The organism is Paenibacillus mendelii, assembly GCF_024498075.1.
Taxonomy (GTDB): Bacteria; Bacillota; Bacilli; order Paenibacillales; family Paenibacillaceae; genus Paenibacillus_Z; species Paenibacillus_Z mendelii.
Genome location: NZ_JANHOF010000025.1, coordinates 1 through 55,593 on the forward strand (window position 1 = coordinate 1; position 55,593 = coordinate 55,593).

Below are 55,593 nucleotides of genomic sequence, written 5' to 3' on the forward strand. Positions count from 1 at the left end.
CGAGGTGGAAGTGCAGCAATGCATGCAGCTGACGAATACTAATCGGTCGAGGGCTTATCCTAAAAGATACCCCACAAAGTGACGAACAGCTTCGAAGCTGATTCCGAATACTTTGCGGGGACCCCGATACTCATTCGGGAAACACAGCTATAGAGTTGCGCAAACTCGTATCCAGTTTTGAAGGTGTAACCACACCTGAAACGTTTGGTGGTAATGGCGAAGGGGAACCACGCGTACCCATCTCGAACACGACCGTTAAGCCCTTCAGCGCCGATGGTACTTGGACCGCAGGGTCCTGGAAGAGTAGGACGTCGCCAAGCACGAGGAACCGACCGCGAACCGCGGTCGGTTTTTTGTTGGCTGAAGATGTACCCTTTTCTGCCATGAAAATTGATTTGTAGGTTGCAGTAGAGCCGATCATATACGTATGATCGGTTTTTTTGTCATATAGGTAATTAATCATGACACTAACGATCTGACAAGTGAAATTTGATGCATTTTTTTCCTTTTACAACCGATTTTATGTTATAATAACTGACATTATAATCACAGTATAAATAGACGAGAAACTGGGTGATCATGATGTTCGATTGGTTGGGGTGGAGAAAGGGACTGCCCTTGTGGTGGTCCACGCGGTTGAATCGTGGATTGAAAGATGAAGTCGCAGAGATTTTTGAGGGCATCGCGGATACGCGAATTCAGCTGCTGCAAGCATGGACGAACGAATATTGGGGTCATCTTGAGCGTCTGTCCGTGCAGCTGGCAGAGCTCCATCATCTCGACGACAGCAAGGACGCAGGTATACAAGCGGATGTGAAACGATTGTTCGCATCCAGCCGCTTACGCGCTTCTGACTTTTCGGAATTATTTTTGCTGGATGCAAGTGACCGTGTTCTCTATTCGACCTATGATCCACATTGTGATAAGGAGTACGGCACTGCGAGTATTATTGCGGAAGGTCTGCGATATGCGAAGGAAGTTCCGGGAGGCCGCAGCTGTTTATTCGGACCCTATCGTGATCCGTATACGGAGGAAATCGGTCCGAGCACGTCTACATTTCATGATGAGATGACGCTATTGTTTATTGCGCCGATCGTACAGAATGGAAATTGGATGGGGGCGGTATGCGGCAGGGTACCCAATGATGTGATCGGCGATTTGATTCAGCGTGAATCTGGTCATGTTTATCCGGATTCAGGCGATAATTATATTTTTATGGCTAAGCCCATGCTTAACAAGCATATTGCACCGGGAACGGCATTATCACGCAGTCGATTCGAAGACCATACATTCACGCATGGCGAAAATCTGAAGGATGGGGTTACAACGGATTGGGGGAGTGTTTCGGTAAAGCAGCATACGGAACTGGAGCTCATATTTACCGATCCGGCGACAGGCGAGCTTCATCCTGGCGTATTTAATACAATTAAGAACGGCAGCAATTTATTTGTAGAATTCCCAGGTTACTCTGACTACCGACATATACAGGTTATCGGCAAAGGGGTCACGTTTCAATTGCCACATTGTCCCGATCTATGGGGGATGATGTGCGAAGGGGATCTGGAAGAGGTATACCGCATACGAAGCATGAGATGGTCACAAACCCGCTTCTTGCTAAAATGGGCAGCGGTGTATGGAGTTGCAGGCGGTTTACTTAGTTACATGGCCTCATCCTTTCTTCAACCTTGGGCAGGAGCGGTTGTATTCGGACTTTTTAATATCTTACTGGGTCTATACATGATTTTGGCATTGGATCGGAAAGTGAATCGGCGGATTGTAAGTGATCTGAGGCGTTTAACAGGGTTTATTCGCATAAATGCCGAAGGTAAAGGCGACTTAACCCAGCGGCTCGACGCAGGCTCTTTTGGCAATGATGAAACCCGCGAGTTGGCCAAATGGATTAATAACATGATTGACTCTCTTGAAGGCATTATGCTGCAGGTGAAGCTTGCTTCGGTCGACGTATGGAGCAGTCAGCGTCTAATGAAAGAGTCGACGGCCATTACCGCAGGTACCACGGAGAAGGTAAACGTTAAAATTAATGACATGCTCCAAGGTATCCGAAATCAGCTGCAAGATATCGAAGTCGCGAAGGAAGTCGCGGATGAAATGAGGCAGGCGCTGCGGAAGCTTGAGGAAAAGGCCTCCGAGCAGATTGAACTGACCCAGGGCGAGCTGCGTCTAATCGGCGGCAAGATGGAGCATATATCAGAGCGTGTAACCGAGACGAACAGAACGATTCATGCTTTTATGGAGACGACGAATGAAATACGGAGCATCCTTAGTGTGATTGAAGAAGTATCTGCCCAAACGAATTTGCTTGCGCTTAACGCTTCGATTGAGGCGGCTCGCGTTGGTGAACAGGGCAGAGGGTTTGCCGTCGTTGCGACAGAGATCCGCAAGCTGGCCGATTTGACCCAAACCTCTACCGATCAGGTCCATCAGATCGTCAGGCGTATTTACGATAATGCTCAGCATGCAACAGTCTCTATGGAGGAAGGTACACGGGTCGTACAAGAAGGAAAGGAATTGGTTGCGGCAGCCTCTGATACGCTCAGAAGTGCGAATGCGGACGATTCCTTGAAATCTCAGGTCATTGATCGAGTGGTGGAGCTTATGGAAAATATCGCCCAGGTTAGCATGCTCAATCGAACGATCTCCACGGAGGTCGAGAGCAAGGTTCAAGAACTGATGAATGACTTTATAAACGTTCGTTATCAATCCGGCCACGTAGAGGCAATAACCGCCTTCCTGCAGCATTTGGTCGGACAATTCCAATTGACGGAAGCGCGCAGGAGATAGTGATTAGGTCAAGTAGTGAAGTTACATGAAAAAGGAGGCTCTTATCGCACGGTGTAATAACCGGCTGCGAGGAGCCTCTTTTTGACTGTCTTAGGATGATACTGAGCTTATAGAGCTGAACGTGTTGTTAAGCGGCGCTATCCATTGCAGCTGCATATCATCTGTCTGAAGGAGTCGTTTGAGCAGCGTTATACTAATAAATATCCGATTATCATAATTACGCATATCCTTCTCGTCTATCGTCACCACTTGATCACGGTATGTAAGCTTGTATGACTGTACGGGTGGCTCACCAATCGGTTCAGAAGATAACGTTAATCCGAGTTCAGCCATAACCGAAGATAGGGGGATGAAATTATTAATGCCGCTGACTATTGCCATTGCTAATGGATATCTGGCTCCATTCACGATAAGATCGGCTTCGTTCATGCTAATGAACTGAGGCTCCAATTCTGGAAGGGAGCGAACATCCAGATCGACCGGCGGTGTGACGGTATTCTCCATGGGTGAGGGTGCAGCGGCGAAGAGTGTATTTTCCTCTACAACGCCTTTAGATAGTCGCTTAACGCCTGTATTCATATCGTAGATCCATACTTTACGTTTGGTTGTGTTGTCCAAGTATAGAATCTGATTGGTCTTCGGATTGATCCGCCAGAGCTGTCCGTCCAGCAGATGCTTGAACGTTCCGATGGAGGGATCATATTGGGTAATTTCCACGGTTCTTGTTGTCTGATTATAGCGCTGGGATAGGAGCTGGTCGTCGTTCGTCCAATGAAAACGGTACTCTCCACGCTGATTGCTCCGCCAAATTTCACGAATGACGCCCGTTTTACGGTCTTTTAACCAGATACTGAACAGCCGCTGCGATCCATTGCCTGTGGAGACATAATCCTCCTGCTGCCGAATGCCGTAACCACGGCCGGGGGAGATGATATACGGCTTGCTATAAACCAGCGTGTTATCGGTATGGTCATACAGCAATGTCCCAAAAAGCGGGGGCGAAACCGGTTTGAATGGTTCCAGCACAGAATGGGATAATTCAATGCGAGCAAGTGACTCGTTACCGTTTTTCCATGCAAAATGATAACCTTTGGGAAGCTTGTGCCACGAACCATCCTTCTCCTTGAAGATGATATACAGTTCACCTTCATCATTGAAGGCATTGAAAAATAGTTTGCCTGTCCAGGGATCCTTAAAGGCGAATGAGAAATTAAATTTCCAAGCGGCAAGCTGCTGATAGGAGTCACTCGATGTGGCTGTGGCTGATGCTGCAGCAGGAATGGTTATGGGTACAGAAGAAGACAATATTGCAAAAGAGGCAGCAAGCAGAAACCGTTTCTTGAATGATGCGCCTTTCATGAATCGGACACGACCTTTCCCTAAAATAGATAATCGAAGATTCCCTCATGTACTTACCCGTATTAACCTTACTTGATCCACTCGACGGCTGGATTACTGACTCCAAGTTTTTGAAGGTGATCCGTAGTTATGAATAAACGATCGCTATAGATACGCACCTCTGTACTAGTTAACGTTAAAGCCGCGTTGCCCCGTCTGAGCGTGTAGCTGCTCGTCTGCTGCGTCTTCGTTGTGGTTAGTTCAATTCCTAAATCACTTAATAAAGGCCGGACTGGTATGAAAACGCTGGTGCCGCTTATAAACGCATAAGGAAGTGTATATTGCTGTCCATTGACCTTCAGTACAGCCTCATTCTCATATTCAAAGGCGGGCTTGTACTCAGGTAGTTGATCGACATCCGGCAGGGTCAGCTTGCCGGGAGGCTTCGGATCGGCCTGGATAGATTCAGGAAACAATGAGCTCTTCTCGGACTCGCTACTTAGCTTACGCTCTTTACCTGTCGTTAGATCGTGAACATACCAGATCCGTTCAGGTTCATTCTTCACATAGGCAAGAAGGTTTGTTTCGGCATTGACGCGACGAATGGTGCCCAGCATTAAGCGTTGAATCGTTCCGGTGTCAGGATTTCCGATGACAATTTCGTTTTCTTTGGCTTCTTCATTGAAACGGTAGGTAATGAATGTGCCATCCTGTAACCATTGTAAATGTCTGTAGTCGAATCGCGTTACATCCATCTCCCGGATAACGCCGGAGTGATTATTTTTGATGAGCATGGCGCTATTGGGCGGGAAAGTATAAGGACTCTCTTTACGAGTGCCGTAAGCATAACCTGGTGACGTCATATACAGACCGCCGCTTACGATAGCTTTCCGCTCAAAGTCAAAGTACAGAGTGTCGAATTCCATGCGAGCTATATTATAGGAAGGATTAATTGCGATCCTGGACAAACCGGTTACATACCACATCTGATTATAGTGGGAGGGCAGCTTCGACCAGACTCCATCCGCGTCCAGCATAAGAATACGATTGGCTCCCATGTTATAGACATTGACCAATGTTATACCGGTGTCTGGATCTTGATAAGCATTCGAATAGCTCCACGATGAGGAAATGCTGTCCGATTGACCTGCAGCTTCTACTTGAACGGGATTCACGATTAAGGCAATAGTAATACTAATGAGCAGAATGGGTGATATCACTGCAGTGGATATCCATCGTTTTGCATGCTGGTTGACCCATTGAAAGTTCATATTCATCGCGAGCGCTCCCCTTAGGACATGTTTTGTTTCGATCTCCACCAGGCAAGGTAATCATTTTTTAAAGCGCTAGGTGAGTGACTATTAGACGAAGAATGGAATATAAAGGTTGCACAGGCCACAGAGGTATAAATGCTCGCCATCCGCTAAAGCTAAAAAGGAAGGCATGATATGACAGTAATGCTCTTGACCTTTTGGTAAAAACGCGTATAATAAAGTTAAAGTCAAAGAAAGTCAAAGTCAATGAAATCTGATTAATTAGACTTTTTCGGCTTTGAAGAGCTAAATGTTGTTTCTGTCAGCTTTAAGGAGGTTGTTGAAATGCGCAACATTTCCGATCTCATCGAGCAGTATTTGAAGCACATGCTGCAGGATAGCCCTGAAGGCGCGGTCGAAATTCAGCGAAACGATTTAGCAGATCGCTTCTCCTGTGTTCCGTCGCAAATCAATTACGTGATCAGCACTCGCTTTACGATGGAGAAGGGTTACCTCGTCGAGAGTAAACGCGGCGGCGGCGGCTATATCCGTATCCAGCGCGTTGAACTGCCCACGTTAAAGATGATTCAAGGGCATATCGCACAGACGATTGGAAACGAGGTTGATCAAGCGGCAGCGGAAGGGCTTATTTATCAGCTGGAAGAGGCAGAGCTTATTTCTAAACGGGAAGCAAAACTGCTGCGGGCGGCGGTATCGCGTGAAGCAATAGCGTTAATATTGCCGACGCGTGACGAGGTCCGGGCAAGGCTGCTTAAGGCGATGCTTATCACACTGCTTGTGAAGTAATGTTGTTTTACTTCGCAAAACTTGAGGGTAATGATCTTACAATGTAAGTTTTGGCTGTGCAAAATGTGAGTGAATGCTTACGAAGAGAGTTTTGCTTCGCAAAACTTAAGTTCATGCTTACGAAGAGAGTTTTGCTCCGCAAAACTTTAAAGCGTATGATTTTCAAATTGAGTTTTGCCATGCAAAACTTTAGGAGGGATTACGCGACAATGGTTTGTCAGGAATGCGTGAAGAGACCGGCGACGCTGCATTTTATAAAGAACGTCAACGGGGAAAAAACGGAGTTTCACTTTTGTGAATCATGCGCTAGAGAGAAGGGTGAAGGCCTCTCCAGCCCAGTAAACGGGTTTTCCATTCATAGCCTTCTATCCGGCCTGCTCGACTTGGAGCCTCATGGAGGTGTGGGCGGCTTGAGCGCCAAACCGCAAGCGCTGCGCTGCGATAATTGCGGGTTGACCTACGGACAGTTTAGCAAAATGGGACGATTCGGCTGCAGCAATTGCTACGCACAGTTCGGTGATAAGTTGGATCCGATTCTGAAACGGGTACACGGCAATACCGTGCATATCGGTAAAATACCGAAGCGTTCAGGCGGACAAATACAACTGAAGCGCGAAATCGAGCAGCTTAGACATGAGCTTCACGACCTGATCAGTCGAGAGGAATTCGAGAATGCGGCAAACATCCGTGACCGAATCCGCGAGTTAGAGCGAAGCGTCGCCGATACGTAACGCGGCGCCAGTGAAGGAAGGAGGAATCGCCTTGTCGAAACGTTCATTTGCACAGCATGCGCTTAGTGATTGGATGCAGGGCACCGGACCCGATGCCGATATTGTAATCAGCAGTCGCGTTCGCGTCGCTCGTAACCTGCGCGGTCATCCATTCCCCATGCTTGCGACCAATCAACAGTCGCAGGATGTGATGGAACGGCTGACGTCAGTCGGAGAATCGGGGCGATTAAATGACATCGGCCGATTTGAGACGATCGAGTTATCCGACCTTAACGAGCTGGAGCGAAGGGTACTGGTCGAGAAGCATCTCATCAGTCCGAACCTTGCGAATGAGTCAAGGTGCGGCGCACTCGTTCTGAGCGATAACGAATCGGTGAGCATCATGGTGAATGAAGAGGATCATTTGCGGATTCAATGCTTGTATCCCGGCTTTCAAATTAATGAAGCATGGGAGCTTGCCAGCCGCATTGACGATATATTTGAAGAAGAGGCCGATTACGCGTTTGATGAACGCCGCGGGTATCTAACGAGCTGTCCGACGAACGTCGGAACAGGTATACGGGCATCTGTCATGATGCATCTGCCGGCGCTCGTGATGACGCAGCAAATTAACCGTATTTTGTCGGCAATCACACAAGTCGGGCTTGCTGTTCGCGGGATATACGGCGAAGGCAGCGAGGTGCTCGGCAATTTATTTCAAATTTCGAATCAAATTACACTCGGGCAGTCCGAACACGAGATAATCGATAATTTACACGGTGTTGCCAAGCAAATTATCGAGCATGAGCGTGCGGCGCGCGAGCGGATGATGCAGCAGGAGTCGCGGGTGCGGCTGGAGGATCGGGTATTTCGTTCCTACGGTATTCTGTCGCATGCGTCCATCATGGATTCGAAGGAAGCCGCTCAGCGGCTATCCGATGTTCGGCTGGGCATTGACCTTGGTTTGATCTCGGATGTGTCACCGCAGGTGATGAATGAATTAATGGTATTAACACAGCCGGGTTTTCTCCAACAAACGTTCAACGAGAAGTTGAGTACGGAACAGCGGGATATCCGGCGTGCAGAATTGATACGCCAGCAATTAGGACGTAAATCCGATCATGGGGGTGTGTGAACATGATGTTTGGAAGATTCACCGAACGTGCGCAGAAGGTACTGGCGCTAGCACAGGAAGAAGCGGTTCGTCTCGGTCATAACAATATTGGTACAGAGCATATTTTGCTTGGATTGAATCGAGAAGGGGAAGGCATCGCCGCTAAGGCGCTGATCGGTCTCGGTTTAAGCTTAGAGAAAATTCAAGACGAAGTCGAAACATTGATTGGCCGCGGTCAGGAGCAGCCTACGAATATTGCCTACACGCCGCGGGCTAAGAAAGTGATTGAGTTGTCCATGGATGAAGCCCGCAAGCTGGGCCATACCTACGTGGGCACGGAGCATATCCTGCTCGGCCTGATCCGCGAAGGCGAAGGTGTAGCTGCGCGGGTGCTCAACAATCTGGGGATCAGCTTAAACAAAGCACGTCAGCAAGTGCTGCAGCTGCTGGGCAGCAGCGAAGCGGTATCAAGCAATCACGGCTCGCCGTCGAATGTGAGTACGCCGACGCTGGACGGTCTTGCCCGCGATTTGACGGCTTACGCGAAGGAAGGCAACCTTGACCCTGTCATTGGACGGAGCAAGGAAATCGAACGCGTAATTCAGGTTCTCAGCCGCCGGACGAAAAACAACCCCGTGCTTATCGGCGAACCCGGCGTGGGTAAAACAGCCATAGCTGAAGGTCTGGCACAAAAAATCATTGCGGGTGAAATTCCTGAAACGCTGCGTGACAAGCGTGTGATGACGCTGGACATGGGGTCGGTTGTCGCGGGTACGAAGTATCGCGGTGAATTCGAAGACCGTCTCAAAAAAATTATGGACGAAATTCGTCAAGCCGGGAACATCATCTTGTTCATCGATGAGCTGCATACGCTGATCGGAGCAGGCGGCGCCGAGGGTGCTATCGATGCTTCCAATATCCTGAAGCCGGCGCTTGCCCGCGGCGAGCTGCAGTGCATCGGGGCGACCACGCTTGACGAATATCGCAAATATATCGAGAAAGACGCGGCACTTGAGCGCCGCTTCCAGCCGATCACGGTCGATCAACCGTCACCGGAAGAAGCCATTCAAATCTTGCACGGGCTGCGCGACCGTTATGAAGCGCATCACCGTGTGAAAATTACGGATGAAGCGATCGAGCAAGCCGTTAAGCTGTCCGACCGCTACATTACAGACCGCTTCCTGCCGGATAAGGCAATCGATCTGATCGATGAGGCTTCCTCCAAAGTACGGCTCAAATCGTACACGGTACCGCCTAACTTGAAGCAGCTTGAAAACCGTCTGGATGATATCCGCAAGGAAAAGGATTCGGCCGTACAAAGCCAAGAGTTCGAGAAGGCTGCAGCTCTGCGCGATACGGAGCAAAAAATCCGCGAAGAGCTCGACTTGACGAAGAACCAATGGAAAGAAAAACAGGGTCGTACAGACTCCGAGGTTACGACGGAGGATATTGCCCAAGTCGTTGCAAGCTGGACGGGGATCCCGGTCAGCAAGCTGGCCGAAGAAGAGACCCAGCGGCTCTTGAAAATGGAAGAAATCCTGCATGATCGCGTTATCGGACAAACCGAAGCGGTCAAATCGGTATCGCGTGCTATTCGCCGCGCGCGTGCGGGTCTGAAGGATCCGAAACGTCCGATCGGTTCATTCATCTTCCTCGGCCCTACCGGCGTCGGGAAGACGGAATTGGCCAGAGCGCTTGCTGAAGCGATGTTCGGCGATGAGAATGCCGTTATTCGTATCGATATGTCGGAGTATATGGAGAAGCATTCGACATCTCGACTGGTCGGTGCACCTCCGGGATATGTCGGGTACGAGGAAGGCGGCCAGCTTACAGAGAAGGTTCGCCGCAAACCGTATTCGGTCGTACTGCTCGATGAAATCGAGAAGGCGCATCCTGAAGTATTCAATATCCTGCTTCAAGTGCTGGAGGATGGTCGTCTGACGGATTCCAAGGGCAGGGTGGTCGATTTCCGCAACACGTTGATCATTATGACATCGAACGTTGGCGCTGACCAAATTAAGCGTAATTCTTCGCTCGGCTTCACTGCCGTACAAAACGCAGGGCATGACTTCAATGTAATGAAGGATAAAGTGCTGGCAGAGCTGAAGAAGAGCTTCCGTCCGGAGTTCCTGAACCGGATCGACGAGACCATTGTGTTCCATGCCCTGGAGCAGGAGCATATCGCGCAAATCGTGACACTGATGTCCGAGGAGCTGCGCAAGCGTCTGCGTGAGCAGGAAGTGGATTTCACGCTTACTGAAGCGGCGAAGAACTTCCTGGCGAAGGAAGGCTTCGATCCGCAGTATGGGGCACGTCCGCTGCGCCGGGCGATTCAGAAGCACATCGAGGATCGGCTATCCGAAGATCTGCTGCTCGGTCAAATCAACAAAGGCGATACGCTCGTGATTGATGAAAAGGATGGCGGATTGACGGTCACTCATAAAGAACCGGCCTCAGGCGAAGCTGCTGAAAGCGAGCATGCGACAAAATAAGAGCACTGTTAAACATAAGGTGTCCCCTGAATGGGGGACACCTTTGTTTATTGCACGGACGGCTCCATTTGTTTCTGCTAAGAAGGATTGGTAAACTAAGAGAGACAAGTAAAAGCAGGGAGGGACAATCCATGATCATTGTCATGAATACGATTAAGGTGAAGAAGGGCCATGGGGAAGAAGTGGCGCAGCGGTTCCAGCGGTCGAAGGGCGTCCAACTGCAGCCGGGTTTCGTACGCATGGAAGTATTATTCACAGAAGGCTTGGAAGAGAACGATGAGCTTAAGGTATGTACGACGTGGGAAGACAAAGCCTCTTTCGAGGCTTGGGTGAACAGCGATAACTTCAAACAAGCCCATGCACAGCGGGCTGCGTCCGATCCAGGCGGTCCGCAAGGGGCAGGGCATGGTGCCTCAACGGGCGCGCCGCAAGGTGAAAGTGTAATGCTGGGTGCGAAAATGACGACCCACACCGTACTTATGACTCGTTTGGCAGGAGAAGATGTTTAACCCTAATGCTCTCTTGCATATCCAAAGAGTTTCTTCTAAGCCGATGGTGAAGAAGGAGCTCTTTTGTCGTTTGTAAAAGGTTCATCGGGGCTTTGTGAGTTTGTAATTGCATGACTTGTAAGGAATCTTACATAAACATTTCTGGAATCGAACATTTATTCCTGTTTATCGCGTTAGAGGGTTTAACCGGGCAGGAATAAATGGTAAACTTTGAAGGTAGCATTATTCGCTAAAAGGAGCCGTCGATGGCAAAACTTAAAACAAAATTCGCATGTACCGATTGCGGCACAGAATCTCCCAAATGGCTGGGCAAATGCCCCGGCTGCGGCGCATGGAACACAATGGTAGAAGAGAAGGAAACGGTCGTCAAGACCCAGGGATTGGGCTCATCACTCATTCAGACGAAAGAAAAGCCGCTTTCCATCATACACATAGATAGTGGTCAGGAGCCGCGTATTGAAACAACCTTACAGGAGCTCAACCGGGTGCTCGGCGGTGGGGTAGTACCCGGATCGCTCATTCTGGTCGGAGGCGACCCAGGTATCGGAAAGTCAACGCTGCTCTTACAAACTTCGCATGCGCTGGCTGTCAAGGGGTTAACCGTCTTATATATTTCCGGCGAGGAATCAGTCAAGCAAACCAGGCTGAGGGCCGACCGGCTCGGAGCGCTTACGGATACACTGTATGTATTATGTGAGACGAATATGGAGCAAATTAATGATGCGATCGAATCGGTTCAACCTGATTTTCTCGTCATTGACTCCATTCAGACCGTCTATGAGCCAAGTGTGGCATCAGCGCCAGGGAGCGTCTCTCAGGTGAGAGAATGCACGGCTCACTTCATGAGGGTAGCAAAGGTTCGAGGCATCGCGACGGTACTGGTCGGGCATGTGACCAAGGAGGGTGCAATCGCGGGTCCGCGGCTGCTCGAGCATATGGTCGACTGCGTGCTCTACTTTGAAGGTGAGCGGCATCATTCGTATCGACTGCTGCGCGCCGTTAAGAACCGTTTCGGTTCGACGAATGAAATCGGTATTTTCGAGATGGGCGAGTCCGGACTGCGGGAGGTCAGCAATCCTTCCGAGCTGTTTTTGTCCGAGAGACCGCTCGGCGTTTCAGGTTCAACGGTCGTTGCGAGCATGGAGGGCACGCGCCCGGTACTCGTAGAGCTGCAGGCGCTTGTAGCCACAACGAATTTCCCGTCGCCACGCCGTATGTCTACAGGCATTGATCATAACCGATTGTCACTGATTATCGCGGTTCTGGAGAAGCGGATGGGGATGTTTCTGCAGACGCAGGATGCCTACTTGAACGTAGCCGGCGGGGTCAAGCTGGATGAACCGGCCGTCGATTTGGCGGTGGCTGTCTGCATTGCTTCAAGCTTTCGGGATGCGCCGACCAGACCCTTCGATGTCGTATTCGGGGAGATTGGCCTGACCGGTGAAGTGCGGGCCGTCTCCCGGGCTGAACAACGGGTGAAGGAAGCACAGAAGCTTGGATTCAAACGGATCATTATGCCAGAGAAGAGCTTGAAGGGCTGGAGCCCACCTTCCGGCATTGAGATTATAGGCGTGGAGACGGTTTCGCAGGCGCTTGCGGCAGCACTCGGATAAGGGGGCAGATGATGAAAGAGCCTAATCAACTAGAAATTATGAACCAGCTGTTGCAGATGGTCGCGCCCGGAACGGCATTTCGAGATGGACTGGAGAATGTCCTGCGGGCAAAGACCGGTGCGCTTATCGTGGTGGGATATAGCCCGGAAGTGATGGAAGTCGTCGATGGCGGCTTCTCCATCAATTGCGATTTTTCCCCCAATTACTTATATGAACTTGCAAAGATGGACGGTGCCATCATCCTGAGCGAAGACCGCAGGCGCATTCTGTATGCCAATACCCAGTTGATTCCGGATAGCTCGATTTCATCCAGTGAGACAGGGATCAGGCACAGAACGGCGGAGCGGGTTGCCAAACAAACGGGTAAGCTGGTGGTATCCATTTCCCAGCGGCGTAATATTATTACATTATACCAAGGGCAGCTCAGGTACTCTCTGAAGGATATGGCCGTCATTCTGACGAAGGCGAATCAAGCGATTCAGACGCTGGAGAAATATAAAGCGGTTCTTGGCCAGTCGTTTACCAATCTATCCGCTTCCGAATTTGAGGAGCTTGTTACTCTTCAAGAGGTTGTACATGTCATAAAACGGGTAGAAATGGTTATACGAGTGAAGATGGAGATCAAACGTTACGTGAACGAGCTAGGTACGGAAGGCCGTCTGATCAGCATGCAGATGGAAGAGCTGGTTGGCGGAGTCGAAGAGGAGCTGTGGTTCCTTCTCAAGGATTATGCGAAGGATTCGAGTGAGGAGCGAATTCGCGAAATTCGGGCGGCTCTGCGAAAACTATCTTCAGATGAATTACTCGACATGCCGCCAATCATCAAGCTGCTCGGTTATGCCGGCATCGGAGCAGTGGCGGAAGAGATGGTCGCACCGCGCGGATACCGGCTCCTGAGTAAGATACCGCGTCTGCCGGCGACGATCATGCATAACTTAGTGGAGCAGTTCGATCATTTTCCACATATTCTCATGGCTACCATTGAAGAGCTCGATGCGGTGGACGGAATTGGTGAAGTCAGGGCGCGTGCAATTAAGGAAGGGCTTAAGCGGATTCAAGAACAGATGTTCATTGACAGACAAATCTAAATCCCATACAATGTTAGAATGCGGACAGCGGCTGGTTTCAATTTACAATTTTATTCCGCTTCTGAAGATGCTTTTGGGGTATAGTAAAGATGAGGTGGAGCATAATGTTTACGAAATCGATACCGAGTCTTTTTACAGTGGCGAACTTGTTTTTGGGTATCGTCGCCATCATTCTCGTTTTCCCAGAAAATGCGAAGCCAGAAATTGCAGCCATGATGGTGATCATTGCCATGCTCATGGACGGCGTGGACGGGCGTGTAGCTCGCGCTCTGAATGCGCAAAGTGAATTTGGGAAAGAGCTTGATTCGCTTTCTGACGTCATTTCGTTCGGCGTTGCGCCGGCTTTTATTATGTATAGCGTAGCATTCCAGCAATTGAATCCGGCGCCAGCTTGGATTATTACAGCGCTGTTTCCGATTTGCGGTGCGCTGCGGCTTGCCCGTTTCAACGTGGTATCGGGTATGCCGGGATACTTTATCGGTTTGCCGATTCCGGCGGCCGGCGGCGTCGTTGCAACGCTTGCACTGTTTCATAAGGAAATCCCGATCTCCGTGCTCCTTACGAGCACGCTCGTTTTGTCTCTGCTTATGGTGAGTACCATTAAATATCCCAACTTCAAAAAAATCGGTATTCCCAAGAATGCGATTTGGGTGGTACCGCTCATTGTTGTGATTTCAGTGGTCCTTGGGATTGTGTTCCCCGACCAATTATCCAAAATCCTGTTCATTCCGCTCGTTCTCTACGCGCTGTATGGCTTAAAAAAAAACGTTGATCGCCGTCTCCCAGGCAGGAAGAAGCGGAAACGGCGTAAAGAGCTTCAAGAAGAAGGCGTCCAGTCGGAGCATAGTGCCTAGCTTCTCTCAAGATAGACCCGAACAAACAACGAACCGCCTTGCTCATCTCCGGATGAGCAAGGCGGTTTTTTTCTGCATATCGAAATGTCTGCGTCTACGTAAGGTTGAATAAACCGAGGGTGGAGCACTTTCCGGATTCTTGAGCGACTACATCGTCCAACTGAATATCGAGCAAATTGCACATGGCGGATATATAGAACAAATTGCGGCCGAGCTCGTTCTTAATGGCGTCTCGGCAATGCTCGCATAGCTCACCGTTAATGTGATGATGAAGCTTCGTCTTGGCCTGCTCCAAGTTGGCATCGTCCGGGTATTCCTGCTTGCGCGCATTGAGTTCAATACATCCGCATTCCGTCACGGATTTGGCCACGGCACGATTAACGGACGCGCCGGACTGGCTGTATTTCGATAAAACATCCAGCAAGCTTCGGTGTCTTAGCAGCAGTTCCGAAACCTGCTGTTGAAATTGTTCCAGCGTCGGGGTGCTCATCAATTCCACCTCATTTCAGGATTAGCAGTGCTATCTTCTATTATAAGCCCCCTTGCCAACCATTTCAAAATACTTTTCGTGTGCTTTCTTAAGGAAATTGGTTTCCCCCACGGTTAACCGTCGAAAGATTGGCACATAATTGTAATGGAGGTGGATTTATGTGATGAAACGAATCATTCAAACCATGGGATTACTTTTTGGAGGCGTCGTCGGCGCACAGCTCTACAGCTGGATGCATGTCGGTGCACTCTGGACAGATTCGACTTACAGAACGATGCAGCAATCAAGCGGCTATTACATGAATGTTGGGATTGGCGCGCTTTGCGGTGTTGTTCTGGCTTCAATGCTGGCAGGCCCCATTATACGCGGGCTGGAACAAGGAGCACAGCGCATATCGGCGCTTCCGACCAGTGAACTGTTGTCTGGCTTGGGCGGACTTCTTGGTGGTCTTGCGCTTTCGGCCTTGCTTTATCCGGCTGTATCTGGCTTTACCGGTGCAGGTCTTTTTATTCCGGTATGCATGACGCTATTTTTCGGGTATTTCGGACTTAGAATCGGGTTGAGCAAGCAGGAAGTGCTCTCAGAACAGTTCGCCAGCTTTATGCAGCAGCGGACAAAACCGATTGCTGTTGACGAAGAAAGCAGCTATGAGGAGCATAAGATTCTCGATACGAGTGTCATTATCGATGGCCGGATCGCCGATATTTGCAAGACGGGGTTTATCGAGGGAACGCTGGTCATTCCTGAGTTCGTGCTGGAGGAGCTGCAGCATATCGCGGATTCGTCTGATCTGCTCAAGCGCAACCGCGGCCGGCGCGGGCTGGACATCCTGAACAAAATCCAGAAGGAGCTCGACGTAAAGGTACTTATTTACGAGGGTGACATGGAGGATGGGGAAGTCGACAGCAAGCTTGTGAAGCTGGCTAAGGTGCTAAAAGGCAAAGTGGTTACGAACGATTTTAACCTGAACAAGGTTTGTGAGCTGCAGGGCGTCTCGGTCTTGAATATTAATGATCTCGCCAATGCCGTGAAGCCGGTCGTGCTGCCTGGTGAGGAAATCGTCGTCCAGGTGATCAAGGATGGCAAGGAGCATGGACAAGGCGTAGCTTACTTGGACGACGGCACGATGATCGTAGTCGAAGGCGGCCGCGACTATATCGGAACGACCATGGAGGTGCTGGTCACGAGTGTCCTGCAGACTTCTGCGGGCCGAATGATCTTTGCCAAGCCGAAGCTGTTGGAAAAAGCGCTGTAACACGGTATGATAGTACTCGTGTGATGTCTCCGCGCGAGACGTCTAGTTTACGGCGAGGCGGTTGAGGGCAATGGCAGGGATAAAGGCTGAATGGGGCGTCGTCGTCGTAGCGGCAGGACGCGGAACACGTATGGGCAGCGCAGAGAGCAAGCAATATTTGCTTCTTCAGGACAAGCCCATCGTTGTTCATGCGATTGAACGCTTCGAAGCGATGGACGAAGTAGCTGAGATTGTAGTTGTCGTCGGCACACAGGATATGGAGAGAAGCAAGGCGCTTGTGAACGAATACGGACTATGCAAGGTGAAGGCGGTTGTAGCCGGTGGCAGTGAACGGCAGCACTCGGTATGTCAAGGTCTTCTGGCTTTGAGCAGCGAGTGGGTTATGGTACATGATGGTGTGCGCCCGCTCGTCACGAGCGAAGCGGTTCGGGCCTGCATGACAGAGGCGAAGCGCTCGCAAGCTGCGGTACTGGCTGTGCCTGTGAAAGATACGATTAAACAAGTAGATGAGAACGGCGTCATCGTGGCAACACCGGACCGGCGAAGCTTGTGGGCGATTCAAACGCCGCAGGCTTTTCGTCGTTCCCTGCTGCTTGAGTCGCACGAGCGGGCTGCGGCTGAAGGCTTCCTGGGTACGGACGATGCCGTTGTCGTCGAACGTTTCGGCGGTGTGCCGGTAACCGTATCCGAAGGCGAGTACACGAACATTAAAATTACAACGCCGGATGATCTGCCTTATGCAGCATTTTTGCTCGCTCAGCGGGCAGTCGAGTAACGGAGGCTCATGCCTCCAAAAGCAGCCTCTCGATTCTGGAGGGGCGGGTACGGGTAAACAAGAGGGGAGAGAACGGAAATGATTCGCGTTGGACAAGGTTTTGATGTACATCAGTTAGTAGAAGGACGGCCGTGTACTATCGGTGGGGTTACGCTACCATATGAGAAGGGCTTGCTCGGACACTCCGATGCTGACGTCTTGCTGCATGCTGTGACCGATGCGGTTCTGGGAGCGCTGGGACTTGGAGATATCGGCAAGCATTTTCCGGATACCGACCCTCAGCATAAGGATGCGGACAGCTTGAAGCTGCTGCTTCAGGTGTGGGAGCTGGTCAAGGAGCGGGGCTACAAGCTCGGTAATATTGATTCGACAATCATTGCGCAGAAGCCAAAGATGGCGCCTTACATACCGCAAATGGTGGAGGTCATCGCGCGTGCGCTGGAAGCGGAGGAGCTGTCCCAAGTCAATGTGAAGGCGACTACGACGGAGCAGCTCGGTTTCACCGGCCGGGGTGAAGGGATTGCGGCCCAATCGGTTGTCTGTCTCGTAAAGGTTATGCTATGATCGTTGGATAATGAAGGAACAATAAAGGGAGCTTGAGGAATATGTCAGATCAAATACGGGTCCGCTATGCACCTTCCCCGACGGGACATCTGCATATCGGTAATGCAAGAACGGCTTTATTCAACTATTTATTTGCCCGCAGCCGCGGCGGCAAATTCATTATACGGATCGAAGATACAGACGTGAAGCGCAATATCGAGGGCGGCGAGGAAAGCCAGCTTACTTACTTGAAGTGGCTCGGGATCGACTGGGATGAGAGTGTTGACATCGGCGGCGGATACGGTCCATATCGGCAAATGGAGAGGCTTGATATCTACCGCGAATATTGGCAGGATCTGCTTGACCGCGGGTTAGCTTATAAGTGCTATTGTACCGAGCAGGAGCTCGAGCAGGAGCGGGAAGAGCAAACGGCCCGCGGAGAGATGCCTCAATACTCCGGCAAGCATCGTGATCTGACGCCTGAGCAGCAGCAGGCGTTTGAAGCTGAAGGCCGCATTCCGAGCATACGCTTCCGCGTGCCCGACGGTAAGACCTACACGTTCAACGACATGGTTAAAGGCGCGATCAGCTTCGAGTCGGAAGGCTTCGGCGACTTTGTCATCGTGAAGAAGGATGGCATTCCAACGTATAACTATGCAGTGGCTGTAGACGATCATTTGATGGCGATCAGCCACGTTCTGCGCGGAGAAGATCATATATCGAACACGCCCCGCCAGCTTATGATATATGAAGCATTCGGATGGGAGCCGCCGCAGTTCGGCCACATGACGCTGATCGTGAATGAAAACCGCAAAAAGCTCAGCAAACGCGATGAATCGATCATTCAATTTATAGAGCAGTATGATGCGCTCGGGTATTTGCCCGAAGCGATGTTTAATTTCATTACATTGCTCGGCTGGTCGCCGGAGGGCGAGCAGGAAATCTTCACACGCGAAGAGCTGATCGAGGTATTCGATCCGGCCCGTTTGAGCAAAAGTCCGGCCGTCTTCGATGCGAACAAGCTAAGCTGGATGAACAACGAATACATGAAGAAGCTCGAGCTGCCGCGTTTGCTGGACCTTTGCTTGCCGCATCTGCAGAAGGCTGGCCGGTTGCCCGAAGCGCTTGACGAGAACGGCCGCGCATGGGCAGGAGCGCTCGCGGCTCTGTATCAGGATAAATTGCGTTCTGCTTCGGACATCGTTCCTCTGACGGACCTCTTCTTCCAAGCCGAAGTGACCGAAGAAGAGGATGAAGCGAAGGTTGTGCTTGCCGAGGAGCAAGTGCCGGCTGTGCTTCGTACCTTCGCAGAGCTTGTAGGCGCTATGGAAACCTTCGAGGTTGATGGCATCAAGGCTGCGATCAAAGCGGTTCAGCAAGCGACAGGCTTTAAAGGAAAACAGCTGTTTATGCCTATTCGCGCTGCATTGACAGGTCAAACGCATGGTCCGGACCTCAACCAAACGATCGTGCTTCTAGGCAAAAACAAAGTATTGGAGCGTCTTCAGGCACGTTTAGGCTAGGAAGCGCCCTTCGAATAGGCTTTTGAAACACTTGTCAGTTGTGCTGACGTCCGCTATACTTGATGTACGTTAATTTATCGGTCTAAAGGCTTAGAACAGGAACGTTCATTTCACAACAGGAATTGACAGAGAGGGCGACCTTTCGAAACGGAGCCGCTGTTAACCTCGTTCATATTGATGCGGGGATGCGGATTGTGTCGAATGGGTGGGAGTCGCCTAAGTCCTCGAAATGCAACATTGCGCCTGGGAGCCGTGCTTTCCGATCCGACTGTAGAATGGGGCTTTTCTTTCTAGTTGAAAGAGGGTGTTCACTGCTGACGGGGTAGGGGGTGCCGAAGGTCCGCGTTAAGGACACTTTGAGAGGGCGAATGCCAGGCATTCGAATCCCGAACAAGCAGAGTGGAACCGCGTGTTAACGCCTCTGCAGCCATAGGGCTGTAGAGGCGTTTTTTATTTTCCAGGCACACATTTTTCGGATTTGATAGCAAGGCAAACAGCCGATGCTGTTACTACTGGCAGTCCCTACGTTGGAAGGAGTCTTGACCATGTTTGGCCATATGAAGTCCGATATCGAGACCGTGTTTGACAATGATCCCGCGGCCAGGAGCAAGTTTGAAGTCGTTTTTACGTATTCGGGTCTTCATGCGATCTGGGCCCATCGTGTCGCTCATTGGTTTTATCGGCATCGATGGTTTACGATTGCGCGAGTGATCTCGCAGATAAGCCGGTTTTTCACGGGCATTGAAATTCACCCCGGAGCTACAATCGGCCAGCGGCTGTTCATCGATCATGGGATGGGGGTCGTCATAGGCGAAACATGCGAAATCGGTAACAATGTTGTGATCTATCAAGGCGTTACGCTAGGCGGAACGGGAAAAGAGAAGGGCAAGCGCCACCCGACGATCGGCGATAATGTTGTCATTGGTTCGGGTTCCAAGGTGCTTGGATCCTTCACAGTGGGGGACAATGTGAATATTGGGTCGAACGCTGTGGTCCTTCGCGAAGTGCCTTCGAACAGTACGGTTGTTGGCAACCCTGGCCGGGTTGTCAAGCGGAACGGCGAACGCGTAAACGATCGGTTGGATCATACGCAGCTGCCTGACCCGGTTATTGATCTGCTGCGCGAGATGCAGCAGCAGCTTGACGATTTGAAGAAGGAATTAAGAAGAGAACGTAGCAAAGAGCCTATTGCTGGGGGAGAACCGAGAATATGACCTTGCACATTTATAATACGATGTCCCGGGAGAAAGAAACGTTTGTTCCGCTTGAGCCGGGGAAAGTAAAGATGTATGTTTGCGGACCGACGGTATACGACTATATTCATATCGGCAATGCGCGGCCGGTCATCTTCTTCGATGTGGTGCGCCGTTACCTGGAATCGACCGGTTATGACGTGAATTACATTGTCAATTTCACAGATGTCGACGATAAGCTGATCCGCAAGGCCGAACAGCTTGATACGACCGTTCCGGAGGTTGCAGAACGCTTTATTGCCGCGTTCAATGAGAATATCGAAGGGCTTGGCGTGCACAAGGCGACCTTGAATCCGCGGGTAACTGATCATATCCCGGAGATTATCTCGTTTATCGAAGCGCTTGTAGAGAAGGATTATGCCTATGCCAGCGGTGGTGATGTCTATTTCCGTACCAATAAATTCGAGGACTACGGCAAGCTGTCTCACCAGAACATGGATGAGCTGCAGCTCGGGATCCGGATCGAAGTGGATGAACGCAAGGAGAATGGTCAAGACTTCGTGCTGTGGAAAGCGGCTAAGCCCGGTGAGATCTATTGGGAGAGCCCTTGGGGAGCGGGACGCCCGGGCTGGCATATTGAATGCTCGGCAATGGCGCGCAAATATTTGGGCGACACGCTGGACATCCACGGCGGAGGCCACGACCTTCAATTTCCGCATCATGAATGCGAAGTGGCACAATCCGAGTCGTTAAGCGGGAAGCCGCTTGCGCGTTATTGGATGCATAATGGGTATATTCATATTAACAACGAAAAAATGTCCAAGTCGCTCGGGAACGGCATCACGGTTAACGAGCTGTTGAAGCGTGCAAAGCCGTCAGCAATCCGATACTTCATGCTGTCATCGCATTATCGCAGTCCGCTGAACTTCAACGATGACACGATTGCACAGGCGGAGAGCAGCGTTGTTCGCATGGCTAACTGCTTGGGGAACCTGAAGCATCGCTTATCAGCTGCAGGGGTTGCCGCTGACGAGGACTTTAATGCCATTCAGGAAAGAATTACCGAAATTAAATCTCAGTTTGGTGCCAAGATGGACGACGACTTCAATACGCCAGACGCGATTACGGCGCTATTCGAATTGGTCAGCGAAGCCAATCAGTATCTGCAGCGCCCGATCGTGACGAAGCAGGGACTGCAACAATTCATCGATGGGCTTGAAGCGATTGACGCTGTTCTTGGTCTGCTGCCGGTTGTCCAGGAAGCGGGACTGCCTGACGCGGATATCGACGCCCTTATCGTGGAGCGCGTTGAAGCGCGTAAAGCAAAAAACTGGGCGCGTGCGGATGAAATTCGCGATCTATTGGCTGAACAAGGGATCGTGCTTGAGGATACGCCTCAAGGGCTGCGTTGGAAACGCAAATGACCATGAAACCAACCGAACAACCGTTACAATCGAATATAGACGATCAGCCCAATAACGACGTTACGAATAGCTCCGCGGAGGATATGGCAGCCGGCTTATGGTTTCATACGCCGGCTAAGCTGCCTCATCTGTTGAATCCGGTCGTCCTTGCCTACATCGGTGATGCTGTATTTGAGCTGATGGTGAGACAGTTTTTGGTCTCGCTTCCGAATCACAAACCGCATCATTTGCATAAAGAAGCGACGTTATTCGTATCGGCCAAAGCCCAGAAGAGTTTGTTGGAAAAATGGATGCCGCTGCTCTCCGAGGAAGAGGCGGATATGGTAAGACGCGGCCGCAACACGAAGTCGGGAACGCCCCCGAAGAATGCCGACCCAGGGGATTACCGCCATGCGACGGCATTGGAATGCTTGGTCGGATACTTGTACTATACGAAACGAAACAGCAGGCTGCAGCAATTAATGGAGGTTGCCTTTGAAGACCGGATGTAGGCAATCGGAATAGCGGCAATAACGAGGAGGACACGGGAATGACTGAGCAGGGCGAGCAAGAATGGGTTGCCGGCAAACATCCTGTCATGGAAGCACTGCGCTCCGGACGGGAAATCAACAAAATATGGATTGCGGAACAGGCGCAAAAAAGCCTGGTGCCGATTCTTGCGGAAGCGAAAAAAGCGGGTATTATCGTGCAGGTCGTCGATAAACGCAAGCTGGATCAGATGGTTGAAGGAGCGACCCACCAAGGGATAGTGGCACAAGCCGCCGCATACCGCTACTTCGAATTGGACGAGCTGCTGGAGCGGGCACGGGAGAGCGGAGAAATGCCATTCCTGATCCTGCTTGATGAAATCGAGGATCCGCATAATCTGGGGTCGATTCTCAGGACGGCTGAATGTACGGGTGTGCACGGGGTGGTCATTCCTAAGCGAAGGTCCGCGTCGTTAACGACAACCGTATCGAAGACATCGGCAGGAGCGGTGGAATATGTGCCTGTTGCGCGAGTAACGAACCTGGCCCAGACGATTGATAAGCTGAAAGAAGAAGGAATCTGGATCGCGGGTGCCGATGTTGCAGCTGAGCAGGATGTGTATGCATCTTCGACGAACTTCGATATGCCGCTGGCGGTTGTGATCGGTAACGAGAGCAAGGGGATCGGCAGATTGATTCGCGAAAAGTGTGATTTTCTGGTGAAGCTGCCGATGCATGGCCAATTGAACTCGCTCAATGCTTCTGTTGCGGCAGGTGTGTTGATGTACGAAGTGGTGCGGCAGCGGCGGAGTCGTTAAGATGCGCCGTCGTGAAGACGCCCTGCTGGTTGACGGGTACAACATGATCGGCGCTTGGCCTGAATTAGCGCGGCTGAAGGCGAAGAGTTTGGAGGAAGCCCGGGACCGGCTTCTCGAGCTGCTGGCTGATTATCAAGGCTTCTCCGGGATGCAGATCGTCGTGGTCTTCGATGCTCATCAAGTGCCCGGAGTGGGGTCAAGCTTCAGTCAGTACCGGGTCAGCGTCGTCTTCACGAAGGAGAAAGAGACGGCAGATGCTTGCATCGAGCGGCTATCATCAGAAATGGCAATGAGGAGCCGGAATTTATATGTGGCGACCTCCGATCAAGTTGAGCAGCGTGTCGCGTTCGGCAAAGGAGCGCTGCGCATTTCGGCACGCGAGCTATTAATAGACGTCGGCCAGAATCGCAAGGAAATTGAGAAGGTGCTGGATCGGCCGAAGCATAAACGCAATGAGCTGGATAACAATTTAAGCTTGGATGTGAGGATGAAGCTGGAGAAATGGCGCCGGGGCGAGAATTAATGCGATATGACGTATAGAAGTAAGATATTCTGACAAAATGGCGCATATAAATCACCGTGAACTTCCAAATCTTCTAGATTATAATGAACATTCGACATGATCGTCATTGACGATGGGAGGTTACATAATGTATACTGGGTCTATGTCTTTATGGACAGGAACCAGGGAGCTGTAAGCTCCGCCTCAAAATACTAGAAGCGATTAAACGGCTGCACTCACTTGGCGTGATGGAGAACGTTTGCGCTCGGAAACACTTTAGAAGTGCACGCCTTTCGAGCCGGAGGGATTGTTCGTGAGCATCGACCTCAAAGAGTGGAAAATGCTGGACTATGACTGCAGAACGGACGAAGACATAGTTGAAGCGGTTCGCGAAGGTGACGGCGAAGCGCTGGAGTATTTAATTAATAAGTATAAGAACTTTGTCCGTGCTAAAGCTCGTTCCTATTTCCTTATCGGGGCCGATCGCGAAGATATTGTACAGGAAGGTATGATAGGCCTGTACAAGTCGATACGGGATTTTAAAGGAGACAAGCTTGCTTCGTTCAAAGCGTTCGCTGAGCTGTGTATAACCCGCCAGATCATAACGGCGATTAAGACGGCGACAAGGCAGAAGCATATCCCCCTTAATTCATATGTATCTCTGGACAAGCCCATCTACGATGAGGACTCCGATCGCACGCTGTTAGACGTTATTTGCGGTACACGGGTGTCGGATCCTGAAGAGTTGATTATTAATCAAGAAGAGTTTGTTGGTCTGGAAGACAAGATGTCAGAGATCTTGAGTGATTTGGAACGTAAAGTACTTATGCTCTACTTGGATGGGCGCTCTTATCAAGAGATCGCTGTTGATTTGGATCGTCATGTGAAGTCTATTGATAATGCGCTTCAACGTGTGAAGCGTAAGCTGGAACGCTATTTGGAAGTGCGCAATATAACGGGCTGACACAAACTCGGTTTGTCGTCAGCGGTTGGTTAGGACGGATGGATAGAGAGCCTCGCAGAAGCGGCTCTTTTTTTGTGAGCGCCCTTTCAGCGGGGTTTGCAATGGTTGAATTTGGTCGATACTGTTTGATGCCAAGATGGAGAAGCTCGATTGATCAAGAACGCCAGGGGTGGCGGGAGATTGCGGTTTGTGACGGCTTATGTTTTGACGCGATAGCGGTGAAGTGGGACGGCTAGTTTTCCGTTGACACTGACTATTGCATGTGATAAAGTGTTTTGGTAGCCCTAAATAGGCGTTTTTTATTATGGGTTCTGAATCACGCTGCTTAAACATACAACGGTTCAAGCTTTTTTTATTTGGTTAGCCCGGGAGGTGTACGGCAATGCGGGTTATTATTACGTTGGCTTGCACGAGTTGCAAACAAAGAAACTACGCGAGCAGCAAGAACAAACGCAATCACCCCGACCGCATCGAGATGAAGAAGTTTTGCAAGTTTTGTAACGAGCATACTCCTCATCGCGAGACGAGATAGGACTTGGAGGTGTGGACGTGGCATTTCTAGCTAAGTTGAAGCAAAGCTTCGGAACGACGTTTTCCTTTTTCTCCGACAGCTTCGCGGAATTAAAGAAAGTCCGCTGGCCAAGCCGTAAAGAGTTGACAAGCTACACGCTCGTCGTCCTGTTCACGATCGTGCTTGTGACTGTTTACTTTTGGGTTCTTGACATCGGGATCTCCGAATTGGTCGAACTGATCGTTTAAGAAGGGTCCAAGGGTGGCTTGTTATGGAAAAAAGATGGTACGTTGTGCATACTTACTCTGGGTATGAGAACAAGGTGAAAGCCAACCTGGAAAAGCGGGTTGAATCTATGGGCATGGAAGATAAGATCTTCCGCGTTCTAGTCCCGATGGAAGAAGAAGTGGTGAACAAAGACGGGAAGAAGAAAACCGTCATGCGTAAAGTTTACCCCGGCTACGTCCTCGTGGAGATGGTTCAGACCGATGATTCCTGGTATGTTGTTCGCAATACACCAGGCGTGACTGGATTCGTGGGATCAACTGGCTCAGGCTCGAAACCGACTGCGTTATTGCCCGATGAAGTGGAGCAAATCCTCAAGCATATGGGTATGGAGGAACCGAAGCCGAAGATCGAGTTCGATTTGAAAGAAACGGTTCGCGTAAAAGTAGGTCCGTTTGCTAACTTTGTCGGTACGGTAGAAGAAATTCTGCTAGACAAGAGCAAACTCAAAGTTCATGTCAATATGTTTGGCAGGGAAACCCCTCTTGAGTTGGACTATACTCAAGTGGAGAAGATTTAATTCCGGTTTCCGGGCTGCCCGTCTGGGCGGCTGACAGGGATAGATCTGTCTATTCCGAGGTTTGGATTATTACGGCAAGGAGGTGTGCAACATGGCAAAGAAGGTCATCAAGCTAGTAAAACTGCAAGTTCCAGCAGGTAAAGCGAACCCGGCTCCGCCGATCGGTCCTGCTCTTGGTCAAGCGGGTGTGAACATTATGGCATTCTGTAAAGAGTTTAACGCTCGTACAGCAGACCAAGCCGGATTGATTATTCCGGTTGTGATCACCGTATTTGAAGACCGTTCCTTCACGTTCGAGACAAAAACGCCACCGGCTGCTGTTCTCCTTCGCGTCGCTGCGAAGATTGACAAGGGGTCAGGCGAACCGAACAAGAAGAAGGTCGCTACTGTGAAACGTGACAAGGTTCGCGAAATCGCAGAAACCAAAATGCCTGACCTGAACGCTGCATCCGTGGAAGCGGCAATGCGCATGGTCGAAGGTACTGCTCGCAGCATGGGCGTTGTCATCGAAGACTAATTCGAGGGCAATCGTCACATGTTAGAGATACGCCAGTAGGCGTTGCTTTAACGGACGGGACGATTCGCGTTCCGCGCCGGTGGGAGGGTCTCCGGGTAGGAGGAATTTCCGTTAGAACCACATAAGGAGGAGAATATCAATGGCTAAACACGGCAAGAAGTATCAAGAAGCTGCGAAGCTGATCAGCCCTGAAGCGACATACGAAGCTGCAGAAGCGATTGAGCTCGTGAAGAAAGCCGCTTCGGCGAAATTCGACGAAACTGTTGAAGTTGCTGTCCGTCTCGGCGTAGATCCAAAGAAACAAGACCAAGCAGTGCGCGGGGTTGTAGTACTCCCACACGGCACAGGTAAAACAAAGCGCGTTCTCGTTTTTGCAAAAGGCGAGAAAGCGAAAGAAGCAGAAGCAGCTGGCGCAGATTATGTCGGCGATGCTGATGTTATCAACAAAATCCAACAAGGCTGGTTCGAATTCGACGTTTGCGTCGCTACTCCGGACATGATGGCTGAGGTTGGTAAACTAGGACGTATCCTCGGCGGTAAAGGTCTTATGCCGAACCCTAAAGCGGGTACAGTAACGTTCGACGTTTCCAAAGCGGTTAAAGAAATCAAGGCTGGTAAGATTGAATACCGTCTTGACAGAGCAGGTCAAATTCACGCACCAATTGGTAAAGTATCCTTCAACGCCGAGCAATTGAGCGAGAACCTTCGTTCCCTGGTCGAAGCGCTGAACCGTGCTAAACCAGCTGCTGCTAAAGGGATTTACCTGAAAAACATCGCCGTATCCTCCACAATGGGCCCTAGCGCTCGCGTGAATGTAGTTCCATTCCGCTAAGAGAGATACGATCGACTGACATTCGAATACGCATACCGTAGACAGTAGGTGCCGTGAGGCTTAATTTCCTACCGAGGTGTTATGATAAAGTGTTTGTGACGTTAGGCCTTCGGGCGGACGAACAACGGACCATCATGGCCTTCGCTTCATCTGCGAAGGCCTTTCTCATGCATCGCGGATGAAGGAATTCGTTGCTAGAAACGGGATGTCGAGTAAATACCGGGAGGTGTACAAATTGGCAAACGCAAAGATTATCCAAGGCAAACAAGAAGCCGTTGAAGTAATCACAACGAAATTCCGCGAAAGCTCCTGCACAGTTGTTGCAGACTATCGTGGTTTGAACGTTGCGCAAGTGACGGAACTCCGTAAACAGCTGCGCGAAGCGGGCGTAGATTTTCAAGTACTGAAAAACTCGCTCGTACGCCGTGCGACTGCCAGCGCTGATCTGTCTCAATTGGACGAAGCACTGACGGGCCCGACTGCAATTGCATTCTGCAATACGGACGCAGTTGCTCCAGCTAAAATTCTAAACGAATATGCCAAGAAGAACGAAGCTTTGAAACTTAAAGGCGGCGTTGTCGAAGGTAACGTTTATAATGCAAGTGAGATCAAAGCACTGGCTGAGTTGCCATCACGTGATGGTTTGCTTTCCATGCTCCTCAGCGTCCTGCAAGCGCCTGTGCGTAACTTCGCTCTTGCGGTTAAAGCAGTGGCTGAACAAAAAGAAGCTTAAGTCGTATTTCATTCGAAGCGTAGCCGCTTCACTATAAACCAAAATCTAACAAATTTACTGGAGGTTTAACCATGAGTAAAGAGCAAATCTTGGAAGCCATTAAAGGCATGAACGTTCTTGAACTGAACGATCTCGTAAAAGCAATCGAAGAAGAATTCGGCGTAACAGCTGCAGCACCAGTTGCAGTTGCAGCTGGCGGAGCAGCAGTTGCTGAAGAGCAATCGGAATTTGACGTTATCCTTAACGGCGCTGGCGCATCGAAAATCAACGTTATCAAAGTTGTTCGCGAAATTACAGGTCTTGGCCTGAAAGAAGCGAAAGACCTTGTTGACAATGCACCAAAACCAATTAAAGAAAAAGTAAGCAAAGAAGAAGCAGAAGGCGTAAAAGCTAAACTCGAAGAAGCAGGCGCTTCTGTAGAAGTGAAGTAATTTCACGTCTGAGCATAAAGCAACGAACCCCTTGAAGCCTGATGCTTCAAGGGGTTCGCTTTATGATAAATTGACAAAGTTAACGTCATAAATTGCATCATTCGTAGCTGAAAACGTACGCCGTATAGCTGCATATGAGATACGACGCGGGTTTATTGTTGCGAGATGGAGGAGAATAACGATGGCAGATCATTATTATTCGAAATCACCGGTCGTAAAATCGGATCGTCAAATTCATGAAACAGTGCTTCGAAACTATAAGCTTCGATTCGCAACGGATAAAGGGGTCTTTTCTAAATCGGGGATCGATTATGGCAGCCGCGTATTGGTCGAAGCGCTTGAGCTTGCTCCTGGAGCTAGTGTCCTTGATGTAGGATGCGGATATGGTGCAATCGGAATTACCGCAGCCAAGTTAAACCCGGCAGGGCATATCACAATGATCGACATTAATGAGAGAGCTGTGCAGCTGGCTCAAGACAATGCGGTGCTGAATGAGGTTTCGAATGTAACCGTTCTTCAGAGTGATCTTTATGAGCAGGTGAAGGATCGAACCTATGATGTCATTGTTACCAATCCTCCGATAAGGGCAGGAAAGTCGGTCGTTCATCGAATCTTTGAAGAAGGTGCAGGTCTGCTGCGGCCGGGCGGCTGTATGTGGGTTGTCATTCAGAAGAAACAAGGTGCTCCATCGGCGGAAGCAAAGTTGAATACTTTGTTTGACCGTGTTGATGAAATGACGAAAGACAAGGGATATCGCATCTTTCGTTCAGTGAAGGATGCCTAAGAAGCATCAAAACGATTTGTTGACTTGACATTTCAAATGTGATATCATTATAAAATGTCAGTATTAGAATGGGATCAATCTCTTTAGCCGACTAAAATGTCAAGCGTTATTTTTGCGAATAAGAAATGCGAAATTGACGTATAATGTTTAGTTTTTGGGCAAAAGTACTTAATATGAGATTTTTTGGTCTATTGACGCGAAGCGACAGACAGAAACATGCTCTTTTTTCGAATCTTCGATAAGGGCTTTTCTTTATTGAATCAGACTTTGCATGCTCTACACTCGATCCGTTTTCATGCGTAAAGGAACTTGCGGTTCTTAACTGTGAGTGATTTGCGCCTGCCGGAAAGCGTGCATTGTTCATTTTTCTGTGAAGCAGACATGAGGGGTGAGGTTAAGTTGGCAGGACAACTTGTTCAGTATGGTCGGCGCACGCGCAGAAGCTACGCTCGCATCGAGGAGGTGCTCGATGTTCCGAACCTGATTGAAATCCAACAAAAATCGTATGAGAAGTTTTTGGAGAAGGATTTGCTAGAGCTTTTCCAAGACATCTCGCCGATTCAGGATTTTACAGGTAATTTGATGCTCGAGTTCATTGACTACTCGCTTGGCGAGCCGAAATATTCTGTTGATGATTCGAAAGAGCGTGACGTAACTTATGCGGCACCGCTACGGGTTAAGGTTCGGCTTATCAATAAGGAAACCGGCGAAGTAAAAGAGCAAGAAGTGTTCATGGGCGATTTTCCGCTGATGACCGAGACGGGTACCTTTATTATTAATGGTGCGGAACGGGTTATTGTCAGCCAATTGGTTCGCTCACCTAGCGTGTACTTCAGTACGAAAGTGGATAAGAACGGCAAGAAAAATTATACGGCTACGGTCATTCCGAACCGCGGCGCATGGTTGGAGCTTGAAACCGATGCGAAGGACATTATTTATGTCCGTATTGACCGCACCCGGAAAATCCCCGTGACGGTGCTGCTTCGTGCACTCGGCTTTGGTACCGATGCGGAGATCTTAGATCTGCTCGGCCACGATGAGTATATCCGTAACACGTTAGATAAAGACAACACCGATTCGACGGAAAAAGCGCTCATTGAAATCTATGAACGGCTCCGTCCAGGCGAACCGCCGACACTTGATAATGCGAAGAGCTTGCTGGTTGCCCGTTTCTTCGATCCAAAACGTTATGACCTGGCGAATGTCGGTCGATATAAAATAAACAAAAAGCTTCACATTAAAAATAGGCTGTTCAATCAGAAATTGGCTGAAACGCTTGTTGATCCAGCAACAGGGGAGATTATTGCCGAAGCAGGTCAAATGATCGACCGCCGTTTGCTGGACGAAATTCTGCCTTATCTCGAGAAGAACGTCGGTTTCAAAACGTATCACGTAGCGAACGGCGTACTTGATGCTGATAGTATTCCACTACAGGCGATAAGTGTATTCTCGCCGACAGAAGATGGAAAAGTCATCAAGGTTATTGCCAACGGAGTGATTGATAAAGGTGTTAAGCATATTACACCGGCAGATATCATTTCGTCCATTAACTACTTCATCGATTTGCTGCACGGCGTTGGAAGCACGGATGATATCGACCATTTGGGCAACCGTCGTCTGCGTTCTGTTGGTGAATTGCTTCAGAACCAATTCCGTATTGGTTTGTCGCGTATGGAACGCGTCGTTCGTGAGCGGATGTCGATTCAAGATGCGAATGCCATTACGCCTCAGGCGTTAATCAATATACGTCCCGTTATTGCATCGATCAAGGAGTTCTTTGGTTCCTCACAGCTCTCGCAGTTTATGGACCAAACGAATCCGCTGGCTGAATTGACGCATAAACGTCGTTTATCTGCACTCGGACCCGGTGGTTTGACTCGGGAACGTGCAGGCTTCGAAGTTCGTGACGTCCATCACTCGCACTACGGACGTATGTGCCCGATTGAAACCCCCGAGGGTCCGAACATTGGTTTGATTAACTCCTTGTCGACCTTTGCTCGAATCAACGAATATGGCTTCATTGAAGCGCCATATCGCTGGGTTGATCCGAAGACGGCTATTGTGACGGAGCAAATCGCTTATCTAACAGCAGATGAAGAGGATAACTATGTTATCGCTCAGGCGAATGTGAAGCTCACTGAAGAAGGCAAATTCTTGGAAGATGCCGTTATCGTCCGCTACAACAAACAGGCCGATAACATTCTGACGATGCCTAGCGACCGCGTTGACTATATGGACGTATCGCCTAAGCAGGTCGTATCGGTTGCGACGGCGCTCATTCCGTTCCTCGAGAACGATGACTCCAACCGCGCTCTGATGGGATCGAACATGCAGCGGCAGGCCGTTCCTCTGCTCATACCGAAGGCACCGCTTGTCGGTACAGGGATGGAGCATAAGTCGGCGAAGGATTCCGGTGTATGTATCGTTGCAAGATATGATGGCGTGATTGAGCGGGTGTCCGCGAATGAAATTTGGCTGCGGCGCATTGAGATTATTGACGGAAAGCCGGTTACCGGCGATCTGATTAAGCAAAAGCTTCATAAATTTATGCGTTCCAACCAAGGTACGTGCATCAACCAGCGGCCGTTATGCCGTAAAGGGGATGTCGTCAAGAAGGGTGATATTCTTGCGGATGGACCTTCAACCGAGATGGGTGAATTAGCTCTTGGCCGCAACGTAGTCGTTGCGTTCATGACTTGGGAAGGTTACAACTACGAGGATGCGATCCTGCTCAGCGAGAAGCTTGTTAAAGAAGATGTCTACACCTCGATTCACATTGAGGAATACGAGTCAGAAGCTCGGGACACGAAGCTGGGTCCTGAAGAAATTACAAGAGATATCCCGAACGTCGGGGAGGAAGCCCTCCGCAATCTAGACGAGCGTGGTATTATCCGTGTCGGTGCTGAAATTGGCGCCGGAGATATTCTTGTCGGTAAAGTAACGCCTAAAGGCGTGACGGAGCTGACGGCTGAAGAACGCTTGCTGCACGCCATTTTCGGCGAAAAAGCGCGTGAAGTGCGTGACACCTCTTTGCGGGTTCCTCACGGTACAGACGGTATCGTCGTTGATGTGAAGGTATTTACACGTGAGAATGGCGATGAGCTGCCTCCAGGCGTAAATCAGCTCGTACGTGCTTATATCGCTCAGAAACGTAAGATTTCCGAAGGCGACAAAATGGCCGGACGTCACGGTAACAAAGGGGTTATCGCGAGAATTCTTCCGGAAGAGGATATGCCGTTCCTGCCGGATGGCACACCTGTAGAAGTTGTCCTCAATCCGCTGGGCGTTCCTTCACGGATGAATATCGGCCAGGTTCTCGAGGTTCACCTTGGTATGGCCTGTAAACATCTAGGTATTCATGCAGCTACCCCTGTATTTGACGGAGCGCGTGAGTATGACGTGTTTGACACCATGGAAGAAGCAGGCATGCAGCGCAATGGTAAGACCGTGCTATATGACGGACGGACGGGTGAAGAGTTTGAACGCGAAGTAACCGTAGGCGTCATGTACATGATCAAACTGGCGCATATGGTCGACGACAAAATCCATGCTCGTTCCACGGGTCCTTACTCGCTTGTCACTCAGCAGCCGCTGGGCGGTAAAGCGCAGTTCGGCGGGCAGCGCTTCGGGGAAATGGAAGTTTGGGCGCTCGAGGCCTATGGCGCAGCATACACCCTGCAAGAAATTCTCACCGTTAAGTCTGATGATGTCGTCGGTCGCGTGAAAACGTACGAGTCGATCGTCAAGGGTGAGAATGTTCCGGAGCCAGGCGTTCCAGAGTCGTTCAAAGTTTTGATCAAAGAGCTTCAGAGCTTGGGCATGGATGTCAAAATCCTGACCGAGAACGAGGAAGAGATCGAAATGAAAGAGATGGACGACGAAGACGATGGTCAGAGCGATAAGCTGAACCTCAACCTTGAAGGTTCTGAGGTTGGCGTCGAGTAACATATAGCGCACGGTTGTACAATGCAGCAGATGATATATTCAGCTTGACACAAGTGAACCATAAGCGAAGGAGGGTTGCTCCTTGTTGGACGTGAACAACTTCGAGTACATGAAGATTGGATTAGCATCTCCGGATAAAATCCGTTCCTGGTCCCGCGGTGAGGTAAAGAAACCGGAGACGATCAACTACAGGACGCTAAAGCCGGAGAAAGAAGGTTTATTCTGCGAAAAGATCTTCGGGCCGACGAAGGACTGGGAGTGCCATTGCGGCAAATATAAACGCGTACGTTATAAAGGCGTCGTTTGCGACCGCTGCGGCGTGGAAGTGACGCGTGCGAAGGTTCGCCGCGAACGGATGGGGCACATCGAGCTTGCCGCACCAGTATCGCATATCTGGTATTTCAAAGGAATTCCAAGTCGCATGGGGCTTGCTCTTGACATGTCTCCCCGTTCACTGGAAGAGATTATATACTTTGCATCTTATGTTGTAACTGATCCCGGGGATACGCCGCTTGAGAAGAAGCAGCTATTGTCCGAGAAGGAATACCGCAGCTACCGCGAGAAGTATGGCTATGGCTTCCAAGCGGGGATGGGTGCAGAAGCTGTCAAGAAGCTTCTGCAGGACATCGACGTCGAGCGTGAGCTCGAGACGTTGAGAGAAGAACTGAGGACAGCTCAAGGGCAGCGCCGTAACCGTGCTATCAAGCGGTTAGAGGTTATTGAAGCATTCCGCAATTCAGGCAATTTGCCTGGATGGATGATTCTAGATGTTCTGCCGGTCATTCCTCCAGAACTTCGCCCGATGGTACAGCTGGATGGAGGACGCTTTGCGACCTCTGACTTGAATGACCTGTACCGTCGCGTCATTAACCGGAATAACCGTCTGAAGCGCCTGCTTGATCTGGGTGCTCCTGACATCATCGTTCAGAATGAGAAGCGGATGCTGCAAGAAGCCGTCGATGCTCTCATCGATAACGGCCGCCGCGGCCGCCCGGTAACGGGTCCGGGCAATCGTCCGCTGAAATCGCTGAGCCATATGCTGAAAGGGAAACAAGGCCGTTTCCGTCAAAACTTGCTGGGTAAACGTGTTGACTACTCCGGCCGTTCCGTTATCGTTGTTGGTCCGAGCTTGAAAATGTATCAGTGCGGACTACCTAAAGAAATGGCGCTCGAGTTGTTCAAGCCTTTCGTCATGAAAGAGCTCGTCAACAAGGGTCTGGCACACAACATTAAGAGTGCGAAGCGCAAGGTCGAACGCGTTAGCCCTGAAGTGTGGGACGTTCTAGAAGAAGTCATTAAGGAGCATCCGGTATTACTTAACCGTGCCCCTACGCTTCACCGTCTTGGTATTCAAGCGTTTGAACCGATTCTGGTAGAAGGTCGCGCAATTAAACTGCATCCGCTCGTTTGTACCGCTTATAACGCGGACTTCGACGGTGACCAGATGGCGGTCCACGTACCATTGTCTGCCGAAGCACAAGCGGAAGCACGTTTGCTTATGCTCGCTTCCGGGAACATCTTGAACCCGAAAGACGGCAAGCCAGTCGTAACGCCTTCTCAGGATATGGTATTGGGAAGCTACTACTTGACGATGGACAACAAGGAAGCGAAGGGCAGCGGGTCTGTATTCGCAACGGTTAACGAAGCGATTTCCTCTTACCAACGTGGAGTTGTCTCCCTGCATGCGCGTGTATTTATTCCAGTCAAAGTACTGAAGAAAGTTACTTTTACGGAAGAGCAGCAGAAATCGTTGATGCTGACGACAGTTGGTAAAATTATTTTCAATGAAATTTTCCCGGAAACATTCCCTTACATTAACGAAGCGAGTAAAACCAACTTGCTTCATGGAACTCCGGCTAAATATTTTGTCACGGAAAAAGGGGCAAACCTGCAAGAGTTTATGCAGGGGCTGCCGATTGCAGGCGGAGTGGGCAAGGAATATCTGGGCTATATCATTGCCGAGGTTTTCCGCATCTACGAAACGACGCAAACGTCAGTTACGCTCGACCGTATCAAGCAGCTCGGATTTACGTACTCGACACGTGCAGGTATCACGATTGCCGTATCGGACGTTATCGTACCGCAGGAGAAGCAAGAGATTCTTCAAGAGTCCGAAGACAAAGTCAAAGTCGTTACCAATCAATATCGTCGTGGCTTGATCACGAACGAAGAACGGTATGACCGCGTCATTGACATTTGGGGTCAAACGAAAGACAAAATTACGGAAGTACTCATGAAGTCCATGGATCGTTACAATTCGATCATGCTCATGGTGGATTCCAAGGCACGGGGTAATAAATCGCAGATTACACAGCTTGGTGGTATGCGTGGTCTCATGGCCAACCCGTCCGGTCGAATTATCGAGTTGCCGATTAAGTCGAACTTCCGTGAAGGCCTAACCGTACTCGAGTACTTCATTTCGACGCATGGTGCCCGTAAAGGTCTTGCCGATACAGCACTACGTACAGCTGACTCCGGTTACCTGACACGGCGTCTGGTCGACGTTGCTCAAGATGTTATTGTACGTGAGGACGATTGCGGTACGGATAAAGGCTTTATGGTTAGTAAAATCCAAGATGGCAAAGAAGTCATTGAGGATCTGTACGACCGTATTGAAGGCCGTTATTCCTTCGAGACGATCCGTCATCCAAAAACAGGTGAAGTTATCGTTCACCGCAGTGAGCTGATTGACTCGAGCAAAGCGGAAGCCATTATCAACGCGGATGTTCAGAAGCTTCAAATTCGTTCCGTTCTGAGCTGCCGTGCGAGACATGGTGTATGTAAAATTTGTTACGGACGTAATCTTGCTACTGGTAAGCATGTTGAGATTGGGGAAGCAGTCGGTATTATTGCTGCACAATCAATCGGTGAGCCAGGAACACAGCTTACGATGCGTACCTTCCATACCGGCGGTGTAGCCGGAGACGATATCACGCAAGGTTTGCCGCGTATTCAGGAGCTCTTCGAAGCGCGTAATCCGAAAGGTCAAGCGATTATTACCGAGCTTGACGGCGTTATTAAAGATATTCGGGAAGCCAAAGATCGTCGTGAAATCGAAGTTCAGGGCGAAGCGGAGAGCAAAGTGTATCCGGTCAGCTACGGCTCTAGAATTCGCGTCATCAAAGGCCAGCATATCGAAGCAGGCGACGAGCTTACGGATGGTTCCATCGATCCGAAGGATATGCTGCGCATCAAAGGGATCCGCGGCGTACAGAACTACATCTTGCAAGAAGTTCAACGCGTATACCGGAACCAGGGCGTAGAAATCAATGATAAGCACGTCGAAGTCATGATCAAGCAGATGCTGCGTAAAATCCGCATCGTAGATGCGGGAGATACGACATTGCTGCCAGGAGCGTTCGTGGACATTCACGAATACGAAGCAGCGAACCGTGAAGCAATTCTGTCAGGTCTTGAGCCTGCGGTAGCCAAACCGGTATTGCTTGGTATTACAAAAGCATCACTGGAAACAGACTCCTTCTTGTCTGCAGCCTCTTTCCAAGAGACGACTCGCGTCCTTACGGATGCAGCTATCAAAGGAAAAGTGGATCAACTGCTAGGCTTGAAAGAGAATGTTATCATTGGTAAACTCATCCCGGCAGGTACAGGGATGAACCGTTACCGGAGTATTCGACTCGTAGGCATGGAAGAAGAAGTTGAGGCTGTACAAGAAGCCGAGACAGTGCCGGTAGAGTCATAAGGAAATGAGAATGGCCGATCATCCTAGGATGTAAGCCTGGAGCGACACGGCCCTCAATGAGGGCCGTTGTCCTGCTCTCTCCTAGAACCAACTGCTTTTTATACGAATCAGATATGAAAACATGCTTGACATGTAGTTAGACGAAGTGCTACTATATCGAAGTGTGCCTAATAGCATGACCCCTAAGCTTGTACAAATCAGAACAGAATAGCATCGTTCTTGACTTGAGAGGGTGGGATATCATGCACTTTATGATTGGTAGTAAACAGACGACCAAGATGGTGGAGCAGAATAAAGCCATTGAAGTCTACGTTGCACAAGATGCAGATCCGCGTATGAAGGACGATATCGTCCGGCTTTGCGAAACGGCGGGCGTGCCGGTCAAATGGATTGATACGATGAAGAGTCTCGGGGAAACCTGCGGCATTGAAGTCGGAGCTGCCATGGCCGCGGTCATACCGGAAATCAAATAAAGAGCTGTGGTTTTTACCGGGGAAGAAGCGGTAGAAACATTCGTTTGTTTCTTTATGAACCGCCTGGATCTGTGGGCTTATAATCAGCCTGATATTTTGTAACAGCCGTTTTTCATTAAAGGAAGGAGGTGGCAGTATGCCAACAATTAACCAGCTAGTACGCAAAGGCCGTGAAGCGAAAGTCGTTAAATCGAAATCGCCGGCGTTGCAAAGAGGATTTAACGCACTGAAACGCGAAGCAACTGACATTAGCGCTCCACAAAAGCGCGGTGTGTGCACGCGTGTAGGTACGATGACTCCGAAAAAACCGAACTCCGCATTGCGTAAATATGCAAGGGTTCGTCTTACGAACAAAGTTGAGGTTACAGCTTACATCCCAGGTATCGGACACAACTTGCAGGAGCACAGTGTTGTCTTGATCCGTGGAGGCCGGGTAAAAGACCTTCCGGGTGTACGTTACCATATCGTTCGCGGCGCGCTCGATACGGCAGGCGTAAACAACCGTAAGCAATCCCGTTCGAAATACGGTACGAAACGCGCTAAAGTTAAGAAATAAGACATAGCAGCCTATTATAGGTATTGCCATGATCATCAAAGAGAATAATTGAGAAAGGGGGACACCCTCATGCCACGCAAAGGTCCAGTACCAAAACGCGATGTGCTTCCGGATCCGTTGTACAACAGCAAGCTTGTAACACGTTTGATTAACCGCATCATGATCGACGGAAAACGCGGCGTTGCCCAAACAATTTTGTACGATGCGTTCACGCTTATCAATGAGCGCTCGGGCAAAGATCCAATGGAAGTGTTTGAAGCAGCTATCAAGAACATTATGCCCGTACTCGAGGTTAAAGCTCGTCGTGTAGGCGGTTCTAACTACCAAGTACCGATCGAAGTAAAACCAGAGCGCCGTACGGCACTTGGTCTACGTTGGCTCGTGAACTACTCGCGTAACCGCGGGGAGAAAACGATGGAAGAGCGTTTAGCAGCAGAAATTCTAGACGCATCCAACAACACTGGTGCATCGGTTAAGAAACGTGAAGATACACACAAAATGGCGGAAGCTAACAAAGCATTCGCACACTACCGTTGGTAGGATTCGCATAGACGAAAGGAGACGAAATCATGGCAAGAGAGTTCTCCTTGAAAAATACGCGTAATATCGGGATTATGGCGCATATTGACGCGGGTAAAACGACCACTACTGAACGGATTCTGTTTTATACAGGCCGTACCCACAAAATCGGTGAGGTGCACGAAGGTGCAGCTACGATGGACTGGATGGAGCAGGAGCAGGAGCGCGGTATTACGATTACATCGGCCGCGACAACTGCTCAATGGAATGGTCACCGCATCAACATTATCGACACCCCGGGGCACGTTGACTTCACAGTAGAAGTTGAACGTTCCCTGCGTGTATTGGACGGGGCCGTTGGAGTTTTCAGTGCGAAAGAAGGCGTAGAGCCACAGTCCGAGACAGTATGGCGTCAAGCAGACCGTTACGGCGTTCCGCGGATCGCATACGTCAACAAAATGGACATCATCGGTGCAGACTTCCTTAATGTTGTCAAAGACATGCGCGAGCGTCTGCAAGCGAATGCCGTTGCTATCCAACTTCCGATGGGAGCTGAGAGCGACTTTATCGGTATGATCGACATCGTTGAACGTGTCGCTTATAAGTATAAAGACGACCTGGGCAAAGATCCGGAAAAAATCGAGATTCCCGAAGAGTACAAGGAGAAAGTTGAAGAGCTTCGCCTTGAGCTCGTAGAGAAAGTCGCTGAGCTTGATGAAGAGCTTACGATGAAATATCTCGAAGGTGAAGAAATCACGATCCCTGAGCTGAAAGCAGCAATGCGTAAAGGCGTATGTGAAGTGAAAATCTTCCCGGTTGTCTGCGGATCTTCATACCGCAACAAAGGTGTTCAGTCTATGCTTGACGCCGTTGTTGATTATCTGCCAGCGCCTATCGATGTTCCTGATATCAAGGGTCACCTGGAAGACGGTACAGAATCTGTACGTAAATCTTCTGACGAACAGCCATTCGCAGCACTTGCATTCAAAATCATGACAGATCCATACGTTGGCCGTTTGACGTTCTTCCGCGTATACTCCGGTGTTCTTAGCTCCGGTTCTTACGTACTGAACTCTACAAAAGGCAAACGTGAGCGTATCGGTCGGATCCTTCAGATGCATGCGAACAGCCGTCAAGAGATCAACGACGTATATTCAGGCGATATTGCAGCAGCAGTAGGTCTGAAAGATACGACGACTGGCGATACCTTGTGTGATGAGAAAAACCCAGTTATCCTCGAATCGATGAACTTCCCAGAGCCTGTTATCCAACTTGCGGTTGAGCCTAAAACGAAAGCCGACCAAGATAAAATGGGTATCGCTCTCCAGAAGCTGGCGGAAGAAGATCCAACCTTCCGTGCTCATACGGACGAAGAAACTGGCCAAACCATTATTGCTGGTATGGGCGAGCTTCACCTTGAGATCCTAGTAGACCGTATGCTTCGCGAATTCAAAGTCGAAACTAACGTTGGTAAGCCGCAAGTTGCTTATCGTGAGACGTTCCGTACGGCTGCGAGAGTCGAAGGCAAGTTCGTACGCCAATCCGGCGGTCGCGGACAATATGGACACTGCTGGATCGAATTTGAACCGCAAGAGCCAGGAACTGGTTTCATCTTTGAAAACAAAGTTGTCGGCGGTTCGGTTCCACGTGAGTACATCGCACCAGTTCAAGCCGGTATCGAAGAGTCAATGAAGAATGGTGTCATTGCGGGCTTCCCGCTTGTTGACATTAAAGCTACAATCGTCGATGGTTCATACCATGACGTTGACTCCAACGAGATGGCGTTCAAAATCGCTGGTTCAATGGCACTTAAAGCGGCTAAAGACAAATGTAATCCGGTATTGCTTGAGCCAATCATGAAGGTTGAAGTAAGCGTACCTGAAGAGTATATGGGTGACGTTATGGGGATGCTGAGTTCCCGTCGCGGTCGCATCGAAGGTTCGGATTCGCGTCATGGTGCGCTTATTATCCGCGCTAAGGTGCCTCTGGCTGAGATGTTTGGCTACTCTACAACACTTCGTTCCGGTACTCAAGGCCGTGGTGTATTCTCCATGGAGCTTTCGCACTATGAAGAAGTACCGAAGTCGATTTCCGAGGACATTATTTCCAAATCTAAAGGTGCTTAATTAGCGAAATTTAGATTGGAAATCTACTATTATAAGTTGTATATTGGACGGAATTCGGCTAGCATCAATATGTATGCTGGAATCCGGCCGATCACATAAACATTTCTTTATATTAAGGAGGAAGAAGTTCAATGGCAAAGGCTAAATTTGAACGTAATAAACCGCACGTTAATATCGGTACAATCGGTCACGTTGACCATGGTAAAACAACGCTGACGGCTGCCATCACGACTGTTCTTTCCAAAAGATACGGTGGAGCTGCTATAGCATTCGACCAAATCGACAAAGCTCCAGAAGAGCGCGAGCGTGGTATCACGATCTCGACAGCTCACGTAGAGTATGAGACGCCTAACCGTCACTACGCTCACGTTGACTGCCCAGGTCACGCCGACTATGTTAAGAACATGATTACAGGTGCAGCTCAAATGGACGGCGCTATCCTCGTCGTATCCGCAGCTGACGGCCCTATGCCGCAAACGCGCGAGCACATCTTGCTCTCCCGCCAAGTAGGCGTTCCTTACATCGTGGTATTCCTGAACAAATGCGACATGGTTGAAGACGAAGAATTGCTTGAACTAGTTGAAATGGAAGTTCGCGACCTTCTCAACGAGTATGAGTTCCCAGGCGATGACACGCCAATCATTCGTGGTGCAGCTCGTGAAGCTCTTCAAAATCCTGACGGCGACTGGGCTGACAAGATCGTTGAATTGTTCGAACAAGTTGACACTTACATCCCAACTCCAGAGCGCGATGTTGCGAAACCATTCCTTATGCCAGTTGAGGATGTGTTCACAATCACAGGTCGTGGTACAGTTGCTACTGGCCGTGTAGACCGTGGCGTTGTAAAAGTATCGGACGAGGTTGAAATTATCGGCCTTGCTGAAGAAAGCCGCAAATGTGTTGTTACGGGCGTTGAAATGTTCCGTAAATTGCTTGACTCCGCTCAAGCAGGCGACAACATCGGCGCATTGCTTCGTGGCGTAGAGCGTAAAGATATCGAGCGTGGCCAAGTTCTTGCGAAACCGGGTTCGGTTAAGCCGCACACGAACTTCACTGCTCAAATCTACGTTCTTACTAAAGAAGAGGGTGGACGTCACAAGCCTTTCTTCACAGGCTACCGTCCACAGTTCTACTTCCGTACTACGGACGTTACAGGCATCATCAACCTGCCAGAAGGCACAGAGATGGTTATGCCAGGCGACAACATCACAGTAACGGTTGAGCTGATTGCTCCAATCGCACTGGAAGATGGCACGCGCTTCTCCATCCGCGAAGGCGGACGTACTGTAGGCGCTGGCGCAGTTGCTTCGATCCAAAAATAATGAATTGCGGCATTAGCCGCATTCAAAGCCCTCACTTCGGTGGGGGTTTTTTTTATTTAGCTGCACGAAATTTCTATAATTTGAGGTTTGCCTTAGCTGTCTTTCTTCTATAATAATAGAAGGAATGCGTACGAGGACCTTTCATGCAATTGCAGCCGTTAAACGGAACGATGATGAGAGGCTAAGGTGATAGGCACATATCGGAGAACACCGGATCATCCTGTTTGAAGGGTTATTAATGAGGTAAGTGTTTCTTGTGGCTAGATAAGCCATTGCTGAAGCGGATTTGCTGACTGCGGTGATACAAAACATGTTTTTGTAACAAGCCTAAATTACTTGTTGCATTCGCCTTCCATTTTAGATATAATAGTGGACGTTGGTCTGTGACGTTGCGATGATGCGAGAGGTTGTCGACACACCCGGCTCCTTTGCCATGAGGGGCTGTGTCGGGTTTTCTCGTGGAGTATGTCCGATAAATAATTGGGCGATAGAAGGAGGGACTTATATGGCAAAGCAAAAGATTCGTATACGCTTGAAAGCGTACGATCACAGAATTCTTGATCAGTCCGCAGAGAAAATTGTGGAAACTGCGAAACGATCCGGTGCAGGTGTGTCGGGACCGATTCCGCTTCCGACTGAAAAGCAAATCATCACCATTCTGCGCGCTGTACACAAGTACAAGGATTCTCGGGAACAATTCGAAATGCGCACACACAAGCGCTTGATCGATATTGTTAACCCAACGCCGCAAACGGTAGATGCATTAATGCGACTTGATCTGCCATCCGGTGTAGATATCGAAATTAAACTGTAAGGCAAGCATAACGGAGACTGGAAAGGAAAAGAGGTGTCAACATGAAAGGTATCTTAGGGAAAAAACTAGGAATGACGCAAGTGTTCACGGCTGAAGGCAACGTTATACCGGTAACGGTTATCGAAGCAGGCCCGAACGTCGTCCTTCAAAAGAAAGACCAGGAGAATGATGGCTACGAAGCTATTCAACTCGGTTTTTCGGATAAGAAAGAAAAACGCGCAACGAAGCCGGAAATCGGCCATGCGAAAAAAGCTGAAACAGCTCCTAAGCGCTACGTTCGTGAAATTCGCGGTATTAATGTTGGTGAATATGAGGTTGGCCAAGTAGTGAAAGCTGATCTGTTCACAGCAGGCGAATTCGTTGACGTAACAGGTATTTCGAAGGGTAAAGGTTTCCAAGGTAACATTAAACGTTGGAACCAAAGCCGCGGCCCAATGGCTCACGGCTCGCGCTACCATCGTGGTCCTGGTTCTATGGGCTCGATTCAAGCGAACCGCGTACCAAAAGGCAAAAAACTTCCGGGTCACATGGGTAACGAGACTGTAACGATTCAAAACCTTGAGATCGTACGCGTCGATACTGACCGCAATGTACTGCTCGTTAAAGGTGCGATTCCTGGTCCGAAAAACTCTTATGTTAAAGTAAGATTGACTGTTAAGAAATAATTGCTCTCAGAAAGGAGGAACAAGCAATGCCTAAAGTAGCACTTTTTAGCGTGAATGGTTCGCAAGTTGGCGAATTGGAATTGTCCGAAAACGTGTTTGGCATTCAGCCAAACGTTCATGTATTGCATAGCGCAGTACTGCTGCAGCAAGCTGCAGAACGTCAAGGTACGCACAAGACTAAAGGACGCTCTGAGGTTCGTGGCGGCGGCCGTAAGCCTTGGAAACAAAAAGGAACAGGTCGCGCTCGCCAAGGTAGCATCCGCTCCCCGCAATGGGTTGGCGGCGGTACGGTTTTTGGACCGGTACCACGCAGCTATGGTTTCAAGCTTCCTAAGAAAGTTCGCCGTCTGGCGATTAAATCCGCTCTCTCTTCCAAAGTAATCGATAACGATATTATCGTACTCGACCAGTTGGCGTTTGCGGCACCGAAAACAAAAGAATTTGCATCTATTTTGAACAACCTCAAAGTAGGTCGTAAAGCACTTGTTGTTACGGCTAACTACGAAGATAACGTAGCTTTGTCCGCTCGCAATATTCCAGGAATTAAGTTCGTCGCAGCTGACGGCATTAATGTTCTGGATGTCATGGTACATGACAAGCTTATCATTACCAAAGATGCAGTAGAGAAAGTACAGGAGGTGCTTGCGTAATGAAGAACCCACGCGATCTTATCAAGCGCCCGATTATTACGGAACAAACGAGCGATTTCATGGCGAACAAGCGTTATGTGTTCGAAGTGGACATCCGCGCGAATAAAACCGAAATCAAAGACGCCATTCAACAAATCTTTAAAGTAAAAGTTTCGAAAGTAAACACGATGCGTATGCCAGCGAAGCCGAAGCGTTATGGCCGCTATAACGGATATACATCCGAATGGAAAAAGGCGATCGTTCAACTGAGCGATGACAGCAACGAACTAGAATTTTTCGAGACGGTTTAATAACGGTTGAAGTTCTGACCGAGAACCACCGTTAGATAACGGTTAAGGAGGGAATCGAAGTGCCAATTAAGAAGTATAAACCGACTTCCCCGGCCCGCCGTGCAATGTCCGTCTCGACATTCGAGGAAATTACGACAAGCACACCGGAGAAATCGCTTCTTGCGCCGCTTTTCAAAAAAGCAGGCCGCAACAATCAAGGTAAAATCACGGTTCGCCATCATGGTGGCGGCCATAAACGCAAGTATCGGATTATCGACTTCAAACGGAACAAGGATGGCATCGTTGGTAATGTAGCAACGATTGAGTATGATCCGAACCGTACGTCGAATATCGCACTTATCCACTATGTGGATGGTGAAAAACGGTACATCCTTGCACCAAAAGGTTTGAAAGTGGGCGACAAAATCGTATCTGGAGCAGGTTCCGACATTAAAATCGGTAACGCAATGCCTTTGGAAAACATTCCAGTCGGTACGGTTATCCACAACGTCGAGATGAAGCCAGGCAAAGGCGGACAGTTGGTTCGCGCAGCTGGTACTGAAGCTCAACTTCTAGGTAAAGAGGACGACTATGCAGTTATCCGTCTTTCTTCCGGTGAAGTTCGTCGCATTCTGAAAAAATGCCGTGCAACAATTGGTTCTGTAGGCAACGAGGATCACGAACTCGTGAAAATCGGTAAAGCCGGTCGTAACCGTTGGCTCGGCAAGCGTCCTGAAGTCCGCGGTGTCGTCATGAACCCGAACGATCACCCACACGGTGGTGGTGAAGGCCGTGCACCAATCGGTCGTAAATCGCCTATGTCTCCATGGGGCAAACCGACGCTTGGTTACAAAACACGCAAGAAGAAAAAAGCATCAAGCCAATACATTGTTCGTCGTCGTACGAAGTAATAGGCGCATAGACGCCGCCGCGTGACAGCTCGTCACGCGATGTCTCGTGAAGGGAGGATCATCTATGGGTCGCAGTTTGAAGAAAGGGCCGTTTATTGACGGTTACCTGCTGAAAAAAGTTGAAGTTCTGAACGAGTCGAATAAAAAGGTTGTCGTTAAAACCTGGTCCCGCCGTTCAACTATTTTCCCACAATTCATCGGTCACACATTCGCGGTATATGATGGACGCAAACATGTACCGGTGTATGTAACGGAAGATATGGTAGGCCATAAGCTTGGTGAATTCGCACCTACGCGCTCGTACAAAGGCCACGGTGACGATGACAAGAAAACAGGCCGTCGTTAATCGGCCATTCGATAAGTTCTCATGAACGAAAGGAGGTACATCCATGCAACAAGCAAAAGCGAGTGTTAATCACGTGCGCATTGCACCTCGTAAAGCCCAGCTGGTTGTGGACTTGATCCGCGGCAAGCAAGTAGGCGAAGCGATCGCGATCTTGCGCCATACGCCGAAGTCAGCTTCTCCGATCGTTGAGAAATTGCTAAACTCGGCAATTGCAAATGCGGAGCATAATTTCCAGTTGGACGTCAATAAGCTGGTTATCGCTCAGGTATACGTAAACCAAGGTCCTACAATGAAACGTTTCCGTCCTCGTGCGATGGGTCGTGCTAGCCGGATCAATAAAAGAACCAGCCACATCACATTGGTGGTATCCGAAAAATAAGGAGGGAAAACGTGTGGGTCAAAAGGTAAATCCAGTCGGTCTTCGTATTGGTATTATCCGTGATTGGGAATCCAAATGGTACGCAGGCAAAGACTTTGGCGAACTGCTCATGGAAGACGTGAGAATCCGCGAATACTTGAAAAACAAGTTGAAAGACGCGGCTGTGTCCCGTTTCGAAATCGAACGTGCTGCTAATCGCGTGAACGTTACGATTCATACAGCTAAACCGGGGATGGTTATCGGTAAAGGCGGTTCCGAAGTAGAAAACCTGCGCACGGAACTTGCAAAAATCTCCAAAGGCAAAAAGATTCACATCAACATTTCTGAGATCAAAAATCCAGAACTCGATGCAATTCTTGTTGCAGAGAGTATTGCTCAACAACTTGAGCGCCGCGTTTCGTTCCGTCGTGCGATGAAACAATCGATTCAACGGACTACTCGTGCAGGTGCTAAAGGGATTAAAACATCGGTCAGCGGACGTCTGGGCGGTGCGGAGATCGCACGTACGGAGGGTTACAGCGAAGGTACGGTTCCGCTTCATACACTGCGCGCCGATATTGATTACGGCACAGCTGAAGCACATACGACTTACGGCCGCATTGGCGTAAAAGTATGGATCTATCGCGGCGAAATCCTTCCGTCGAAGAAGAAAGTAGCAGCTCCCCAGGAAGGAGGCAACTAATCATGTTGGTACCAAAACGCGTCAAACACCGCAAACAACAACGCGGTAGCATGAGAGGTCGCGCAAAAGGCGGCACGGAAGTGGCCTTCGGCGAATACGGCTTACAAGCAATGGAACCGGGTTGGATCACGAACCGCCAGATCGAATCTGCGCGTATCGCAATGACCCGTTATATCAAACGTGGTGGTAAAGTTTGGATCAAAATTTTCCCACATAAGCCAATCACTCAAAAGCCGCTTGAAGTGCGGATGGGTAGCGGTAAAGGTAACGTGGAGAAATGGGTTTCGGTTGTGAAACCAGGTAAGATCATGTTTGAACTTGCTGGTGTTTCGGAAGAGACCGCTCGCGAAGCGATGCGTCTTGCTGCCCACAAACTCCCAATCAAAACGAAGTTCGTGAAACGCGAAGAAGTGGGTGGTGAAGCAAATGAAAGCTAGTGAATTCCGCAACCTGACTTCTGCTGAGATCGAACAAAAAGTCGCCGGGTTTAAAGAAGAGTTGTTCAACCTTCGTTTTCAATTGGCTACCGGTCAATTGGATAACCCGACTCGAATCCGTGATGTGCGTAAAGAAATAGCTCGTGCCAAAACCATTCTGCGTGAGAGAGAACTGGGAATAAGCAGCTAAACACGGAATATCAGTTAACGATATCAAATGGTTATCGTTGGAAGGAGGAAGAACATGAGCGATCGCAATGCCCGCAAAGTTCAAATCGGTAAAGTCGTGAGCGACAAAATGGACAAAACAATTGTTGTTTCTGTAGAAACCTACAAAAAACACAATTTGTACCATAAACGCATCAAGTACACCAAGAAATTTAAGGCGCATGACGAGAACAACGAAGCGAAAATTGGCGATACCGTCAAAATCATGGAGACTCGTCCGCTTTCGAAGGACAAACGGTTCCGCCTGGTCGAAATCGTAGAAGTAGCAGTCGTATTGTAAAGGATGCTTTCCTTAAGCATTTTTCCGAAAGGAGGACGTTAAAATGATTCAACCATTTACGCGTTTAGCTGTCGCTGACAACTCTGGCGCGAAAGAACTGATGTGCATTCGTGTACTCGGTGGCACAGGACGTCGTGTTGGCCATATCGGCGATTTGATCGTCTGCTCCGTTAAACAAGCAACACCAGGTGGCGTTGTCAAAAAAGGTGATGTTGTTAAAGCGGTAATCGTTCGTACTAAGCGTTCCGTACGCCGTAAAGACGGTTCCTACATCACATTCGATGAGAATGCAGCTGTAATCGTGAAAGAAGACAAAAGCCCACGCGGCACACGTATTTTCGGACCAGTTGCTCGCGAACTTCGCGACCGTGACTTCATGAAGATCGTATCGCTCGCTCCAGAAGTTATCTAAGAACCTTGATCAAATAGCTCGCGCATCAGCGCAAGCATGCAGGAGGTGTAACTCATGCCACGGTTGAAAAAAGTGTTGGAATCCCATAGCAATAAACTGCACGTGAAGAAAGACGACAACGTGATCGTAATCAGCGGTAAAGATAAAGGCAAGAAAGGCCGGATCATTGCTGCTTATCCACGTGAGAACCGCGTACTCGTCGAAGGCGTCAATATGGTGAAGAAGCATTCACGCCCTTCTCAAACGAATCCACAAGGTGGAATCATTGAACAGGAAGCGCCAATTCACGTTTCGAACGTTATGCACATTGATCCGAAGAGCGGACAAGTAACTCGTATCGGATACAAAGTGCTCGATAACGGCAAAAAAGTCCGGATCGCTAAAAAATCCGGTGAAGTGATCGACTAATTCACCGTTCTAAAGAAAGGAGGACCATGAAACATGGCAGCAAGAATGAAGGATCGTTTCCTGAATGATATTACACCTGCTTTGATGCAGAAGTTTAATTATACAACGGTCATGCAAGTGCCGAAGATTGAGAAGATTGTTATCAACATGGGTGTTGGCGAAGCAGTTGCAAACTCCAAAGTGCTTGACACTGCAGTTGAAGATCTTCGCATGATTTCCGGACAAAAACCGGTTGTAACCCGCGCTAAGAAATCGATCGCTGGTTTCAAACTTCGCGAGAACATGCCAATCGGGGTTAAAGTAACACTGCGCGGCGAGCGTATGTATTACTTCCTTGACAAACTGTTCAATGTTTCGCTTCCGCGTGTCCGCGACTTCCGCGGTGTATCGACGAAAGCATTCGACGGCCGCGGTAACTATACGCTTGGCCTGAAAGAACAACTGATCTTCCCGGAGATCGAGTACGATAAAGTAGACAAAGTTCGCGGTATGGACGTCGTCATCGTCACGACGGCAAAAACGGACGAAGAAGCTCGTGAGCTGCTGACCCAAATGGGCATGCCGTTTGCGAAGTAATCCACAGGAGGTGTAGAACCAAGTGGCAAAAACTTCGATGAAGATTAAGCAGCAACGCGATCCTAAATTCAAAGTGCGTGCTTATACGCGCTGCGAACGTTGCGGCCGTCCACATTCCGTTTTGCAAAAGTTCAAAATTTGCCGGATTTGTTTCCGTGAGTTAGCATACAAAGGCCAGATTCCTGGCGTTAAAAAAGCAAGCTGGTAATCAGCCTAGTTCGGGAAGGAGGTTCACACAATGGTTATGTCTGATCCTATCGCAGATATGCTGACGCGTATTCGCAACGCGAATGTTGTGCGTCACGAGAAAGTGGAAATGCCTGCTTCGAAAGTCAAGAAGCAAATCGCTGAGATTTTGAAACGCGAGGGCTTTATCCGCGATGCCGAGTATATCGAAGATAACAAACAAGGGATTATCCGTATTTTCCTAAAATATGGCCCTAACCAAGAGCGCGTCATCACAGGTTTGAAGCGTATTAGCAAACCAGGCCTGCGCGTTTACACGAAAAGCACTGAAGTCCCTCGCGTACTGGGCGGTTTGGGAATGGCGATCATCTCCACGTCCCAAGGGATTATGACCGATAAAGAAGCCCGTCAAGTTAAATCCGGCGGCGAAGTACTCTGCTACGTTTGGTAATAAACTGTCACAACGATTGGAGGTGTAACAAATGTCTCGTATTGGCCGCAAACCGATCCAAGTGCCTGGTGGCGTAAACATTAACTTGGACAGCACTGTAATTACAGTTAAAGGACCGAAGGGCACGCTTAGCCGTGAACTTCACAAAGACATGAAAGTAGTTCTTGAAGAGAACTCACTTACTGTTGAACGTCCATCCGATAATAAATTGCATCGTTCTCTGCACGGTACGACTCGCAGCTTGATCGCGAACATGGTGAATGGCGTAACCGAAGGTTTCTCCAAAAACCTTGAACTCGTAGGCGTAGGTTACCGCGCAAGCAAGAGCGGCGAGAAAGTCGTCTTGAACGTTGGTTACTCGCACCCGGTTGAGATTACACCGGAATCCGGCATTGAGTTCGAACTTCCTTCCAACACGAAAATCATCGTTAAAGGAATCGATAAAGAACTCGTTGGCGCAACAGCTGCGAAAATCCGTTCCGTACGTGAGCCTGAGCCGTATAAAGGTAAAGGGATCAAGTATGAAGGCGAGCGTATTATTCGCAAAGAAGGTAAAGCTGGTAAGAAGAAGTAAGCGTCCTTCACGGCCGCTTAATCGGATAGCTTCATAAGGACCGAAAGAAAGGAGTGTCTTTCGAATGATTACAAAAAGCGACAAAAACAAAGCCCGTTTGAAACGTCACCTGCGCGTTCGTAAGAAAATCAACGGCACAGCACAACGTCCGCGTTTGTCTGTATTCCGTTCTTCCAAACACATCTACGCACAGTTGATTGACGACGTTCAAGGCGTAACGATCGCAGCCGCATCTACACTCGACAAAGAAGTTGGCGAAGTTGGAAATGGTGGTAACGTTGAGGCAGCCCGCAAAATCGGCGAACTCATCGCAAACCGTGCGAAAGCGAAAGGCGTAGAGCAAGTCGTATTCGACCGTGGCGGATACTTGTATCATGGCAGAATTCAAGCACTGGCAGACGCAGCTCGCGAAGCCGGACTTCAATTCTAATCGACATTACTTAATAAGGAGGTAAAACGACTTGCGTATAGATCCGAATGCGTTAGAACTGACTGAAAAAGTAGTTCAAATCAATCGCGTTTCAAAAGTTGTAAAAGGCGGACGCCGTTTCAGCTTTAGTGCGCTTGTAGTTGTCGGCGATGGCAAAGGCAATGTTGGCGCAGGTATCGGCAAAGCGGGAGAAGTTCCCGATGCAATCCGTAAAGGCATTGAAGATGCTAAGAAAAACCTGATCCACGTGCCGTTTGTTAGAACAACAATCCCACACCAAGTACTTGGACATTTTGGCGCAGGACGCGTACTGCTCAAACCGGCATCGGAAGGTACCGGAGTGATCGCTGGCGGCCCTGTTCGTGCTGTTCTTGAGCTAGCTGGTGTAGGCGATATTCTCACGAAATCGCTTGGTTCTTCCAACTCGATGAACATGGTCAATGCAACGTTAGAAGGACTTTCCCGTCTGAAGCGTGCAGAAGATGTGGCCAAACTACGTGGAAAAACCGTTAAAGAGCTTTTGGGTTAAGGAGGGGAATACGATGGCAAAATTGCAAATCACCCTCGTCCGCAGCCTAATCGGCCGTAACGAGAAGCAACGTGCAACGGTAAATACGCTTGGTTTGCGTAAGATCAACCAATCGGTTGTCCATGATGACAGTCCGGCCATTCGCGGCATGGTGAACCATGTTAGCCATTTGGTAAAAGTTGAAGAAGTATAAAGCATATTGCCGGATCTCGGCATATTCAAACTAACGCTTCAAGCAAGTATTTCATCATGCAATAGAGCTCTACTGGAAGCGGCGCAGCATTGCAGCGTATGCTTCCGAAACGGGTTTTTGCTTGAATAATACTCAGCAGGTAGCGATGTAATAACTTAGTTTAACCTTCCGAAGCAAGTTTTGCTTGCATGGAAGTTTAACCTAGGTAGTAGCACAAAAACTTTAAGGAGGTGCAACGAACGATGAAATTGCATGAGCTCACACCAACTGAGGGTTCCCGTCCAGAGGGCTTTCGTAAAGGTCGTGGTATCGGCAGCGGCAACGGTAAAACGGCTGGCCGTGGTCACAAAGGGCAAAACGCTCGCTCCGGCGGCGGTGTCCGTCCAGGTTTCGAAGGCGGTCAAAACCCGTTGTACCGTCGTGTTCCTAAGCGCGGCTTCAACAACCCATTCCGTAAAGAGTATGCGATTGTTAACATCGATGAGCTGAACAGCTTCGCAGCAGGTACGGAAGTAACTCCTGAGCTGCTTATGGAGCAAGGGATCGTCAAAAACCCACAAAGCGGTATCAAAGTTTTGGGTAACGGCGAAATCAGCGTTCAGCTGACGGTGAAAGCAAACAAGTTCTCTCAATCTGCGGTAGAGAAAATCCAGGCTGCCGGCGGTAAAACCGAGGTGATCTAATTGTTCAAGACCGTGTCCAACATTTGGAAAGTGGAAGACCTCCGCAGACGGATTTTGTTCACCCTGTTCATCTTGTTGATTTACCGTATCGGATCTTTTATCCCGGTCCCTGGGGTCAATAAAGATGTATTTAAACAGGTTGACCAAAGCGGTGCAGACCTTTTCGGTCTGCTTAACACGTTCTCCGGTGGTGCGCTATTCCAATTTTCGATCTTCGCAATTGGGATTACGCCGTATATCACGGCGTCCATTATCGTGCAGCTGCTTTCGATGGACGTTATCCCGAAATTCTCCGAATGGGCGAAAGAAGGGGAGAACGGGAAGAAGAAGCTTGCACAAATTACGCGTTATGGCACGATCATACTCGGGCTAATCCAAGGCTTTGGTACGGCGATTGGCTTCAACCGCCAGTATCAGTACGAAATGATTCCCGGTGCGACGTTTACGGATTATCTCACCATTGCGATTATCCTGACAGCGGGCACGGCCTTCCTAATGTGGCTCGGTGAGCAGATTACGGAAAGAGGTATCGGTAACGGAATCTCGATCTTAATCTTTGCCGCAATCGCGGCTTCATTCCCAGGACACATTCGGACGATCTTTACAGATCAATTTGTTGATGTTGGAGACGCATTGTTCCTCAATATCGTCAAAGTGGTTATCATGGTTATCGCGATTATCGCGATTATCGTCGGGGTTATCTTCGTGCAGCAAGGGATTCGCAAAATTCCGGTACAATACGCGAAGCGTGTAGTCGGCCGGAAGATGTATGGCGGTCAATCCACGCACATCCCATTAAAAGTAAACGGAGCAGGTGTAATACCGGTTATCTTTGCCGTATCACTCTTGATGTTCCCAATTACGATCGCACAGTTCTGGTCTACTCATGAATGGGCGCAATGGGTTCAGAATCACATGTATTATGATAAGCCACTCGGTATGGTGCTTTACATCATACTGATTATTGGGTTTACGTTCTTCTATACCTTCGTGCAAATCAATCCTGTGCAAATGGCCGATCAAATGAAAAAGAATGGTGGTTATATTCCGGGAATACGTCCGGGTAAGCCGACTTCCTCTTACATCACTCGTGTCATGTCGCGGATTACGCTAAGCGGTGCACTCTTCCTGGCGGTAATTTCGATTCTACCTGTTGCTTTTGGTTCATTGGCAGGACTAGATCGTTCCGTACAGCTTGGAGGAACTTCATTGCTGATCGTCGTCGGTGTTGCGCTTGATACGATGAAGCAAATCGAGAGCCAATTGATTAAGCGCCATTACAAAGGGTTTATCAATAAATAACGATAGGTTCAAATTCGGGCTTCCGCACTTCCTGTTCTCGTGCTGGAACCCGTTTAGGGCCTATTGTGCTTAAAGCGAGGAACACGCTAATGAACATTTTATTCATGGGTCCTCCCGGCGCTGGGAAAGGCACGCAAGCCGAGCGAATTGTCGATACTTTCGGCATACCGCATATATCGACGGGCGATGCATTCCGCTTGGCTATGAAAGAAGGCACGCCGCTTGGGCAAAAGGCGAAAGAATACGTTGACCAGGGGCTTCTCGTACCGGACGAAATCACTAACGGTATCGTTCGTGAACGTCTGCTGCTGGAAGACTGCAACAAAGGCTTTCTGCTCGACGGTTTCCCGCGGACGCTTCAACAAGCAGAAGCGCTTGATCATATGCTCTCCGATATGGGGCGCAGCATCGATCATGTCGTGAACTTGAGAGTTGACCGCGGTTTGCTGCTTGCGCGGCTGACCGGTCGTCGCATTTGCAAATCATGTGGCTCAACTTACCACGTCATGTTCAATCCTCCGAAACAAGAGGGTGTATGTGATAAATGCGGCGGCGAGCTGTATCAGCGGTCAGACGATACGGAAGCGAAAGTTGGTACACGTCTCGACGAATACATTTCCAAGACAGCTCCACTGCTCAATTACTACACAGGCAAAGGGCTGCTCCGCGAAGTGGACGGCGAGAAGGAAATCGACGAGGTAACGGCAGATATCGTATCTTGTTTGCGAGGTTCTGCAGAATGATTATATGCAAATCCGAAGCGGAGTTGCGATATATGAGGGAAGCTGGCAGGATCGTTGCCGAGACTCATCGTTTGCTCAAGCAGGCGGTTCGTCCAGGCGTTACGACCCGCGAGCTTGACGGCATTGCGGAGACATTCATTCGAAGTCAAAAAGCCGTACCTTCTTTCAAAGGTTACAATCAATTTCCTGGCAGTATTTGCGCTTCTGTAAACGAAGAGCTGGTGCACGGGATTCCGGGTTCACGCAAGCTGAATGACGGCGATATCATCAGTATCGATATCGGTGCCCAATTCGAAGGCTTCCATGGCGACTCCGCCTGGACGTACGGTGTTGGGGATATCAGTGAAGAAACGCAGCGTCTGCTTGATGTGACCGAACAGTCACTCTATGCCGGACTTGCACTAGTGAAACCGGATGTTCGGTTGTTTACGATCTCGCATGCAATTCAAAAAGTGATCGAAGAGGCTAGCTTCTCCGTCGTTCGTGAATATGTTGGTCATGGTATAGGTGCAGACCTCCATGAAGAACCGCAAATTCCGAACTACGGCATACCGGATCGCGGACCGCGTCTGAAACCAGGCATGGTGCTCGCAATCGAACCGATGGTCATCATTGGAGAACGGTACGTTCGTACGCTGGAGGATAATTGGACGGTTGTTACGCAGGACGGTACATGGTGCGCTCATTTTGAGCATACTGTAGCGGTAACTGCGGATGGCTATGAAATTTTAACCCAAAGTGGAGAGCAGGCAGGTTGAGCGCATTGGAAATAATGCCTGAAATCGGCCGCATCGTCAAAGTGCTGCGCGGGAAGGACGAAGGAGACTTTGCCATCATCATCGGTATTGTCGATGATCGTTTCGTACTCATTGCAGACGGCGACAAGCGGCGCTTCGATCAACCGAAGAAGAAGAACGCTATGCATCTTCTGATGCAACCGGTCGTCAGTCATGAAGTGACGGACAGCATGCGGGAAACCGGCCGAGTAACCAACGCCAAGCTGCGTTTTGCGATTCAGAAGTATGTGCAAGGGAAAGGAGAATGACTGTGGCCAAAGAAGACGTCATTGAAGTCGAAGGTACGGTCGTCGAACCGCTGCCCAACGCTATGTTCAAGGTAGAACTGGAAAACGGACATCAAATTCTCGCCCATGTATCGGGCAAGCTCAGAATGCACTTCATCCGCATTCTGACCGGAGATAAAGTGGTCATTCAGTTGTCGCCTTATGATCTGTCTAGAGGACGCATTACCTATCGGAAGTAGACCTTCTTAGAGCGGGTCTTCTGACGAAGAACTCGGGAGGTAATCACAATGAAGGTTAGACCTTCTGTTAAGCCAATTTGCGAGAAATGCAAAGTCATTCGCCGCAAAGGCAACGTTATGGTGATCTGTGAAAATCCGAAACACAAACAAAAACAAGGATAAAGGAGGGATAACGTTACATGGCACGTATTGCTGGTGTAGACTTGCCGCGTGATAAACGCGTAGTTATCGCTTTGACGTACATTTTCGGAATCGGTAAAACGACGGCCGACAAAATCTTGAGCACAACGGGTATCAGTGAACAAACCCGCGTTCGCGATTTGACGGAAGACGAAGTTAGCCGCTTGCGCGAAACAATCGACAAAACGGTAAAAGTTGAAGGCGACCTTCGTCG

65 protein-coding genes, 1 rRNA gene and 1 other annotated feature (1 of these 67 only partly in view) are annotated in these 55,593 nt (G+C 49.4%); of the genes, 63 read left to right on the forward strand and 3 right to left on the reverse strand.

All coding sequences use genetic code 11. The features are described from left to right. Positions 1 to 203: 203 nt before the first annotated feature. Positions 204 to 320: ribosomal RNA gene (gene rrf, locus NNL21_RS33330) — 5S ribosomal RNA — on the forward strand. Between the two features lie 262 nt (positions 321 to 582). Beyond that, positions 583 to 2,802 (forward strand): methyl-accepting chemotaxis protein, encoded by a 2,220-nt coding sequence (locus tag NNL21_RS33335; protein WP_204822564.1) that lies wholly within the window; start codon positions 583 to 585, stop codon positions 2,800 to 2,802. Positions 2,803 to 2,892: 90 nt separating this feature from the next. On the opposite strand, the gene NNL21_RS33340 is transcribed toward NNL21_RS33335, so the two are convergent. Next, a complete protein-coding gene (locus NNL21_RS33340; protein WP_204822499.1) occupies positions 2,893 to 4,161 on the reverse strand; it encodes a hypothetical protein in 1,269 nt (422 codons plus the stop codon). A gap of 68 nt (positions 4,162 to 4,229) precedes the next feature. Further along, entirely contained in the window at positions 4,230 to 5,417 is a 1,188-nt protein-coding gene (locus NNL21_RS33345; RefSeq protein WP_204822500.1) for a hypothetical protein, read from the reverse strand. Positions 5,418 to 5,738: 321 nt separating this feature from the next. Between NNL21_RS33345 and NNL21_RS33350 the strand changes: the two genes are divergently transcribed. The 8 genes from NNL21_RS33350 to pssA all read left to right on the forward strand — a co-directional run bounded on the left by NNL21_RS33350 (position 5,739) and on the right by pssA (position 14,580). Beyond that, on the forward strand, positions 5,739 to 6,200 hold the full coding sequence (locus NNL21_RS33350; RefSeq protein ID WP_204822501.1) for a CtsR family transcriptional regulator: 462 nt from the start codon (positions 5,739 to 5,741) through the stop codon (positions 6,198 to 6,200). A 209-nt stretch (positions 6,201 to 6,409) separates the two neighbouring features. Then, positions 6,410 to 6,931 (forward strand): protein-arginine kinase activator protein McsA, encoded by a 522-nt coding sequence (gene mcsA / locus NNL21_RS33355; protein WP_204822502.1) that lies wholly within the window; start codon positions 6,410 to 6,412, stop codon positions 6,929 to 6,931. 31 nt (positions 6,932 to 6,962) lie between these two features. After that, on the forward strand, positions 6,963 to 8,045 hold the full coding sequence (gene mcsB / locus NNL21_RS33360; RefSeq protein ID WP_204822503.1) for a protein-arginine kinase McsB: 1,083 nt from the start codon (positions 6,963 to 6,965) through the stop codon (positions 8,043 to 8,045). A 2-nt stretch (positions 8,046 to 8,047) separates the two neighbouring features. Beyond that, positions 8,048 to 10,516: an ATP-dependent protease ATP-binding subunit ClpC gene (gene clpC / locus NNL21_RS33365; protein WP_204822504.1), complete on the forward strand. Its 2,469-nt coding sequence runs from the start codon at positions 8,048 to 8,050 to the stop codon at positions 10,514 to 10,516. 131 nt (positions 10,517 to 10,647) lie between these two features. Beyond that, on the forward strand, positions 10,648 to 11,025 hold the full coding sequence (locus NNL21_RS33370) for an antibiotic biosynthesis monooxygenase (RefSeq protein ID WP_204822505.1): 378 nt from the start codon (positions 10,648 to 10,650) through the stop codon (positions 11,023 to 11,025). A 245-nt stretch (positions 11,026 to 11,270) separates the two neighbouring features. Next, a complete protein-coding gene (gene radA, locus NNL21_RS33375; RefSeq protein ID WP_204822506.1) occupies positions 11,271 to 12,638 on the forward strand; it encodes a DNA repair protein RadA in 1,368 nt (455 codons plus the stop codon). Between the two features lie 11 nt (positions 12,639 to 12,649). Continuing rightward, entirely contained in the window at positions 12,650 to 13,726 is a 1,077-nt protein-coding gene (gene disA / locus NNL21_RS33380; RefSeq protein WP_204822565.1) for a DNA integrity scanning diadenylate cyclase DisA, read from the forward strand. Between the two features lie 104 nt (positions 13,727 to 13,830). Further along, complete coding sequence (gene pssA, locus NNL21_RS33385; protein WP_204822507.1) at positions 13,831 to 14,580, forward strand: CDP-diacylglycerol--serine O-phosphatidyltransferase; 750 nt, start codon at positions 13,831 to 13,833, stop codon at positions 14,578 to 14,580. A 94-nt stretch (positions 14,581 to 14,674) separates the two neighbouring features. Here pssA and NNL21_RS33390 read toward each other — a convergent pair whose 3' ends face one another. Next, positions 14,675 to 15,070, reverse strand: coding sequence for a nucleoside triphosphate pyrophosphohydrolase family protein (locus tag NNL21_RS33390; protein WP_204822508.1), 396 nt, complete (start codon positions 15,068 to 15,070; stop codon positions 14,675 to 14,677). A gap of 163 nt (positions 15,071 to 15,233) precedes the next feature. Here NNL21_RS33390 and NNL21_RS33395 point away from each other — a divergent pair, with 163 nt between their 5' ends. The 53 genes from NNL21_RS33395 to rpsM form a co-directional block, all read left to right on the forward strand. Next, on the forward strand, positions 15,234 to 16,325 hold the full coding sequence (locus tag NNL21_RS33395) for a PIN/TRAM domain-containing protein (protein WP_204822509.1): 1,092 nt from the start codon (positions 15,234 to 15,236) through the stop codon (positions 16,323 to 16,325). A 70-nt stretch (positions 16,326 to 16,395) separates the two neighbouring features. Next, positions 16,396 to 17,100, forward strand: a complete 705-nt coding sequence (gene ispD, locus NNL21_RS33400; protein ID WP_204822510.1) for a 2-C-methyl-D-erythritol 4-phosphate cytidylyltransferase — start codon at positions 16,396 to 16,398, stop codon at positions 17,098 to 17,100. A gap of 78 nt (positions 17,101 to 17,178) precedes the next feature. Further along, complete coding sequence (gene ispF / locus NNL21_RS33405; RefSeq protein ID WP_204822511.1) at positions 17,179 to 17,664, forward strand: 2-C-methyl-D-erythritol 2,4-cyclodiphosphate synthase; 486 nt, start codon at positions 17,179 to 17,181, stop codon at positions 17,662 to 17,664. Positions 17,665 to 17,705: 41 nt separating this feature from the next. Beyond that, positions 17,706 to 19,166 (forward strand): glutamate--tRNA ligase, encoded by a 1,461-nt coding sequence (gene gltX, locus NNL21_RS33410; RefSeq protein ID WP_204822512.1) that lies wholly within the window; start codon positions 17,706 to 17,708, stop codon positions 19,164 to 19,166. A gap of 545 nt (positions 19,167 to 19,711) precedes the next feature. Further along, positions 19,712 to 20,380 carry a serine O-acetyltransferase gene (gene cysE / locus NNL21_RS33415; protein WP_204822513.1) on the forward strand — a complete coding sequence of 223 codons (669 nt, stop codon included), beginning with the start codon at positions 19,712 to 19,714 and terminating at the stop codon, positions 20,378 to 20,380. Beyond that, positions 20,377 to 21,783 (forward strand): cysteine--tRNA ligase, encoded by a 1,407-nt coding sequence (cysS, locus tag NNL21_RS33420; protein ID WP_204822514.1) that lies wholly within the window; start codon positions 20,377 to 20,379, stop codon positions 21,781 to 21,783. The genes cysE and cysS overlap by 4 nt, the downstream gene beginning before the upstream one ends. A gap of 83 nt (positions 21,784 to 21,866) precedes the next feature. Then, entirely contained in the window at positions 21,867 to 22,274 is a 408-nt protein-coding gene (locus NNL21_RS33425; RefSeq protein ID WP_204822566.1) for a Mini-ribonuclease 3, read from the forward strand. A gap of 38 nt (positions 22,275 to 22,312) precedes the next feature. After that, a complete protein-coding gene (rlmB, locus tag NNL21_RS33430; RefSeq protein WP_204822515.1) occupies positions 22,313 to 23,068 on the forward strand; it encodes a 23S rRNA (guanosine(2251)-2'-O)-methyltransferase RlmB in 756 nt (251 codons plus the stop codon). A gap of 1 nt (position 23,069) precedes the next feature. Then, positions 23,070 to 23,591 (forward strand): NYN domain-containing protein, encoded by a 522-nt coding sequence (locus NNL21_RS33435; RefSeq protein WP_204822516.1) that lies wholly within the window; start codon positions 23,070 to 23,072, stop codon positions 23,589 to 23,591. Positions 23,592 to 23,883: 292 nt separating this feature from the next. Next, positions 23,884 to 24,534 (forward strand): RNA polymerase sporulation sigma factor SigH, encoded by a 651-nt coding sequence (gene sigH, locus NNL21_RS33440; RefSeq protein WP_204822517.1) that lies wholly within the window; start codon positions 23,884 to 23,886, stop codon positions 24,532 to 24,534. A gap of 382 nt (positions 24,535 to 24,916) precedes the next feature. Then, entirely contained in the window at positions 24,917 to 25,066 is a 150-nt protein-coding gene (rpmG, locus tag NNL21_RS33445) for a 50S ribosomal protein L33 (protein ID WP_148933609.1), read from the forward strand. 17 nt (positions 25,067 to 25,083) lie between these two features. Then, the gene (secE, locus tag NNL21_RS33450) at positions 25,084 to 25,293 is read left to right on the forward strand and encodes a preprotein translocase subunit SecE (protein ID WP_204822518.1); all 210 of its coding nucleotides are present in this window, start codon (positions 25,084 to 25,086) and stop codon (positions 25,291 to 25,293) included. A gap of 23 nt (positions 25,294 to 25,316) precedes the next feature. Beyond that, positions 25,317 to 25,850, forward strand: coding sequence for a transcription termination/antitermination protein NusG (gene nusG, locus NNL21_RS33455; RefSeq protein WP_020620124.1), 534 nt, complete (start codon positions 25,317 to 25,319; stop codon positions 25,848 to 25,850). A gap of 91 nt (positions 25,851 to 25,941) precedes the next feature. Next, positions 25,942 to 26,367, forward strand: a complete 426-nt coding sequence (rplK, locus tag NNL21_RS33460) for a 50S ribosomal protein L11 (RefSeq protein WP_204822519.1) — start codon at positions 25,942 to 25,944, stop codon at positions 26,365 to 26,367. A 139-nt stretch (positions 26,368 to 26,506) separates the two neighbouring features. Beyond that, on the forward strand, positions 26,507 to 27,199 hold the full coding sequence (gene rplA / locus NNL21_RS33465) for a 50S ribosomal protein L1 (RefSeq protein WP_204822520.1): 693 nt from the start codon (positions 26,507 to 26,509) through the stop codon (positions 27,197 to 27,199). 17 nt (positions 27,200 to 27,216) lie between these two features. After that, positions 27,217 to 27,375: a sequence feature (ribosomal protein L10 leader region), on the forward strand. A gap of 59 nt (positions 27,376 to 27,434) precedes the next feature. Next, positions 27,435 to 27,932 (forward strand): 50S ribosomal protein L10, encoded by a 498-nt coding sequence (rplJ, locus tag NNL21_RS33470; RefSeq protein ID WP_305881061.1) that lies wholly within the window; start codon positions 27,435 to 27,437, stop codon positions 27,930 to 27,932. 71 nt (positions 27,933 to 28,003) lie between these two features. Then, positions 28,004 to 28,363, forward strand: a complete 360-nt coding sequence (gene rplL / locus NNL21_RS33475) for a 50S ribosomal protein L7/L12 (RefSeq protein WP_204822521.1) — start codon at positions 28,004 to 28,006, stop codon at positions 28,361 to 28,363. A gap of 181 nt (positions 28,364 to 28,544) precedes the next feature. After that, positions 28,545 to 29,147: a class I SAM-dependent methyltransferase gene (locus tag NNL21_RS33480; RefSeq protein ID WP_204822522.1), complete on the forward strand. Its 603-nt coding sequence runs from the start codon at positions 28,545 to 28,547 to the stop codon at positions 29,145 to 29,147. Between the two features lie 381 nt (positions 29,148 to 29,528). Further along, positions 29,529 to 33,092, forward strand: a complete 3,564-nt coding sequence (gene rpoB, locus NNL21_RS33485; RefSeq protein ID WP_204822523.1) for a DNA-directed RNA polymerase subunit beta — start codon at positions 29,529 to 29,531, stop codon at positions 33,090 to 33,092. A gap of 109 nt (positions 33,093 to 33,201) precedes the next feature. Further along, positions 33,202 to 36,792, forward strand: a complete 3,591-nt coding sequence (rpoC, locus tag NNL21_RS33490) for a DNA-directed RNA polymerase subunit beta' (protein WP_444875342.1) — start codon at positions 33,202 to 33,204, stop codon at positions 36,790 to 36,792. 242 nt (positions 36,793 to 37,034) lie between these two features. Continuing rightward, on the forward strand, positions 37,035 to 37,265 hold the full coding sequence (locus NNL21_RS33495; RefSeq protein WP_204822525.1) for a ribosomal L7Ae/L30e/S12e/Gadd45 family protein: 231 nt from the start codon (positions 37,035 to 37,037) through the stop codon (positions 37,263 to 37,265). A gap of 136 nt (positions 37,266 to 37,401) precedes the next feature. After that, the gene (rpsL, locus tag NNL21_RS33500; RefSeq protein ID WP_204822526.1) at positions 37,402 to 37,821 is read left to right on the forward strand and encodes a 30S ribosomal protein S12; all 420 of its coding nucleotides are present in this window, start codon (positions 37,402 to 37,404) and stop codon (positions 37,819 to 37,821) included. A gap of 69 nt (positions 37,822 to 37,890) precedes the next feature. After that, positions 37,891 to 38,361 carry a 30S ribosomal protein S7 gene (gene rpsG / locus NNL21_RS33505; RefSeq protein WP_204822527.1) on the forward strand — a complete coding sequence of 157 codons (471 nt, stop codon included), beginning with the start codon at positions 37,891 to 37,893 and terminating at the stop codon, positions 38,359 to 38,361. A gap of 29 nt (positions 38,362 to 38,390) precedes the next feature. Then, positions 38,391 to 40,466 (forward strand): elongation factor G, encoded by a 2,076-nt coding sequence (fusA, locus tag NNL21_RS33510; protein WP_204822528.1) that lies wholly within the window; start codon positions 38,391 to 38,393, stop codon positions 40,464 to 40,466. A 131-nt stretch (positions 40,467 to 40,597) separates the two neighbouring features. Continuing rightward, a complete protein-coding gene (tuf, locus tag NNL21_RS33515; protein WP_204822529.1) occupies positions 40,598 to 41,788 on the forward strand; it encodes an elongation factor Tu in 1,191 nt (396 codons plus the stop codon). Positions 41,789 to 42,293: 505 nt separating this feature from the next. Next, the gene (rpsJ, locus tag NNL21_RS33520; RefSeq protein ID WP_005544556.1) at positions 42,294 to 42,602 is read left to right on the forward strand and encodes a 30S ribosomal protein S10; all 309 of its coding nucleotides are present in this window, start codon (positions 42,294 to 42,296) and stop codon (positions 42,600 to 42,602) included. Positions 42,603 to 42,643: 41 nt separating this feature from the next. Then, entirely contained in the window at positions 42,644 to 43,267 is a 624-nt protein-coding gene (rplC, locus tag NNL21_RS33525; RefSeq protein ID WP_204822530.1) for a 50S ribosomal protein L3, read from the forward strand. A gap of 26 nt (positions 43,268 to 43,293) precedes the next feature. After that, positions 43,294 to 43,917 carry a 50S ribosomal protein L4 gene (rplD, locus tag NNL21_RS33530; protein WP_204822531.1) on the forward strand — a complete coding sequence of 208 codons (624 nt, stop codon included), beginning with the start codon at positions 43,294 to 43,296 and terminating at the stop codon, positions 43,915 to 43,917. After that, positions 43,917 to 44,207 carry a 50S ribosomal protein L23 gene (gene rplW / locus NNL21_RS33535; RefSeq protein WP_204822532.1) on the forward strand — a complete coding sequence of 97 codons (291 nt, stop codon included), beginning with the start codon at positions 43,917 to 43,919 and terminating at the stop codon, positions 44,205 to 44,207. Before rplD ends, rplW begins: the two co-directional genes overlap by 1 nt. Positions 44,208 to 44,266: 59 nt before the next feature. Then, positions 44,267 to 45,097, forward strand: coding sequence for a 50S ribosomal protein L2 (gene rplB, locus NNL21_RS33540; RefSeq protein WP_204822533.1), 831 nt, complete (start codon positions 44,267 to 44,269; stop codon positions 45,095 to 45,097). A gap of 64 nt (positions 45,098 to 45,161) precedes the next feature. Then, the gene (gene rpsS, locus NNL21_RS33545) at positions 45,162 to 45,443 is read left to right on the forward strand and encodes a 30S ribosomal protein S19 (RefSeq protein ID WP_204822534.1); all 282 of its coding nucleotides are present in this window, start codon (positions 45,162 to 45,164) and stop codon (positions 45,441 to 45,443) included. A gap of 43 nt (positions 45,444 to 45,486) precedes the next feature. Beyond that, positions 45,487 to 45,822: a 50S ribosomal protein L22 gene (gene rplV, locus NNL21_RS33550; RefSeq protein ID WP_204822535.1), complete on the forward strand. Its 336-nt coding sequence runs from the start codon at positions 45,487 to 45,489 to the stop codon at positions 45,820 to 45,822. Between the two features lie 13 nt (positions 45,823 to 45,835). Beyond that, positions 45,836 to 46,504 (forward strand): 30S ribosomal protein S3, encoded by a 669-nt coding sequence (gene rpsC, locus NNL21_RS33555; RefSeq protein WP_204822536.1) that lies wholly within the window; start codon positions 45,836 to 45,838, stop codon positions 46,502 to 46,504. Between the two features lie 2 nt (positions 46,505 to 46,506). Continuing rightward, the gene (gene rplP, locus NNL21_RS33560; protein WP_204822537.1) at positions 46,507 to 46,941 is read left to right on the forward strand and encodes a 50S ribosomal protein L16; all 435 of its coding nucleotides are present in this window, start codon (positions 46,507 to 46,509) and stop codon (positions 46,939 to 46,941) included. Beyond that, a complete protein-coding gene (gene rpmC, locus NNL21_RS33565; protein ID WP_204822538.1) occupies positions 46,931 to 47,131 on the forward strand; it encodes a 50S ribosomal protein L29 in 201 nt (66 codons plus the stop codon). Before rplP ends, rpmC begins: the two co-directional genes overlap by 11 nt. A gap of 54 nt (positions 47,132 to 47,185) precedes the next feature. Beyond that, complete coding sequence (gene rpsQ / locus NNL21_RS33570) at positions 47,186 to 47,449, forward strand: 30S ribosomal protein S17 (RefSeq protein ID WP_204822539.1); 264 nt, start codon at positions 47,186 to 47,188, stop codon at positions 47,447 to 47,449. Between the two features lie 43 nt (positions 47,450 to 47,492). Further along, positions 47,493 to 47,861, forward strand: coding sequence for a 50S ribosomal protein L14 (gene rplN / locus NNL21_RS33575; protein WP_204822540.1), 369 nt, complete (start codon positions 47,493 to 47,495; stop codon positions 47,859 to 47,861). 54 nt (positions 47,862 to 47,915) lie between these two features. Further along, positions 47,916 to 48,269 (forward strand): 50S ribosomal protein L24, encoded by a 354-nt coding sequence (gene rplX, locus NNL21_RS33580; RefSeq protein ID WP_256555661.1) that lies wholly within the window; start codon positions 47,916 to 47,918, stop codon positions 48,267 to 48,269. Positions 48,270 to 48,302: 33 nt separating this feature from the next. After that, entirely contained in the window at positions 48,303 to 48,845 is a 543-nt protein-coding gene (gene rplE / locus NNL21_RS33585; RefSeq protein WP_204822541.1) for a 50S ribosomal protein L5, read from the forward strand. 22 nt (positions 48,846 to 48,867) lie between these two features. Continuing rightward, a complete protein-coding gene (locus NNL21_RS33590; protein WP_204822542.1) occupies positions 48,868 to 49,053 on the forward strand; it encodes a type Z 30S ribosomal protein S14 in 186 nt (61 codons plus the stop codon). Between the two features lie 30 nt (positions 49,054 to 49,083). Further along, the gene (gene rpsH, locus NNL21_RS33595) at positions 49,084 to 49,482 is read left to right on the forward strand and encodes a 30S ribosomal protein S8 (protein ID WP_204822543.1); all 399 of its coding nucleotides are present in this window, start codon (positions 49,084 to 49,086) and stop codon (positions 49,480 to 49,482) included. A gap of 31 nt (positions 49,483 to 49,513) precedes the next feature. Further along, positions 49,514 to 50,056, forward strand: coding sequence for a 50S ribosomal protein L6 (rplF, locus tag NNL21_RS33600; RefSeq protein WP_204822544.1), 543 nt, complete (start codon positions 49,514 to 49,516; stop codon positions 50,054 to 50,056). Between the two features lie 64 nt (positions 50,057 to 50,120). Next, complete coding sequence (rplR, locus tag NNL21_RS33605; protein ID WP_204822545.1) at positions 50,121 to 50,486, forward strand: 50S ribosomal protein L18; 366 nt, start codon at positions 50,121 to 50,123, stop codon at positions 50,484 to 50,486. A 31-nt stretch (positions 50,487 to 50,517) separates the two neighbouring features. Beyond that, positions 50,518 to 51,015: a 30S ribosomal protein S5 gene (gene rpsE / locus NNL21_RS33610; RefSeq protein ID WP_204822546.1), complete on the forward strand. Its 498-nt coding sequence runs from the start codon at positions 50,518 to 50,520 to the stop codon at positions 51,013 to 51,015. Between the two features lie 13 nt (positions 51,016 to 51,028). Further along, on the forward strand, positions 51,029 to 51,208 hold the full coding sequence (gene rpmD / locus NNL21_RS33615; protein ID WP_204822547.1) for a 50S ribosomal protein L30: 180 nt from the start codon (positions 51,029 to 51,031) through the stop codon (positions 51,206 to 51,208). Between the two features lie 242 nt (positions 51,209 to 51,450). Next, positions 51,451 to 51,891, forward strand: a complete 441-nt coding sequence (rplO, locus tag NNL21_RS33620; protein WP_204822548.1) for a 50S ribosomal protein L15 — start codon at positions 51,451 to 51,453, stop codon at positions 51,889 to 51,891. After that, positions 51,892 to 53,193 carry a preprotein translocase subunit SecY gene (gene secY, locus NNL21_RS33625; protein WP_204822549.1) on the forward strand — a complete coding sequence of 434 codons (1,302 nt, stop codon included), beginning with the start codon at positions 51,892 to 51,894 and terminating at the stop codon, positions 53,191 to 53,193. It abuts the gene before it with no gap. Positions 53,194 to 53,282: 89 nt separating this feature from the next. Beyond that, positions 53,283 to 53,936 (forward strand): adenylate kinase, encoded by a 654-nt coding sequence (locus NNL21_RS33630; protein WP_204822550.1) that lies wholly within the window; start codon positions 53,283 to 53,285, stop codon positions 53,934 to 53,936. Further along, positions 53,933 to 54,694, forward strand: coding sequence for a type I methionyl aminopeptidase (gene map / locus NNL21_RS33635; protein ID WP_204822551.1), 762 nt, complete (start codon positions 53,933 to 53,935; stop codon positions 54,692 to 54,694). The genes NNL21_RS33630 and map overlap by 4 nt, the downstream gene beginning before the upstream one ends. 14 nt (positions 54,695 to 54,708) lie before the next feature. After that, positions 54,709 to 54,981, forward strand: a complete 273-nt coding sequence (locus tag NNL21_RS33640) for a KOW domain-containing RNA-binding protein (protein ID WP_204822569.1) — start codon at positions 54,709 to 54,711, stop codon at positions 54,979 to 54,981. A 2-nt stretch (positions 54,982 to 54,983) separates the two neighbouring features. After that, complete coding sequence (gene infA / locus NNL21_RS33645) at positions 54,984 to 55,199, forward strand: translation initiation factor IF-1 (RefSeq protein WP_006037922.1); 216 nt, start codon at positions 54,984 to 54,986, stop codon at positions 55,197 to 55,199. Positions 55,200 to 55,247: 48 nt separating this feature from the next. Further along, a complete protein-coding gene (gene rpmJ, locus NNL21_RS33650; protein ID WP_003333770.1) occupies positions 55,248 to 55,361 on the forward strand; it encodes a 50S ribosomal protein L36 in 114 nt (37 codons plus the stop codon). 17 nt (positions 55,362 to 55,378) lie between these two features. Next, positions 55,379 to 55,593, forward strand: the 5' portion of a protein-coding gene (gene rpsM / locus NNL21_RS33655; RefSeq protein WP_204822552.1) for a 30S ribosomal protein S13. 154 nt of this gene lie beyond the right edge of the window; only the first 215 of its 369 coding nucleotides appear in the window; it begins with the start codon at positions 55,379 to 55,381; the stop codon falls past the right edge of the window.

What these genes read in the sequence shown, in the direction of transcription:
- fusA (WP_204822528.1), top strand. Translation starts at nt 38,391, where the DNA reads ATGGCAAGAGAGTTCTCCTTGAAAAATACGCGTAATATCGGGATTATG.
- NNL21_RS33480 (WP_204822522.1), top strand. Translation starts at nt 28,545, where the DNA reads ATGGCAGATCATTATTATTCGAAATCACCGGTCGTAAAATCGGATCGT.
- rpsQ (WP_204822539.1), top strand. Translation starts at nt 47,186, where the DNA reads ATGAGCGATCGCAATGCCCGCAAAGTTCAAATCGGTAAAGTCGTGAGC.
- NNL21_RS33395 (WP_204822509.1), top strand. Translation starts at nt 15,234, where the DNA reads ATGAAACGAATCATTCAAACCATGGGATTACTTTTTGGAGGCGTCGTC.
- gltX (WP_204822512.1), top strand. Translation starts at nt 17,706, where the DNA reads ATGTCAGATCAAATACGGGTCCGCTATGCACCTTCCCCGACGGGACAT.
- NNL21_RS33435 (WP_204822516.1), top strand. Translation starts at nt 23,070, where the DNA reads ATGCGCCGTCGTGAAGACGCCCTGCTGGTTGACGGGTACAACATGATC.
- pssA (WP_204822507.1), top strand. Translation starts at nt 13,831, where the DNA reads ATGTTTACGAAATCGATACCGAGTCTTTTTACAGTGGCGAACTTGTTT.
- NNL21_RS33425 (WP_204822566.1), top strand. Translation starts at nt 21,867, where the DNA reads ATGGCAGCCGGCTTATGGTTTCATACGCCGGCTAAGCTGCCTCATCTG.
- rplE (WP_204822541.1), top strand. Translation starts at nt 48,303, where the DNA reads ATGGCAGCAAGAATGAAGGATCGTTTCCTGAATGATATTACACCTGCT.
- rplK (WP_204822519.1), top strand. Translation starts at nt 25,942, where the DNA reads ATGGCAAAGAAGGTCATCAAGCTAGTAAAACTGCAAGTTCCAGCAGGT.
- rpmG (WP_148933609.1), top strand. Translation starts at nt 24,917, where the DNA reads ATGCGGGTTATTATTACGTTGGCTTGCACGAGTTGCAAACAAAGAAAC.
- map (WP_204822551.1), top strand. Translation starts at nt 53,933, where the DNA reads ATGATTATATGCAAATCCGAAGCGGAGTTGCGATATATGAGGGAAGCT.
- rpsS (WP_204822534.1), top strand. Translation starts at nt 45,162, where the DNA reads ATGGGTCGCAGTTTGAAGAAAGGGCCGTTTATTGACGGTTACCTGCTG.
- rpmC (WP_204822538.1), top strand. Translation starts at nt 46,931, where the DNA reads ATGAAAGCTAGTGAATTCCGCAACCTGACTTCTGCTGAGATCGAACAA.
- rplX (WP_256555661.1), top strand. Translation starts at nt 47,916, where the DNA reads ATGCCACGGTTGAAAAAAGTGTTGGAATCCCATAGCAATAAACTGCAC.
- rlmB (WP_204822515.1), top strand. Translation starts at nt 22,313, where the DNA reads ATGACTGAGCAGGGCGAGCAAGAATGGGTTGCCGGCAAACATCCTGTC.
- NNL21_RS33495 (WP_204822525.1), top strand. Translation starts at nt 37,035, where the DNA reads ATGCACTTTATGATTGGTAGTAAACAGACGACCAAGATGGTGGAGCAG.
- rplN (WP_204822540.1), top strand. Translation starts at nt 47,493, where the DNA reads ATGATTCAACCATTTACGCGTTTAGCTGTCGCTGACAACTCTGGCGCG.
- rplF (WP_204822544.1), top strand. Translation starts at nt 49,514, where the DNA reads ATGTCTCGTATTGGCCGCAAACCGATCCAAGTGCCTGGTGGCGTAAAC.
- cysE (WP_204822513.1), top strand. Translation starts at nt 19,712, where the DNA reads ATGTTTGGCCATATGAAGTCCGATATCGAGACCGTGTTTGACAATGAT.
- NNL21_RS33335 (WP_204822564.1), top strand. Translation starts at nt 583, where the DNA reads ATGTTCGATTGGTTGGGGTGGAGAAAGGGACTGCCCTTGTGGTGGTCC.
- rpsG (WP_204822527.1), top strand. Translation starts at nt 37,891, where the DNA reads ATGCCACGCAAAGGTCCAGTACCAAAACGCGATGTGCTTCCGGATCCG.
- clpC (WP_204822504.1), top strand. Translation starts at nt 8,048, where the DNA reads ATGATGTTTGGAAGATTCACCGAACGTGCGCAGAAGGTACTGGCGCTA.
- rpsL (WP_204822526.1), top strand. Translation starts at nt 37,402, where the DNA reads ATGCCAACAATTAACCAGCTAGTACGCAAAGGCCGTGAAGCGAAAGTC.
- rpmD (WP_204822547.1), top strand. Translation starts at nt 51,029, where the DNA reads ATGGCAAAATTGCAAATCACCCTCGTCCGCAGCCTAATCGGCCGTAAC.
- rplA (WP_204822520.1), top strand. Translation starts at nt 26,507, where the DNA reads ATGGCTAAACACGGCAAGAAGTATCAAGAAGCTGCGAAGCTGATCAGC.
- rplO (WP_204822548.1), top strand. Translation starts at nt 51,451, where the DNA reads ATGAAATTGCATGAGCTCACACCAACTGAGGGTTCCCGTCCAGAGGGC.
- rplV (WP_204822535.1), top strand. Translation starts at nt 45,487, where the DNA reads ATGCAACAAGCAAAAGCGAGTGTTAATCACGTGCGCATTGCACCTCGT.
- rpsH (WP_204822543.1), top strand. Translation starts at nt 49,084, where the DNA reads ATGGTTATGTCTGATCCTATCGCAGATATGCTGACGCGTATTCGCAAC.
- rpoC (WP_444875342.1), top strand. Translation starts at nt 33,202, where the DNA reads ATGAAGATTGGATTAGCATCTCCGGATAAAATCCGTTCCTGGTCCCGC.
- NNL21_RS33630 (WP_204822550.1), top strand. Translation starts at nt 53,283, where the DNA reads ATGAACATTTTATTCATGGGTCCTCCCGGCGCTGGGAAAGGCACGCAA.
- rpoB (WP_204822523.1), top strand. Translation starts at nt 29,529, where the DNA reads ATGAGGGGTGAGGTTAAGTTGGCAGGACAACTTGTTCAGTATGGTCGG.
- NNL21_RS33350 (WP_204822501.1), top strand. Translation starts at nt 5,739, where the DNA reads ATGCGCAACATTTCCGATCTCATCGAGCAGTATTTGAAGCACATGCTG.
- NNL21_RS33390 (WP_204822508.1), bottom strand. Translation starts at nt 15,070, where the DNA reads ATGAGCACCCCGACGCTGGAACAATTTCAACAGCAGGTTTCGGAACTG.
- cysS (WP_204822514.1), top strand. Translation starts at nt 20,377, where the DNA reads ATGACCTTGCACATTTATAATACGATGTCCCGGGAGAAAGAAACGTTT.
- rplD (WP_204822531.1), top strand. Translation starts at nt 43,294, where the DNA reads ATGCCTAAAGTAGCACTTTTTAGCGTGAATGGTTCGCAAGTTGGCGAA.
- rpsJ (WP_005544556.1), top strand. Translation starts at nt 42,294, where the DNA reads ATGGCAAAGCAAAAGATTCGTATACGCTTGAAAGCGTACGATCACAGA.
- tuf (WP_204822529.1), top strand. Translation starts at nt 40,598, where the DNA reads ATGGCAAAGGCTAAATTTGAACGTAATAAACCGCACGTTAATATCGGT.
- radA (WP_204822506.1), top strand. Translation starts at nt 11,271, where the DNA reads ATGGCAAAACTTAAAACAAAATTCGCATGTACCGATTGCGGCACAGAA.
- rplP (WP_204822537.1), top strand. Translation starts at nt 46,507, where the DNA reads ATGTTGGTACCAAAACGCGTCAAACACCGCAAACAACAACGCGGTAGC.
- rplW (WP_204822532.1), top strand. Translation starts at nt 43,917, where the DNA reads ATGAAGAACCCACGCGATCTTATCAAGCGCCCGATTATTACGGAACAA.
- rplR (WP_204822545.1), top strand. Translation starts at nt 50,121, where the DNA reads ATGATTACAAAAAGCGACAAAAACAAAGCCCGTTTGAAACGTCACCTG.
- disA (WP_204822565.1), top strand. Translation starts at nt 12,650, where the DNA reads ATGAAAGAGCCTAATCAACTAGAAATTATGAACCAGCTGTTGCAGATG.
- rplL (WP_204822521.1), top strand. Translation starts at nt 28,004, where the DNA reads ATGAGTAAAGAGCAAATCTTGGAAGCCATTAAAGGCATGAACGTTCTT.
- NNL21_RS33340 (WP_204822499.1), bottom strand. Translation starts at nt 4,161, where the DNA reads ATGAAAGGCGCATCATTCAAGAAACGGTTTCTGCTTGCTGCCTCTTTT.
- NNL21_RS33640 (WP_204822569.1), top strand. Translation starts at nt 54,709, where the DNA reads ATGCCTGAAATCGGCCGCATCGTCAAAGTGCTGCGCGGGAAGGACGAA.
- rplC (WP_204822530.1), top strand. Translation starts at nt 42,644, where the DNA reads ATGAAAGGTATCTTAGGGAAAAAACTAGGAATGACGCAAGTGTTCACG.
- ispF (WP_204822511.1), top strand. Translation starts at nt 17,179, where the DNA reads ATGATTCGCGTTGGACAAGGTTTTGATGTACATCAGTTAGTAGAAGGA.
- mcsA (WP_204822502.1), top strand. Translation starts at nt 6,410, where the DNA reads ATGGTTTGTCAGGAATGCGTGAAGAGACCGGCGACGCTGCATTTTATA.
- NNL21_RS33370 (WP_204822505.1), top strand. Translation starts at nt 10,648, where the DNA reads ATGATCATTGTCATGAATACGATTAAGGTGAAGAAGGGCCATGGGGAA.
- NNL21_RS33345 (WP_204822500.1), bottom strand. Translation starts at nt 5,417, where the DNA reads ATGAATATGAACTTTCAATGGGTCAACCAGCATGCAAAACGATGGATA.
- nusG (WP_020620124.1), top strand. Translation starts at nt 25,317, where the DNA reads ATGGAAAAAAGATGGTACGTTGTGCATACTTACTCTGGGTATGAGAAC.
- ispD (WP_204822510.1), top strand. Translation starts at nt 16,396, where the DNA reads ATGGCAGGGATAAAGGCTGAATGGGGCGTCGTCGTCGTAGCGGCAGGA.
- rpmJ (WP_003333770.1), top strand. Translation starts at nt 55,248, where the DNA reads ATGAAGGTTAGACCTTCTGTTAAGCCAATTTGCGAGAAATGCAAAGTC.